47 protein-coding genes (1 of these 47 running past the window's edge) are annotated in these 57671 nt (G+C 48.7%); 16 read left to right on the top strand and 31 right to left on the bottom strand.

Annotation, left to right across the window (positions count from 1 at the left end):
• A protein-coding gene (locus DFP95_RS20635; RefSeq protein WP_115994583.1) for an AraC family transcriptional regulator crosses the window boundary here: on the top strand, window positions 1-1943 show its 3' portion. The gene continues 352 nt to the left of window position 1, outside the view; only the last 1943 of its 2295 coding nucleotides appear in the window; the start codon falls outside the window, past its left edge; its stop codon occupies window positions 1941-1943.
• Between the two features lie 52 nt (window positions 1944-1995).
• Window positions 1996-3582, top strand: coding sequence for an extracellular solute-binding protein (locus DFP95_RS20630; RefSeq protein WP_245987796.1), 1587 nt, complete (start codon window positions 1996-1998; stop codon window positions 3580-3582).
• A gap of 181 nt (window positions 3583-3763) precedes the next feature.
• On the opposite strand, the gene DFP95_RS20625 is transcribed toward DFP95_RS20630, so the two are convergent.
• The 5 genes from DFP95_RS20625 to DFP95_RS20605 all read right to left on the bottom strand — a co-directional run bounded on the left by DFP95_RS20625 (window position 3764) and on the right by DFP95_RS20605 (window position 7206).
• On the bottom strand, window positions 3764-4186 hold the full coding sequence (locus DFP95_RS20625) for a VOC family protein (protein WP_115994581.1): 423 nt from the start codon (window positions 4184-4186) through the stop codon (window positions 3764-3766).
• Window positions 4187-4285: 99 nt separating this feature from the next.
• Window positions 4286-4651 carry a GntR family transcriptional regulator gene (locus tag DFP95_RS20620; RefSeq protein WP_115994580.1) on the bottom strand — a complete coding sequence of 122 codons (366 nt, stop codon included), beginning with the start codon at window positions 4649-4651 and terminating at the stop codon, window positions 4286-4288.
• Entirely contained in the window at window positions 4648-5304 is a 657-nt protein-coding gene (locus tag DFP95_RS20615; RefSeq protein WP_115994579.1) for an ABC-2 transporter permease, read from the bottom strand. Before DFP95_RS20615 ends, DFP95_RS20620 begins: the two co-directional genes overlap by 4 nt.
• Entirely contained in the window at window positions 5297-6151 is an 855-nt protein-coding gene (locus tag DFP95_RS20610; protein WP_115994578.1) for an ABC transporter ATP-binding protein, read from the bottom strand. Before DFP95_RS20610 ends, DFP95_RS20615 begins: the two co-directional genes overlap by 8 nt.
• Window positions 6152-6324: 173 nt before the next feature.
• On the bottom strand, window positions 6325-7206 hold the full coding sequence (locus tag DFP95_RS20605; protein ID WP_115994577.1) for a TolB family protein: 882 nt from the start codon (window positions 7204-7206) through the stop codon (window positions 6325-6327).
• A 91-nt stretch (window positions 7207-7297) separates the two neighbouring features.
• Between DFP95_RS20605 and DFP95_RS29010 the strand changes: the two genes are divergently transcribed.
• Window positions 7298-7456, top strand: a complete 159-nt coding sequence (locus DFP95_RS29010; RefSeq protein WP_181907544.1) for a hypothetical protein — start codon at window positions 7298-7300, stop codon at window positions 7454-7456.
• A 103-nt stretch (window positions 7457-7559) separates the two neighbouring features.
• Here the strand turns inward: DFP95_RS29010 and DFP95_RS20600 are convergent, their stop codons facing one another.
• Window positions 7560-9209, bottom strand: a complete 1650-nt coding sequence (locus DFP95_RS20600) for an FAD-binding dehydrogenase (RefSeq protein WP_115994576.1) — start codon at window positions 9207-9209, stop codon at window positions 7560-7562.
• A gap of 157 nt (window positions 9210-9366) precedes the next feature.
• Window positions 9367-9828: a phage tail protein gene (locus tag DFP95_RS20595; RefSeq protein WP_115994575.1), complete on the bottom strand. Its 462-nt coding sequence runs from the start codon at window positions 9826-9828 to the stop codon at window positions 9367-9369.
• Between the two features lie 246 nt (window positions 9829-10074).
• Between DFP95_RS20595 and DFP95_RS20590 the strand changes: the two genes are divergently transcribed.
• Both DFP95_RS20590 and DFP95_RS20585 read left to right on the top strand, forming a co-directional pair.
• Window positions 10075-10506: a DUF1641 domain-containing protein gene (locus DFP95_RS20590; protein WP_115994574.1), complete on the top strand. Its 432-nt coding sequence runs from the start codon at window positions 10075-10077 to the stop codon at window positions 10504-10506.
• A 17-nt stretch (window positions 10507-10523) separates the two neighbouring features.
• Window positions 10524-11705: an NAD(P)/FAD-dependent oxidoreductase gene (locus tag DFP95_RS20585; RefSeq protein WP_115994573.1), complete on the top strand. Its 1182-nt coding sequence runs from the start codon at window positions 10524-10526 to the stop codon at window positions 11703-11705.
• Between the two features lie 84 nt (window positions 11706-11789).
• Here the strand turns inward: DFP95_RS20585 and DFP95_RS20580 are convergent, their stop codons facing one another.
• From DFP95_RS20580 to DFP95_RS20570, 3 genes are all read right to left on the bottom strand, one after another.
• Window positions 11790-12470, bottom strand: a complete 681-nt coding sequence (locus DFP95_RS20580; RefSeq protein ID WP_115994572.1) for a hypothetical protein — start codon at window positions 12468-12470, stop codon at window positions 11790-11792.
• Between the two features lie 104 nt (window positions 12471-12574).
• On the bottom strand, window positions 12575-13951 hold the full coding sequence (locus tag DFP95_RS20575; protein WP_245987794.1) for a sensor histidine kinase: 1377 nt from the start codon (window positions 13949-13951) through the stop codon (window positions 12575-12577).
• 20 nt (window positions 13952-13971) lie between these two features.
• Window positions 13972-14670, bottom strand: coding sequence for a response regulator transcription factor (locus tag DFP95_RS20570; protein ID WP_115994571.1), 699 nt, complete (start codon window positions 14668-14670; stop codon window positions 13972-13974).
• A 258-nt stretch (window positions 14671-14928) separates the two neighbouring features.
• Between DFP95_RS20570 and DFP95_RS20565 the strand changes: the two genes are divergently transcribed.
• Complete coding sequence (locus DFP95_RS20565; RefSeq protein WP_115994570.1) at window positions 14929-16143, top strand: threonine synthase; 1215 nt, start codon at window positions 14929-14931, stop codon at window positions 16141-16143.
• A gap of 148 nt (window positions 16144-16291) precedes the next feature.
• On the opposite strand, the gene DFP95_RS20560 is transcribed toward DFP95_RS20565, so the two are convergent.
• The 3 genes from DFP95_RS20560 to DFP95_RS20550 form a co-directional block, all read right to left on the bottom strand.
• Window positions 16292-17959: a glycerol-3-phosphate dehydrogenase/oxidase gene (locus DFP95_RS20560; protein ID WP_115994569.1), complete on the bottom strand. Its 1668-nt coding sequence runs from the start codon at window positions 17957-17959 to the stop codon at window positions 16292-16294.
• Window positions 17960-18131: 172 nt separating this feature from the next.
• Window positions 18132-19628, bottom strand: a complete 1497-nt coding sequence (gene glpK / locus DFP95_RS20555; protein ID WP_115994568.1) for a glycerol kinase GlpK — start codon at window positions 19626-19628, stop codon at window positions 18132-18134.
• Window positions 19629-20207 (bottom strand): glycerol-3-phosphate responsive antiterminator, encoded by a 579-nt coding sequence (locus tag DFP95_RS20550; protein ID WP_115994567.1) that lies wholly within the window; start codon window positions 20205-20207, stop codon window positions 19629-19631.
• Between the two features lie 325 nt (window positions 20208-20532).
• Here DFP95_RS20550 and glpK (DFP95_RS20545) point away from each other — a divergent pair, with 325 nt between their 5' ends.
• Window positions 20533-22056 carry a glycerol kinase GlpK gene (gene glpK, locus DFP95_RS20545; protein ID WP_115994634.1) on the top strand — a complete coding sequence of 508 codons (1524 nt, stop codon included), beginning with the start codon at window positions 20533-20535 and terminating at the stop codon, window positions 22054-22056.
• A gap of 55 nt (window positions 22057-22111) precedes the next feature.
• Here the strand turns inward: glpK (DFP95_RS20545) and DFP95_RS20540 are convergent, their stop codons facing one another.
• The gene (locus DFP95_RS20540; RefSeq protein ID WP_245987793.1) at window positions 22112-24211 is read right to left on the bottom strand and encodes a dienelactone hydrolase family protein; all 2100 of its coding nucleotides are present in this window, start codon (window positions 24209-24211) and stop codon (window positions 22112-22114) included.
• A gap of 179 nt (window positions 24212-24390) precedes the next feature.
• A complete protein-coding gene (locus DFP95_RS20535) occupies window positions 24391-24969 on the bottom strand; it encodes a TetR/AcrR family transcriptional regulator (protein ID WP_115994565.1) in 579 nt (192 codons plus the stop codon).
• A 133-nt stretch (window positions 24970-25102) separates the two neighbouring features.
• On the opposite strand from DFP95_RS20535, the gene DFP95_RS20530 reads away from it, so the two are divergent.
• Window positions 25103-26032: a DsbA family oxidoreductase gene (locus DFP95_RS20530; RefSeq protein ID WP_115994564.1), complete on the top strand. Its 930-nt coding sequence runs from the start codon at window positions 25103-25105 to the stop codon at window positions 26030-26032.
• Window positions 26033-26090: 58 nt separating this feature from the next.
• Here the strand turns inward: DFP95_RS20530 and DFP95_RS20525 are convergent, their stop codons facing one another.
• The 6 genes from DFP95_RS20525 to DFP95_RS20500 form a co-directional block, all read right to left on the bottom strand.
• Window positions 26091-27551: a discoidin domain-containing protein gene (locus DFP95_RS20525; RefSeq protein ID WP_115994563.1), complete on the bottom strand. Its 1461-nt coding sequence runs from the start codon at window positions 27549-27551 to the stop codon at window positions 26091-26093.
• A 244-nt stretch (window positions 27552-27795) separates the two neighbouring features.
• A complete protein-coding gene (locus tag DFP95_RS20520) occupies window positions 27796-28524 on the bottom strand; it encodes a hypothetical protein (protein ID WP_115994562.1) in 729 nt (242 codons plus the stop codon).
• 36 nt (window positions 28525-28560) lie between these two features.
• Window positions 28561-29382 carry a carbohydrate ABC transporter permease gene (locus DFP95_RS20515; protein WP_115994561.1) on the bottom strand — a complete coding sequence of 274 codons (822 nt, stop codon included), beginning with the start codon at window positions 29380-29382 and terminating at the stop codon, window positions 28561-28563.
• A 1-nt stretch (window position 29383) separates the two neighbouring features.
• Window positions 29384-30265 carry a carbohydrate ABC transporter permease gene (locus DFP95_RS20510; RefSeq protein ID WP_220376425.1) on the bottom strand — a complete coding sequence of 294 codons (882 nt, stop codon included), beginning with the start codon at window positions 30263-30265 and terminating at the stop codon, window positions 29384-29386.
• A gap of 11 nt (window positions 30266-30276) precedes the next feature.
• Complete coding sequence (locus tag DFP95_RS20505) at window positions 30277-31605, bottom strand: ABC transporter substrate-binding protein (RefSeq protein WP_181907543.1); 1329 nt, start codon at window positions 31603-31605, stop codon at window positions 30277-30279.
• 164 nt (window positions 31606-31769) lie between these two features.
• Window positions 31770-32768, bottom strand: a complete 999-nt coding sequence (locus DFP95_RS20500) for a LacI family DNA-binding transcriptional regulator (protein WP_115994559.1) — start codon at window positions 32766-32768, stop codon at window positions 31770-31772.
• Between the two features lie 290 nt (window positions 32769-33058).
• On the opposite strand from DFP95_RS20500, the gene DFP95_RS20495 reads away from it, so the two are divergent.
• The 3 genes from DFP95_RS20495 (at window position 33059) to DFP95_RS20485 (ending at window position 34987) form a co-directional block, all read left to right on the top strand.
• Window positions 33059-33772, top strand: a complete 714-nt coding sequence (locus tag DFP95_RS20495; protein ID WP_115994632.1) for a DUF421 domain-containing protein — start codon at window positions 33059-33061, stop codon at window positions 33770-33772.
• A gap of 85 nt (window positions 33773-33857) precedes the next feature.
• The gene (locus DFP95_RS20490; protein ID WP_115994558.1) at window positions 33858-34232 is read left to right on the top strand and encodes a MerR family transcriptional regulator; all 375 of its coding nucleotides are present in this window, start codon (window positions 33858-33860) and stop codon (window positions 34230-34232) included.
• Window positions 34229-34987: an SDR family oxidoreductase gene (locus DFP95_RS20485; RefSeq protein WP_115994557.1), complete on the top strand. Its 759-nt coding sequence runs from the start codon at window positions 34229-34231 to the stop codon at window positions 34985-34987. The genes DFP95_RS20490 and DFP95_RS20485 overlap by 4 nt, the downstream gene beginning before the upstream one ends.
• Window positions 34988-35098: 111 nt before the next feature.
• On the opposite strand, the gene DFP95_RS20480 is transcribed toward DFP95_RS20485, so the two are convergent.
• Window positions 35099-36838 carry an ABC-F family ATP-binding cassette domain-containing protein gene (locus DFP95_RS20480; RefSeq protein ID WP_115994556.1) on the bottom strand — a complete coding sequence of 580 codons (1740 nt, stop codon included), beginning with the start codon at window positions 36836-36838 and terminating at the stop codon, window positions 35099-35101.
• Between the two features lie 254 nt (window positions 36839-37092).
• Window positions 37093-37950: an SDR family oxidoreductase gene (locus DFP95_RS20475; protein WP_115994555.1), complete on the bottom strand. Its 858-nt coding sequence runs from the start codon at window positions 37948-37950 to the stop codon at window positions 37093-37095.
• A gap of 233 nt (window positions 37951-38183) precedes the next feature.
• Here DFP95_RS20475 and DFP95_RS20470 point away from each other — a divergent pair, with 233 nt between their 5' ends.
• Window positions 38184-38732 carry a TetR/AcrR family transcriptional regulator gene (locus tag DFP95_RS20470; protein ID WP_245987791.1) on the top strand — a complete coding sequence of 183 codons (549 nt, stop codon included), beginning with the start codon at window positions 38184-38186 and terminating at the stop codon, window positions 38730-38732.
• 334 nt (window positions 38733-39066) lie between these two features.
• On the opposite strand, the gene DFP95_RS20465 is transcribed toward DFP95_RS20470, so the two are convergent.
• A complete protein-coding gene (locus DFP95_RS20465; protein ID WP_115994553.1) occupies window positions 39067-39819 on the bottom strand; it encodes an SDR family oxidoreductase in 753 nt (250 codons plus the stop codon).
• 119 nt (window positions 39820-39938) lie between these two features.
• Between DFP95_RS20465 and DFP95_RS20460 the strand changes: the two genes are divergently transcribed.
• Window positions 39939-40409, top strand: coding sequence for a MarR family winged helix-turn-helix transcriptional regulator (locus tag DFP95_RS20460; RefSeq protein WP_115994552.1), 471 nt, complete (start codon window positions 39939-39941; stop codon window positions 40407-40409).
• A gap of 209 nt (window positions 40410-40618) precedes the next feature.
• Here DFP95_RS20460 and DFP95_RS20455 read toward each other — a convergent pair whose 3' ends face one another.
• Complete coding sequence (locus DFP95_RS20455; RefSeq protein WP_245987787.1) at window positions 40619-42214, bottom strand: ATP-binding protein; 1596 nt, start codon at window positions 42212-42214, stop codon at window positions 40619-40621.
• 356 nt (window positions 42215-42570) lie between these two features.
• The gene (locus DFP95_RS29725; protein WP_181907542.1) at window positions 42571-43569 is read right to left on the bottom strand and encodes a VOC family protein; all 999 of its coding nucleotides are present in this window, start codon (window positions 43567-43569) and stop codon (window positions 42571-42573) included.
• A 95-nt stretch (window positions 43570-43664) separates the two neighbouring features.
• On the opposite strand from DFP95_RS29725, the gene DFP95_RS20445 reads away from it, so the two are divergent.
• On the top strand, window positions 43665-44144 hold the full coding sequence (locus DFP95_RS20445) for a winged helix-turn-helix transcriptional regulator (RefSeq protein WP_115994551.1): 480 nt from the start codon (window positions 43665-43667) through the stop codon (window positions 44142-44144).
• A 179-nt stretch (window positions 44145-44323) separates the two neighbouring features.
• Here the strand turns inward: DFP95_RS20445 and DFP95_RS20440 are convergent, their stop codons facing one another.
• A complete protein-coding gene (locus tag DFP95_RS20440) occupies window positions 44324-44791 on the bottom strand; it encodes a phage tail protein (RefSeq protein ID WP_115994550.1) in 468 nt (155 codons plus the stop codon).
• Between the two features lie 21 nt (window positions 44792-44812).
• Window positions 44813-45265, bottom strand: a complete 453-nt coding sequence (locus DFP95_RS20435; RefSeq protein WP_115994549.1) for a DoxX family protein — start codon at window positions 45263-45265, stop codon at window positions 44813-44815.
• 300 nt (window positions 45266-45565) lie between these two features.
• Here DFP95_RS20435 and DFP95_RS20430 point away from each other — a divergent pair, with 300 nt between their 5' ends.
• Both DFP95_RS20430 and DFP95_RS20425 read left to right on the top strand, forming a co-directional pair.
• Window positions 45566-46198, top strand: a complete 633-nt coding sequence (locus DFP95_RS20430; protein ID WP_115994548.1) for a TetR/AcrR family transcriptional regulator — start codon at window positions 45566-45568, stop codon at window positions 46196-46198.
• 4 nt (window positions 46199-46202) lie between these two features.
• Complete coding sequence (locus DFP95_RS20425; RefSeq protein ID WP_115994547.1) at window positions 46203-46919, top strand: MBL fold metallo-hydrolase; 717 nt, start codon at window positions 46203-46205, stop codon at window positions 46917-46919.
• A 270-nt stretch (window positions 46920-47189) separates the two neighbouring features.
• Here the strand turns inward: DFP95_RS20425 and DFP95_RS20420 are convergent, their stop codons facing one another.
• The 3 genes from DFP95_RS20420 to DFP95_RS20410 all read right to left on the bottom strand — a co-directional run.
• Window positions 47190-53576, bottom strand: coding sequence for an InlB B-repeat-containing protein (locus tag DFP95_RS20420; RefSeq protein ID WP_181907541.1), 6387 nt, complete (start codon window positions 53574-53576; stop codon window positions 47190-47192).
• A gap of 212 nt (window positions 53577-53788) precedes the next feature.
• Window positions 53789-56866: an AfsR/SARP family transcriptional regulator gene (locus tag DFP95_RS20415; RefSeq protein WP_115994545.1), complete on the bottom strand. Its 3078-nt coding sequence runs from the start codon at window positions 56864-56866 to the stop codon at window positions 53789-53791.
• A 253-nt stretch (window positions 56867-57119) separates the two neighbouring features.
• Window positions 57120-57671 (bottom strand): ABC transporter permease (locus DFP95_RS20410; RefSeq protein WP_147304196.1); only part of this gene is annotated, 552 nt, incomplete at its 5' end.

Raw genomic sequence — 57671 nt, 5'->3', positions numbered from 1 at the left:
TGTATTATCCAAGGCAACGCGTCATGCTTTCCTCAACCTATGGTCTGGAACTAAACGCGGATCAAGGAAACTCCGCCGTTTATTTCTCGGATTGGATCAACGAATTTCGAAGCCATAACAAAAGCGAGATTTGGACGTCGACCCGGCTAGTCCCGAATGACATATTTTCCAGCTTGCCCGGCAGTAACGATAATGCCTTATTTACTTATGCGCATAGCTATTCCATCCAATCCTCGCGGGCAAATAGCGATTTGATCATCGCCGTAGACGTGAAAGAGGATGTAATTAGCGGCATTATCCGGAACATGATGCCAAGCCGATATACAAACACCTTTATTCTGGATCAGTCCGGAAACACGATAAGCGATTCGGATATCAACAAATTAGGGCTGCAGCACGAATCTGATTCCGGAATAACCAAGGCATTATTGTCCGGGACCGCGTTTGGGAGTTTTAATGAGACCATCGGCCATACCGCCTATGCAATATCCTTCCAATCGATACCGACCAGCGGTTGGAAAATCTATAGCGCCGTTCCCGCCGACACCTTCTACGAAAAATCCCATTTGATACAAAAGTCGATTCTGGGCATTTGCATGTTCGCGCTTTTGTTGGGCATCGCGTTATCCGGAGTCTTTGCCTTGGCGAATTACAGTCCGATCAAACGATTGGTTAACAAAATCAAGTCTTTAACCGATCAGTCACCCGATCATGTAATGAATGAGTACGGACTTATCGACTCCGCCTTCGTTAAGCTCAACGACAAAGTCAGCAGCCTGGAAGAGACGCTGCAGGCTAACAACTCGGTTATCAAGCATAATATCGTACTCAACATGTTGCGCAATGGTTATACCCGTGAAGAATTAGCCGAGGAGCTGCCCTACCTTGGAATTCCTCAGGGATACACCCATTATTGTTGCCTGCTCCTGAATTCGGACAAGAAGGACGTCCCGTTCGCGAACTGGCTGATCAATCAGTTGGAAATCCAGTCCTTTCCGGAAAGCCGTATGATTGCCGAAGAGCTTCCGGACAAGAAAATCGTCGTAATGATTTGCTCTCTATCTGCGAGCGATACGCTATTAGAGCAGTTCTCCGACAGGGTGTTGTCGATGGGCAAAACCCGGTTCGATCTGAACGGTCAGATTTCCTGGGGGTCCTGGGTAAAGGACCTTGGCGAAATACACATTAGCTTTAATGAAGCGGAATCTATGATGAAATACGGGTATTTCCAGCCGGAGCTGTCCGTTCTGAAGGATCTGAATCTCCTTGAACGGGAGAGCAGCCTGGACGAAATCCCTCAGTCCTTCCTCAACCGCTTCAGAGAAAAGTTGCAATTGCGCGATATGAACGAGATCGAGATCGCTGTCGACCATTTAATCGGCGCCCTAAGAGAGGGAACATATGCGGCTGATTACTGCCGGTTCGTGCTCGCCAACACCGTTTTCATCTATTCCGACTACCTAAAGAGCGTCCGGTATAAGCATGACGTTAACGAGCATCCGGACTTGCACAATCAACTTCTCCAGATCCGCGACATTCATGAATATCGTACATGGCTCATGGAGTCCATCGCCTCATTCGTCGACCAAATGGAGAAGCGAACCAGCGAAAGAGCTACCTCGAGCATCGAGTTTGCCAAGCAATATATACATGACCATCTGTCGGAGGATCTGTCTCTCGATGCGGTGGCGGCTAAAGTGTTTATTAGTCCTAAGTATTTGAGCAGACTCTTTAAGGAAGTGCTTGGCGTTACTTATACGGATTACGTCACGACACGGCGTATGGAAAAAGCAAGAACGTTAATCGAAGGCAATAAAATGACGATCGAACAAATATCGAATGCCGTCGGCTATGGGACCGTCGCTTATTTCATTAAAAAATTCAAGGATATTCACGGCTGCACGCCGGGTACTTATTTGCGCAACGCGGCTAAGCATGCTTAAAGCTTTCATTCGCCTTTGGAAGAAATCTTGCGTTTCAGAGAGGATAATCGTATTGGCTACGAGAGTACTATGGCGTTTCGCGATTCTATTTGTCGTTTTTGTTGCGATCTGCGGTTGCGAAGCGAGGCCGGGGAGCTTATCTAACTCGGAACATCGACAGTCCTCCGTTCCCTCCGACAGCCCGAGATATAACATCTCTTGGACGATGCATCTGAATGTGCCGGTTCCCGAGGATGCCGAGATGCTAAAGTACGTGGAAGATAAATTCAACGTGGATCTTGACGTATGGAATCTGGAGAACAATCAATACGAATCGCTTCTGGATATGAAGCTGGCTCAGGGCGATATTCCCGATTTGTTTAGAATCAGACAGCCGCAGGATCTTCTCAAGTATCAGCAGCAAGGTTTGCTTGCCGAAATTCCCGCCGACATGCTGGACAGATACGCCCCGAACATTATGAAGGCCATCAGGAACAACGCCCCGGCTTATCAGTACGATGGCGTCATTGACGAGAAGTATTATGGAATTCCCGTCATCAATCCCACCAACATTTATCGCATGCCTGTCGTTTATCGCAAGGATTGGCTGGATAAGCTGGGGCTTCCGGTGCCTAATACACTATCCGATTTCGAAAAGGTGATCTATGCATTCGCAAACGAGGATCCTGACGGCAACGGAAAGAAGGATACTTACGGCTTGTCGCTCCAAGGAATGAACGTTGTCTTCGGCGCATTCGGGCAGATTGTTTTCGCGGACCAGCTCTACTTCGGGGAGAAGGATAACAATCTGGTTATTGGCGCATTGGAGCCGGAGATGAAGGAGGCTCTGCAATATCTTCGCAAGTGGTACCGCGACGGCGTTATCGATCCGGAGTTTATTACCGGCGAGAATAAAGGGGGCTACAAGCATCTGTCCCACGCCTTCATAGAGGGAAAAATCGGGATGACCTCCATGGGCAATTACTATCATTGGATTCAAAAAGGGGATTATTCAGCGTTGAATGCGGATGGCGAAGAAACGCCCGTAGAGGCCACATTCAATGTGAAGGAGTTGACCGCCAAGTATCCGCAAGCCCGGATCGTATTCGGACGGCCATTTAGCGGACCGGACGGCAAACGAGGCTCCCAAGCTTACGATATGCTGATGAATTTCACGGCAATCGGAGCCGACGCCGCCAAGGAGCCGGGTAAAATGGAGAAAATCCTTCAAATATTGGACTACGTTAGCGCCAATCCCGATCCGGACGAGTACAATTCCATGATCTACGGAGTCCAGGGAAAGCATTGGAAATGGGCTGGGTCCGCGAAGGAGGACGTCATTGTGATGCCTCCCTATGACAAAATGTTCAATTATCAAAACGTAATCGGCTCGAGTCTGGGCATGACCGTGCCCTCGAAACCTACGCAACGGAGGGAGCAATGGGCCTCGAGCTTGAGTCTGGACAAGGACGGCATCTACAATGCTTTGAAAGTCGCGACTCCTTCCTTAATCAGCAAGGGTCCCGATTTAATACAAATGAAAGACAAAGCTTATATCTCCATCATAACAGGCGAAAAACCGTTGAATTACTTCGACGATTTCGTCAAAGAGTTCATGGACGCCGGCGGGAGCCAAGTTCTGCGGGAGGCGAATGACTGAAGCGATTCGTAAATCGCAAAGGTAAAGGTTGTGTAGGATTAAGAACATCGAGACACAGATGAATTAAGAGTCAACCCGTACCACTCGCGTGTCTGTATTGTGCTAGACCAAAAGCAAGAAAGGGCGGTGCAAGGTTAACCTTGCACCGCCCTTTCCGATCGATCAAGCGCTTATCCATCATTTAGCTATCCATCTCGGTATAGATTTGAAAGGTTACGCCGAATTTGTCCGTTACGTCGCCGAATCCGGGGCTGAACGGTTCTTCCTTAAACGGCATATTGACTTGCCCCCCTTGCCGCAAGGCATCATATATTCGTTTTGATTTTTCTACTTCGTTCGTTGTGATGCAAATAGTAACCCGTTTACCATTTTGAATAGGCGCACCTCCCGGAGAATCCGAAAACATGAGCTCCGTTTCGCCGACTTTTAGCTTGGCATGCGCCACAAGACTCTTCATATCGTCAGTAAACGTACTGGGCATGTCCGGCATTTCTCCGTAAGTCACCATGGAGAGGACTTCCGCGCCTATGGCTTGTTCATAAAACCGAATGGCCTCTCTTGCGCGTCCCTCCAAGGTAATATAAGGGGTTAGCTTTACCGACATAGATTTTTCCTCCTCGAGTTTGGATGAAATCGATTTGCGATTCATAAACATAGACGATTCAGACGTCATAGAATCATCGGTATAGCGAGAGAGGCTCTATTAATAAATTTTTTTCAACAGCTCCATCGTTTCTTCTAGCGTGAGGCCAAAGGATTTGTAGTACGATGTATCGACTTTCATTTGCTTCAGGATCATGTCATTACGTATTCTCAGCATCTCATCGGGCGAGAATTCAGCTACAAAACATCCTTTGCCCGTTACTGTATTTATCAATCCGCTTCGTTCAAGTTCCTCCCAAGCTTTCTTTACGGTGATGACACTAACGCGAAGCTCCAGGGCCGCTTGTCGAATCGGCGGTAAACCATAGCCGCTTTCTAACTCGCCTTTCAGTATTTGGGCACTGATTTGTTCGAAAAGCTGCTGATAAATCGGTTTCTCGGAGGTGCTCGAAATAGCTATGTTCATTGGATTTCTACTTTAAGGAATCGTTTAACGGCAATTCGATAAGCCATTAGGGTGAGTGCAATGAATATCACGATTCCTGCAAACAGGATGGATGTTTGAAGCCCAATATCGTCAGCGCCGGTCCCGTTGAAAGTGTCGGAAACAAAAGAATTATCGACTCCGAGCCATTGCGCGACTCCGGCAAAAAGCATCGCGCCTGTAATGGATGCGGTCGTCGCTCCGCCGTATTTATACGCTGTCTTATAGTACACGGATATAAATATGATATTGAATATCCCGAGCATGACAAAGCAGAGTCCCCAGAAGCCCATGTGCGGCGCAAAGAAATAGTAGGTTAGATGCGGGTATAGGCGAAACGTGATCATGCCATAGATCATTGCAACTCCAACATGCAATAATTCCAGGATGACGATAACGGTTACCCTTGCTTTCACGATGTCTTGTTTGATTACGGGCAATATCGCGGTAAACATCAAATCGTTCTGACTTCTAAATCCGGCGAACATGTTCGGAATCGTTATCCAACAAAAATAAAGCGGGACGAGAAAGTAGAGCCACCCGGGAACAAACATTAAGGCGCCTATTAAGAAAGGAAATGCGAAAAACATGGGATTTACTCCCAGTTTCAAGTCCTTCATCACTAAGTTATACATAGGTATCCTCCTTTTTCGCAAAATAAATCATGATTTCCTCGAGACTCGGCGTGGTTGCTTTAATATCGGAAGAGGGGTCGAAGTCTCTGGAATGAATCAGTCCCGTAAAGCCGAATGAATTGATCTTGTAGGAAATCAGCCGTTCCTTTACTTGGTGCAATTGACTCTCGCTACCGCTAAGTAAACGATAAGATTCCATAAATTCGTTTTTCTCGGAACTGGCGACGATTTGCCCCTTCTCGATCAGGGTAATAAAATCCGCGCATTTTTCCAAATCGGAAGTAATGTGTGTAGAGAAGAGAATGCTGATTTCGCCGTCGAGTACGAGCTCTTGAAAAATATCCAGCAGATCGTCTCTAGCGACCGGATCGAGTCCGCTTGTCGGTTCGTCAAGGACAAGAAGCTTCGCGCCATGAGATAAAGCAAGGGCCAAGCTGTACTTCACTTTCATTCCCGTCGACAATTCGGCGATTTTTTTGTTTTCGTCCAATTTGAATCTTCTCAGATAGTTGTAATAAGTTTCGTCATTCCAATTCTTATAGAATTTCTTAATGACCTCGGTCAACGTTTTCAGCTTGCTGCGCGTATAGAAATCGATGCCGCCGAATGCATATCCGATTTCTTGCTTCAATTCGATTTCGTGTTCGGCGATGTTCTTGCCCAAAATGCTGATTTCGCCGCTATCGATTTGAACCATTTTCAAGATCGACTTTATGGTGGTTGTTTTTCCCGCGCCGTTGGCACCGATAAAACCCATGATATAACCCTTTTCCAGTTGAAACGATACCTCTGTTAACTGAAAACCCGGGTATTTCTTATTTAAATTTCGGATGTCTAATGCCAGCATACGTTACCTCCTCATCAAATTGTGTATGTTGTATATGCACAATATATCACGAGGGAATGTTACAGTCAATTGTTCCATATATTCCCGAATACGCAAAGACGGTTGCCGATTCCCTAATGGAAATCAGCAACCGTCTCTATTTGCGAGACCAATATAGAATGATGGACGCGACTCTATTCTCTCATTCGATAGCTTACGAAAGCCAACTCCCGGCTATCCGGAGACCACGAGTTCACGTTGATCGTACCCTGCCCTCCGAACAGCTCCGCAAGCAAGCGAGATTGCCCGCCGCCGACCGGCATCACGCGAATCTCCACATTCTTGTTCGCCGGATGATCCGCGGGCGCCACGTCTCCAACCCTATAGGCGATATAGGCTACCGACCGTCCATCGGGCGAAACATGGGGAAACCAATTGTTGCTCTCCTCGAACGTCATCTGGGTCTGCTCGCTGCCATCCGCGTTCATGCTCCAAACTTGCATCAACCCCGAGCGGGTCGAATTAAACCAAATATGCGCTCCGTCCGGCGAATATTCGGGGCCGTCGTCCAAGCCCGGAGTATCGGTCAGCCTGATTTCCTCTCCGCCGTCCGCCGGAATGGCGTAAACATCGTAAGAGCCGTCCCGTTCCGCGCAATACGCCAGCGTGTTTCCGTCCGGAGACCAGCCATGAAGATAGCTTGGCGCCATCGGGGTGATCAATGTCGGACGACCGCCTTCCAGCGGCAAAATGTAAATGCGTGACTGGCCGTCCTCCGACGTATGATGGCTCACCGCCACCCGAGCATTATCGGGCGACAGCACATGGTCGTTGTTGCAACGATCCGCGTAGGCGGAATCGATCGCTACGCTCGTTCGCGATTCCAAGTCGAAGGAATGAAGCAGCCCTCCGCTATTATAGATGAGCCTCTTACCGTCCCGCGTCCAGTTCGGCGCCTCTATCAGTTCTTGAAATTCCGCCAACTTCCGACGTTCGCCCGTCGCGGCGTTCACGATTTCCAAGATGCTGACGACACCCCTATCTTCGGCCTTGCGCGGTTCTTTTCGGGTATTCATTCGTCTTTCCCCTCTCGAGTAAAATTGTCCGCATATTCCATCGTTTTCCTGTGCATTCTAAAACGTATTCGTGCGCGAAGGAGGTGCCCACATGTCCGAATCATCCAATCAAGCATCCAAAGCCGAGGTGCAAACGACGCCGCTTAATAAGCTGCCGGTACCCGGCGCGGACGACGTCGAAATTTCCGCGGAAGAAGTCGCCGAAGCTTTCGAGAACGCCGAATCCGCGAACGATTCCCAACAAGAGTAATCGCCTGCGCAGCTCGTGATCATAGGTTCATCGGGCACCCGAGAGGGTGCCCTTCTCTATGCGCTCAAAACCCACTATTCTCTTCCCAGCAGATAATACATTCTTATTCCCCTGCAATCGCGCGCCCTGCCGTTCTTCCGGTGAACAGACAACCGCCAAGAAACGTACCTTCGAGAGCGCGATATCCGTGAAAGCCTCCGCCGCCAAAACCCGATGCTTCCCCGGCCGCGTATAGCCCCTTGATCGCTTCCCCATCGCCGTTCAGCACACGTCCGGACAAATCGGTCTGCAACCCGCCTAATGTTTTGCGACTTACGATGCGGAGCCGGACCGCAATGAGCGGACCGTTCCGAGGATCTAGCATCTTGTGCGGCGAAGCGACCCGTATTAATTTGTCGCCGAGATAATTCCTGGCGCCTCGGATCGCCGTAATTTGAAGATCCTTGGTAAATTTATTGTCGATCTGGCGATCCCGCGCAATCAGCTGCCGTTCAATGTCCGCTAAATTAAGCAGCGGCTCCTCCGTCAGCTTGTTCATGCCGGCGACTAGCTCCGCCAACGACTTCGCAATCACGAAATCTTCGCCTTGTTCCATGAAAGCCTTCACGGGAGCCGTTGCTCCCGGCAGTACCCGCGACAGCACTTGTTTAATGCTCTTCCCCGTCAAATCCGGATTCTGCTCGGAACCCGACAACGCGAATTCGCGCTCGATCATTTTCTGCGTCAGAATAAACCAGGAATAACCATAGCCTGTCTTCACGATCGTCTCGAGCGTTCCCAAAGTATCGAAGCCCGGAAAATTGGGGGCCGGAAGACGTTGCCCGCGCGCATCCAACCAGATCGAGGACGGACCCGGGAGAATTCGGATGCCGTGCTTATCCCAAACCGGATTCCAGTTCTTAATGCCTTCGGTATAGTGCCACATTCGGTCGCGGTTGACGATTCGTCCGCCGGCTTGCTCCGTAATATCCAGCATCCGCCCGTCAACATGCGCAGGCACGCCGGAGAGCATCTCGGCAGGAGGCTCGCCGAGTCTACTCGGCCAATTCCGTCTGATCATTTCATGGTTACCGCCAAGGCCGCCGCTGCTGACAAGCACCGATCGCGCACGATACTCGAACTCCCCCGCTACCTCCCGGGAGCTTGCTTCTCCGCGAGCGGCAGTGCTTGGCGCAAGGATAGATCCCGTTATTCCATTAATAGCGCCATTGCTACTCAACAGACGATCCACGCGATGACGCGGCCGATACGTGACGGCTCCGCTCTTCATATGCTCGCGAACGCGCCGTTCGAATGGCGCGACTATGCCGGGACCCGTGCCCCAAACAATGTGAAACCTAGGCACTGAATTGCCATGCCCCTCGGCAAGATAGCCGCCTCGTTCCGCCCAGCCTACGATCGGGAAGAATCGCACGCCCATCTTGTGCAGCCAAGCCCGTTTTTCTCCGGAAGCGAATTCCACGTAGGCTTCAGCCCATTGCCGTCCCCAATAATCTTGGTCATCCTCCCGATCGAAGCCCGCCGCTCCCATCCAGTCCTGCCAGGCAAGCGCTTTCGAATCCTTGATGCCCAACCGCCGTTGCTCGGGAGAATTAACGAGGAACAAGCCTCCGAACGACCACCAAGCTTGCCCCCCGAACGAAGTCTCCGGCTCTTGATCGACAAGCAGCACCCTCTTACCGGCATCCGCAATCTCTACTGTCGCGACCAGCCCGGCAAGTCCGGCTCCCACTACGATTGCATCGAATTCCATGCCGCAAGCCTCCACCCGCTATGAACTGCTTTCTCTTAAATAGTTCCATAGCCTTCTCCTTCATTCCTGCATAAGCAGAGAAAAGCCAACTTCGCATGAAGTTGGCTCTTAAGTATTGGCTTTATTGGCTGGATTTCTCCATAAGCGCCTTTGCTTCTTAATATTGTCCTTTAATGACGAAAAAGGAGCCCCGAATCGTTCCGGCCAGTTTGGATTTCTGTCTAGCAAACTTAAACTTCGTTTCTAGCTCCTTGGGTATCTCCATCCCCTCGGACAGCTTAAATCCAACGGCCCGTTTCTTAGCGTCATCCACCGTATACATGACATTCACCGAAAGACCGTCTTCATAGAAGACGTAGGTAAACTGGATGTTTGCTACTTGAAAACGGGACGTTTCCAAAGGTTTGGCCGCAAACGAAATATCTCGTTCTTGCAAAATCCGGTTCACGTAATCAAGATTCTCCTGACTTTCGTTAGCCGGTACAACCGTAAATTCATGCTCGTATTTATTCATAAAATAACGGGCTTCATTCGCACGTAAACCGGCGAGCGCTTCTACTACGGGCGAAGACTCTAATCCTACCGTGGACACATTCTTAAAATCAACGATATACGACATTTCCATCCCTCTTCTCTATCCATTGACGAGACTAATATAGCAACTACCCATTATTATACCCAAAAACGTAGCAACGGAAAATTCTTACTTCCACTCCATTCCGCGGTCCGATAAAAATGGGAAGATTTACATCGCTATAATGGTCACATAAAACGACCATTAATCGTTTTATATACAATAGAAAATAATAACCATCTCAACTCAGGTGTTATCATGTGAAATTAATCACATAAGGAGGAACCAAAAATGTCGAATACGCCTATACTCGAGTCGGAGCAAGGAGCTTTGGCGGCTGAGGCTAAAGGTACTGCGGATTTGTTGAATCAGTTATCGAAGCCGGAAGTCCAAGAAGCCTTATCCTTACTGATCACTCAATTGCCTAAGCTTGCCGAGATTTCCGCTCAGATTACTAAGACCTACGATTTAGCGCAAAAGGTGCTCTCGGATCGCGTGCTTATCGCGGATACGGCGAAAAGCATCAAAGAATTGGCGATTCCGATCGAAAAGAAGGCGAAAGAGTTCGCGTCCGCGGCCATAGAAGCCAACGACCGCGCTGAGCAAAGCAACGAAACGATCGGCCTGTTCGGCATGCTGAAATTGCTGAAAAATCCCGAACTTCAAAGGATGCTTCGATTCGGCCAAGCTTATCTGGATATTATGGGCGAAAGAAAACAATAAAGTGGAGGAGGATTCATATGCGCAAAAAAATAGTCATTGTCGGAGCCGGTTACGGGGGACTGTTAAGCGCCATTTCGGCGCGAGCGCGTTTAACGGCCGAGGAGGCTTCAATAACCGTTATTAATCGCGTGGCGACTCACCAAATCATTACCGAGCTGCATCGTCTTGCCGCCGGTAACGTCCCTGAACAGGCCGTTGCTATGCCTTTAAATAAGCTTATGAAAAATAAAGAAGTCGATTTACAAATCGGCTCGGTACACAAGATCGACCTGGAGGGCCGTAAAGTCGTACTGGAGGACGGCACATCGTATAGCTATGACGCGTTAGTCCTGGCTCCGGGCAGCGAAAGCAACTATTTCGGCATTCCTGGGCTTCAGGAAAACAGCTTGACCTTGAAATCGGTGGCGGACGCGCACAGGATCTTCAAGCATGTTAACGAGCGTATTAGCGAATACGCCAAGACGAAGAACAAGGCGGACGCGACCTTCATCATCGGTGGCGGCGGCCTTACCGGCGTAGAGCTTATCGGCGAGCTTGTGGACGAACTGCCCGGCATTTGCCGCAGATACAACGTCGATTATGCGGATGTATCCCTCCTTCTGGTGGAAGCCAGCCCGACGATTCTAAAAGGTTTTCCGTCCGAATTGGTTCGGCGAGGAACGGAAAGCCTAGAGAAGCGAGGGGTACAGCTGCTTACCGGGCTCCCGGTCACCGAAGTTAACGGGGTGACCGTTAGCTTGAAGGACGGAAGAAGGATCGACGCTAACACCTTGATTTGGACCGGCGGCGTTAAGGGCAGCGCGCTTGTCGCCGATTGCGGCGTGGAAGTGAATCGCGGACGCGCGACTTTAAATCCGTTCTTGCAATCGACCTCTCATCCCGATGTATTCGTTGCGGGGGATTGCGGGATCGTGATCGGCCCGGAAGGCAGTCCGATCCCGGAGAGCGCGCAGCTCGCGTGGCAGATGGGCGAGCAAGTCGGCGAGAATATCGCGGCTTATTTGAAAGGCATCCCCATGGAAGCCTTCCATTTCGTATTCTCCGGAACGTTGGCCAGCCTTGGACGGAAGGACGCGGTCGGCTTCATCGGCGAGACGGGCATCGAACTGAAAGGTTTGCCGGCTACCTTGATGAAGAAAGCTAGCGACATCCGTTATCTCTCGCACATTAACGGATTATCCTCCCTTGTTTATTATTAAAATGCCAAAAAGGTTCAACCCGCTTCTCGGCGAGGTTGAACCTTTAGGTTACTTTGCCTTTAATATGCGCTCTTGTGGAGTCGTTCAATCCTGAAGCTGGCTTATGCGAATACTCTCGATCTTCGCATCTGTAATGTGAAAGGTCATGACATCCACGTAATTTACCGGTTCAAATCGGAAATTATCCTCTCCGTCGGTGGCTCCATCCCCCATCAGCTTCCCTTCGGGATAAGCCTTTTTCAGCTCTTCGACGCTGTCGCCGACTTTGATATTTCGGATCGTAGGATATTTGGAATCTTTAATTTCAATTGTGCTAATACGGAATTCACTTCCTTCGCCCGCATCGAATGTTTCTATTTCAAGCCCCGGATATTTGTATAAGTTCCTCGTTCGGCCAAGCCAATGATCCATGTTTAACCCATCGTCCGCCGAATAAGTGTGGGATTCTATCTCTTCCGCCTTTCCCAGCATACTTTCAAGCTTTGCATCGTCGACAATGTCGGCAAGCGCTATGGTATGGTCTTTATGGACAAAAGCAAGCTCTTTCAGGATCACGTTCCCGTCCTTAGGAATCGTGCCCTCCTTGATCACCCCGGAATCCGTAGTTGGAGCTTCAGTCGGTTTACTAACCGTTGACGTAGCCGATGATGTAGCCGACGATGTAGCCGACGGCGAATCCTCCCGTTTTTCCTGACATCCCGCCAACAGTGCCATTACAAGTCCCGTAAGCAACACCAGAGTTGCCGATTTTCTTAATGTTTTCATAATCATTACCCCTTCAAAAAAGAATTTGTATAACCTTATGAGGTGATTATATGAAAACAATTTATTAGTGTAATAACAAACTCGTATCATTCTTGTAACTAGCTTCATGATAAGGGAAGAATGATGGAAACCGTGGTTCCCGCGTCGATTTTGCTTTCAATCTCCAAGTATCCGTTAAATTTCTCGACGATTTCTTTGCACATGGGCAAGCCCAGTCCCGAACCCTTGGCAACGGATGCATTCTTCGCTCGATAGAATCTTTCCTGAACCCGGGCAATTTCGTTCTCGTTGATTCCGATTCCCTGATCGCTTATTCGGATGACCGCTTCCTTCTGCCTGATAAACGTTTCGATTCCAATTCGCGTGTCGGCCTTGGAATACTTAATCGCGTTATCTAAAATATTCGCGATGGCGTGCGACATCAAGATTTGATTGACGTTTGCGAAAACCGTTTTTCCCAGCTTTACTTCCAGCGTTAGGCCTTTATTCTCGGCTTTGGATCGCATCTCTTCAACCACGTGATCGGTTAACTCGGATAAATCCGTCTTTTCCTTGCCTATCTCTTCCGAGCCTGCCTTGTCGAACCGAGATAACATTAACAACTCATTGATGAGCAGGGTAAGCCTGTCCGATTCATTTACAAGATGATAATAGATCTTCCGTAAATTCTTATCCTCGTTTTCTCCCTCGTATAAGTATTGGGAAAACCCCCGGATGGCGGCAAGCGGCGTTTTCAGTTCATGAGAAACGTTGGAAACGAACTGCTTCTGGTGCTGTATATAGTCGCTCAATTGAATGCCCATTCGGTTTAATCCTGCGGCGAGCATCCCTAGCTCGTCTTTCCGGTTCAATTGAACCTGCTGGAACTGCTGTTTAGAAAATTTCTCCGTAGCGCCGAGCAAATATTTGATCGGCTTAGTCGTATTGCGGGCAATGAATACGCTTGAGAACGTGATCAGAACAATAAATCCTACCGCGCCGGCAAACAATATATATCGGATTTGATCCATGATGTCGTAAAAGTAAGAAAGGTCTTCGACAAACTCGAACACGTAAACATTTTGATAATACATGTCTTGAATGGGTACCGCAAAATAGAGCAATTTAGCATCGGTGACCGTGTAAGCATAATTCCCCTTGAGGGCATTCTCGATATTCCCCTTAAAAATCGAAGGAGTGCCGTCGTTAATGACAATTCCATCCACCGCCAATCCCAGTAGCCTTAGATGGCTATCGTAGATCCGCACTTCCTGGCCCGATGTTTTCAACCTCTCCAGAGCGTTTCTCGCCACGTCCGAGTCTTGGTCTTCGCCTGTTGAACTTTCATGCTTGGAGAGGATTTCCCTGAAGGACAGCTCATATAAGTCGGCCTTCTCCATCATTTTCTTTTCTATGGTCACGAAACTAAAGTAGTCGATCGCTTTATTCACGGAAATAATAATGATGGCAAAGGACAATACGGAGAAAAATAGATAACTCAACAAAAGCCGAGTGGCATATTTCAGGTGGATTCACCTCCAAGCTGATAGCCGAATCCGTAAATAGTCTTAACGAACTTAGGGTTCTCGGCGTCATCCTCCAGCTTCTTTCTTAACCGCATGACGGTCATATCCACGCTGCGGCTGTCGCCCAAATAATCAAATCCCCACACGATCTCCAGAAGTTCATCCCTTGTATATATTTTACCGGGCCTTTTGAGCAGCGTTTCCAGAATTTTAAATTCCTTGGCTGTCAGGGAAACCGGAGTTCCGTTCTTCGACACCACTTTCGTTTCCAGATCGAATGCCAGTTCTCCATAATTTATCAGTGAGCCTTCGTTGAATCTATTCTGATCGTTATTCTCGTATCTTCTAAGCACGACTTTGATTCTGGCAATGAGCTCCCGGTTATCGAAAGGCTTGGTCAGATAATCTTCCGCCCCAAGCTCAAGTCCTAACACTTTATCTATAATTTCGCTTTTCGCCGATAACATAATAACGGGAATCGCTTGTTTCTTGATTATTTCCTTGCACAGGTCATAGCCGGAATAATCCGGCAGCATTAAATCCAGCAAGACCAAGTCCGGCTTAAAGGCATCCAATTCCTTGAGTCCTTTATCGCCGTTCTCCGCCGTCCGCACCATAAAGTTTTCCCTTCTGAGCACAACCTCGATTAAGTCTCTAATGGCCTCTTCATCATCGATCACGAGAATCTTCTTCACTAGATCCCTCCTCTCATATGTATGGTTATTCGTTTATCTACTACCGAAGTCCTGTTCGGATTAGGTAAAGACGATACCTACTGTCTTCCCTTATAAAGGATTTCTTAAAATCATTATCGAACGTCAGCGCGCGACAATGGCTTTTCTCTCTAAGTATGAGTTCGGCTTGACGTTTAAAAGAGCGGGGTCGAACGTGTTACAATAGGATGCCGGTTAAAACAAACGTGCGTTCAAAACTAGCGCAAAGGAATGGTAAGGATGTCGTTCAGCTATTTATCTCATTTGCATTGTCCTAAATGCCATAAAACGTATCCATCGGATAAAATACAGCAGCTATGCGAGTGCGGATCTCCTTTACTTGCGAATTACGATTTGCAAAGCTTGAAGCGGAAATGGAAACCTTCCGATTTGGCCGGGAGGCCGACTAGCTTGTGGCGCTATCACGAGTTGCTCCCCGTATCTTCGCCGGAGCATATCGTTACGTTGGGAGAAGGAATGACGCCGCTGCTACCTATGAGCAGAGTCGGCTCCGATATGGGAATCGAGCGCTTGTGGATGAAAGACGAAGGGATTATTCCGACCGGCAGCTTCAAAGCTCGCGGCGCGGCGGTCGGCGTCTCGAAGGCTAAAGAGCTCGGCGTTCGGGAGCTGGCTATGCCTACGAACGGCAACGCCGGAGCGGCCTGGTCTCTGTATGCCGCGCGAGCAGGAATACGCGCATCCATTGTAATGCCGGTCGGCGCGCCGCTTATTACGAGAAGCGAATGTGCCATTTCCGGCGCTAACCTGAATTTGGTGAACGGGCTCATCAGCGATGCCGGGAAAATTGTCGGTCAAGCCGTGAAAGAACATCAATTGTTTGACGCCTCGACGCTCAAGGAGCCTTATCGGATCGAAGGCAAGAAGACGATGGGTCTTGAGATCGCGGAGCAGATGGGCTGGGAGCTTCCCGATGTGATATTGTACCCGACGGGCGGAGGCGTTGGCTTGATTGGAATTTACAAAGCGCTGCGGGAGCTAGTGGAGTTGGGCTGGATTCAGGACAAGCTGCCGCGTCTCGTTGCCGTGCAAGCCGAAGGCTGCGCTCCGATCGTAAAGGCTTGGGAGGAAGGAAAGCAGGAATCGCAGTTCTGGCCGGATTCGTCAACGGCGGCATTTGGCATCAATGTGCCGAAGGCGCTTGGCGATTTCCTGGTGCTGGAGGCCGTGTACAAGACGAACGGCTGCGCCGTCTCGATAACGGATACGGAATTGCTTCGGGAGCAGCGAAACGTCGCCCGCTTGGAAGGAGCCTTCGTGTGTCCCGAAGGTGCGGCCACGTTCTCCGCAGCGCGCAAGCTTAGAGAAAACGGCTGGATCAAGGACGGAGAGACGGTTGTCGCTCTCAACACCGGCAGCGGCATCAAATATCCGGAAACCGTCCAGGTCGAGGCGCCCATACTGGATCCGCAAGACCGGATGATCCGGCTGTAAGGTTATACTAGAGGAATCCAGGCTTATGGTACGGTTCGGCTTAACGGAGCCTTAGGCGAAATATAACGAAGAAAGACACTCATGTCGAGTGCCTTTCTTCATTGTCGCGTTTTATGATTTAATCCCGAGCTCAAAGCAGTAATGCCACTTAGCGGCCAGCGAGCGAATCGCTCGGCATCGACGCCGCGGCCAGTTCCCGCTCCAGCTCTTGTGAATACTCGCGCTTCTGCTCGTCCGAATAATCCAGGCAGTCCGCCATGAAATTGATCACGGCTTTCCTCCAGTACCTTGCCCAGTCAATGTGGAAAAGAACGGCGCCCGTTCTCCGCATGAAGAAGTCGACGGGTTTGACAGCCATCTCCTCCTCGATTGCGTACAGGATCTCGGCTTGAATCTCGGGCGGAAGAGTGTGCGAACTAGTCGTGACGTTCCGGATCCGATCGTGAATGGCCGTCACGTTCGACCCGTAACGGCGAACAAGCCGCTCCGCTGCCTCCTTCGACAAACCGAGACTCACGCCGGCCTCCGTCATCTTGTTCACGAACGACGGGAACTGTCGAGATCCGCCTACGTCGCCCCCGGATATCGGCAGCGTCTTCGTGCCGCACGGCTGGAACGGCCCACGCCCGGCTTCCCGTAGCTTAGTCGCAAGAATATCGGTCACCGTTTCCGCCATTTTGCGATAACCGGTCAGCTTACCGCCGGCGATCGTGATCAGACCGGAAGGCGAGACGAAAATCTCGTCGCGCCTGGACACTTCAGACGGCGATTTGCCCGCTTCGTAGATCAACGGACGCAATCCCGCCCAACTGGATTCGACGTCCCCTCCGGTCAGCTTTAAATCCGGGAACATGTAGTTGGCTGCAGCCAGTATATAGTCCCGATCCTCTTTGCTCATGCGGGGATGGGCCGTATCTTCATCGTAGTCGGTATCGGTCGTGCCGACATACGTTTTACCCTCGCGGGGCACCGCGAACACCATCCGGCCGTCCGTCGTATCGAAATATATCGCCTGGCGAAGGGGAAACCGCCGTCCGTCGAACACGAGGTGGACGCCTTTCGTGAGCCGCAGCGTCTTCCCTTCCTTGGAATGGTCCAGCTCGCGTAGCGTATCTACCCAGGGACCGGTGGCATTTACCACCGCTCGCGCCTTGATCCGGTACGTCCCGCCTCCGATAACGTCCCGGGCGACGACTCCGACAAGCTTGCCTCCTTCATACAGAAGCTCCTCCGCTTTGACGTAGTTCGCAACGCGCGCCCCGGCTTCGACCGCTTTTTTCATGACCTCGATCGTCAGGCGGGCATCGTCCGTTCGGTATTCCACATAATACCCGCCGCCCTTCACTCCCTCCCGCCGTAACAGCGGCTCCTTCGCCAGCGTCTCTTCCTTGCTGAGCATTTTGCGGCGCTCCTCGCGCTTGACCCCTGCCAGAAAATCGTATAGACGCAGACCGATCGATGCCGTGAACGCTCCGAACGTCCCGCCCTGATAAAACGGCAGCAGCATCCATTCCGGCGTCGTTACGTGGGGTCCGTTCTCGTAGACGACCGCTCGTTCCTTCCCGACCTCGGCGACCATTTTCACCTCGAACTGCTTCAAATACCGCAATCCCCCGTGCACTAGCTTCGTCGAACGGCTCGAAGTCCCGGCAGCAAAATCCTGCATTTCGATCAACGCCGTCGACATCCCCCGCTTCCGGGCGTCCAGTGCTATGCCTGCGCCGGTAATTCCGCCGCCGATAACAAGTACGTCGAACACGCCTTCCTCCAATTCCGACAGCCGTCCCCGACGATCCGCACCGAAATTTCCGTTCATTCGTCATCCCCCATGTTCACGTTCATATTCATGTAAAAGAAAAGAACCACATCCATCCCACCGCGCAAGCGCGGCGGGAACGTCCGTGGTTCTCCCAATCTCCTACCATGTATGAACTTGTTAAAGTGATTATAGCATCTTAACCGAAGAAACAAAAGCAACCGACAGCCGATTACAGCTTGAACGCCATGGCGGCTTTAACCGCCTTCTTCCACCCCGCGTACTTGCGATCCCGCTCTTCTTCCGGCATCATCGGCCGAAACGTCCGCTCCAGCTCCCAGCCATCGGCGATCTCCTGCTTATCCGCCCAATAGCCGACCGCAAGTCCGGCCAAATAAGCCGCTCCCAGCGCTGTCGTTTCATTGACGACTGGGCGCTCGACCTCCGCCCCTAGCAGGTCACTCTGGAATTGCATCAGAAAATCGTTGCTCACCGCGCCGCCGTCAACGCGTAATCCTTTGATCGGCAAGCCCGAATCGAGTGCCATCACGTCTAGCACGTCTTTGCTCTGATAGGCCAGCGATTCGAGCGTTGCACGGATGAAGTGTTCCTTCGTCGTTCCCCGCGTAAGTCCGAAAACGGCGCCCCGCATTTCACTGTCCCAATAAGGGGTTCCCATACCGACGAAAGCCGGTACGACGTACACCCCGTCCGAAGAAGACACCCGAGTCGCGTACATCTCGCTATCCGCCGTTTGTTTCAGCATCCGAAGGCCGTCTCGCAGCCATTGCATCGCCGATCCGGCTACGAACACGCTTCCCTCGAGCGCGTATTCTACCCGGCCTCCGATTCCCCAGGCGATCGTCGTAAGCAACCCATGCTCGGAGCGGACGAGTTCGTCGCCCGTGTTCATGAGCATGAAGCAACCGGTTCCGTACGTGTTTTTAGCCATCCCCTTGTCGAAGCATGCCTGCCCGAACAACGCTGCTTGCTGGTCGCCTGCGATACCGGCGATCGGCACCTCGATCCCGAAAAATTGGTGCTTGTCGGTTCGTCCGTACACCTCCGACGAAGAACGCACCTCGGGTAGCATGGAAGCCGGGATGTCCAGAATGCCGAGCAATTCCTCATCCCAAGCAAGCTCGTGAATGTTGTACATGAGCGTCCTTGACGCGTTGGAATAATCGGTTACGTGAACCTTCCCCCCGGTCAACTTCCAGACCAGCCAAGAATCGATCGTGCCGAACAGCACATCGCCGTTCTCAGCCTTCTCGCGGGCTCCCTCGACATGAGCGAGCAGCCATTTGATTTTCGTTCCGGAAAAATAAGGGTCGATTAGCAGGCCTGTTTTCTCGCGGAAGCGCTCCTCATGCCCTTGCCGCTTCAGCTCCTCGCAAATGTCCTGTGTCTGTCTGGATTGCCACACGATTGCGTTATGAATCGGTTGGCTCGTATGACGATCCCATACGACCGCCGTCTCTCGCTGGTTCGTTATGCCGATTGCCTCGATCTGTTCAGGTAGAATTCTCGCTTGGGACAGCGAATCGGCGATTACGCCGGACACCGTTTCCCAAATTTCGTTTGCATCATGCTCCACCCAGCCCGGCTTCGGAAAATATTGCTTGATCTCTTGCTGCGCCGTACCGACAATGCGGCCCTGCCGATCGAAGACGATCGCCCGAGAGCTCGTCGTCCCCTGATCGATAGCCAGAATATATGTTTGCGACACTCAATGCTCCCCTTCCCGCCCCGCGGGCTCAAAATGCTTCCACAGCTCGAAGTTCGACGTCGTCACCGCCGACGCCCCGGCGCGGAGCGCTTGATCGACGTCGTTCACCGTCCGGATCAGTCCGCCCGCGAAAATCGGAATCCCCGTCCGCTCCGACACTTCCGTGATGATGTGCGGAATGACGCCGGGAAGGACTTCGATAAAGTCCGGCTTTGTCCTCTCGAACATGACGTAACTCTTTTCTAGAGCATTCGTATCAAGCAAGAATAGTCTCTGGATCGCCAGCAATCCGTTCTGCTTCGTTTTCGCGATAACCCCTGCCCGGGTGGATACGATGCCCGCCGGCTTTATGACCTGGCTCAGGTACTCTGCCGCGTATTCGTCGTTTTTCAGCCCTTCGATTAAATCCGCGTGCAAAATCGGTTTCATGCCATGCGATTTCGCCAGGTCGACGATCGACCGGATTTGGCTGATGTGGGTGTCGAGAATCACGATATACTCATACGACATCTTTAACAGCTTCTCCAAATCCTTCACTTTCCGGGCAGCAGGCAATAAGCTCTGTTTATGAAAATTCATGTTGGCCTCCCCCCCTTGCTCCACTGATCGAGAAGCTTAAACGACAAAAAAGGAGAATGACGAACTGGTCCGATGTGGACCCAATTCGCGTGTTCTCCTTTTCTCCGTCACAGATATCAACTTGAGCACATTATAAACGAAAAGGAAAAATGTGTCTATACGAAAGTTTGTCAAGCATTGACATCCTGAATCTGTAAAGTATGATGAAATTAAATTAATTTATAGGCTGCCACGGAGAAGCAGAGTCGGCAGCTAGTCCTTGCGTACTCGCACAGGACTAGCTGCCGGCTTTTTTTTACGTGCTCCGCAGAAGGAGGTTACCATCATCCATCAGAACGCCAAGTACATCCTCACTCTGGATCAAGGCACGACCAGTTCCCGCGCCATTATATTCGACCGTTCGGGAAGCACCATGGCCGTTGCCAAAAAAGAATTCAAGCAATATTATCCCAAGCCCGGTTGGGTTGAGCACGACGCCGAGGAAATATGGGAGAGCCAATCTTCCGTCATGTACGAAGCTCTTAATCGAGCGGGCGTCTCCGCAGAGGAGATCGCCGCGATCAGCATTACGAATCAGAGAGAGACGACCGTCATTTGGAACCGATTAACGGGCAAGCCGATCTATCGCGCGATCGTCTGGCAGAGCAAGCAATCGGCTGATATCTGCACCCGCTTGAAAGGGGAAGGCTTCGAACCGATGGTACGGGAAAAAACGGGTTTGATTATCGACCCCTATTTCTGCGGAACGAAAGTCAGATGGATTCTGGACCATGTCCATCAAGCGCGCGAGATGGCCGAGCAAGGGGAATTGCTTTTCGGCACGATCGATACCTGGTTGCTGTGGAAACTGACGGACGGCAAAGTTCATGCCACCGATTACTCCAACGCCTCCCGAACCTTGATGTACAACATCCATGAGCTTAAGTGGGATCCAGAACTTCTGAGCATGCTGGATATTCCGGCTTCCATGCTGCCGGAAGTCAAGCCTTCCAGCCATATTTACGGCTACGTTTCCGAGTCCCTTTTCCCCGTTCCCATTCCGATCGCCGGAATCGCGGGCGACCAGCACGCTTCCCTGTTCGGTCATGCCTGCTTCGAGAAGGGAATGGCTAAGAACACTTACGGGACGGGCTGTTTTCTGCTGATGAATACCGGATCTGAGCCCGTTACTTCCAACAACGGGCTACTCACGACGATAGCTTGGGGAATTGACGGCAAGATCGTTTACGCCTTAGAGGGGAGTATCTTCATTGCTGGCGCGGTTGTCAAATGGCTGCGGGACGGGCTGAAGACGATCTGGAAAGTATCCGACTCGGACGAGCACGCTGCCGTCGTCCCCTCGGCCGACGGGGTCTATTTCGTGCCGGCGTTCGTCGGCCTCGGCGCCCCTTACTGGGATATGGATGCGAGAGGAGCCATCTTCGGGCTGACCGCAGGAACGACGGAGGATCATATTATCCGGGCAGCGGTAGAGTCGATTGCGTACCAGACGAAGGACGTACTGACGTCTATGGAGGCGGACTCCGGCATCAAGCTGGTCAAGCTTACGGTTGACGGTGGAGCTACGGCGAACCAGTTCCTGATGCAATGGCAGGCGGATCTGCTGAACGTACCGATCGAACGGCCGAAGGTACTGGAAACGACCGCGCTCGGAGCCGCGTACTTGGCTGGACTTGCCGTTGGGCTATGGAAGAATCAGGACGAGATTTCATTTCAAATTCGAATCAGTAGGGATCAGAATTACAAACCGGACCTGCCCGAAGAGATCAGGCAAGAGCGGTACGAAGGATGGGTACAAGCCGTTCATGCTACGATGGCCTTCAAGAAAAAGAGCCCCCAAGGCAAATAAAAAAAGCCCTTCGGTAGACGGCGCAGCCGCCAAGCCGAAGGGCTTTTGATTTTCGTTAGACCAAATTCCAGAACAGAGCCGTATTCGCAACCGTAATCATAGTGAAAAGAATCGTGTTCACGAAGGAGGCGAGCCAGACGTTGTTCGTTTTCTCGAATAGCTTACGAGCGTAGATCGCCGCGACGACCAGGCAAGGAACAAGAGCGAAGAGCAGGATGCCGTTCAACGCTTGACCCGGGTACAACGAAACACCGGTCAAGAAGTCCTTGCCGTATTGAGCGATCAGCCACAGCACAAGCCCGCCTACGTTCAGGATAATGGACAGCAGGTAGCCGCCCTTGCGTCCCCGCGTGTTCGTGTTGAGCGCCACTACGCTGACGAAATAATAGAATAAGAAGAAAGGCAAGTAACGCAACGCGGTAACGACATGCTCCATTTCGAACGTTCTAACCGCGAGAACCCACAATCTGAAGTCCGTTCCGAAGACGCCTTGCAGCGCGAACAGCAGCGCATAGCCGATGACTACCGCGATGATCGCCGTGCACAAACTAGCGACAATGGCGACGGGTTTCAGGCTGATGCCGTAGTGGCTGAAAGAGGTTCCCGCTTTTTTATTCAAGAAGTAGTGGAAAGCCACCATTAACAAGACCACGATCAACGCCACCGAAATTGCCCAATAACCGACCTGGTTCGTCGTCGGTTCGTTGAACGCCGATCCGAGCTTCAGAATCGAAGACGCGTTGTCAAAGACTAGCCACAAGACGAGAGACACGACCGCCAGCAACGCGCTGCCCGTGCCGATGTTTCTCTTCTTCGTCGCGAAGCCGGCAATCGCCCCGACAACGCCAAGACCAAGCAACACGAGGGAAATGACGATAAGGGTATTCATTCCGCCCTCTGATTTGTCCATCAGCGTCGGGAATAGAATAGCCGGGAAGAGCACGCTGAAGGCAAACGCGATCCAATATAACGCCTTTGGCAGACCGGTTGCCGGCGCCGATACGGCAGCTACCGATTCCGTCACGGACTTGCGCAGGAACGGCGCTTTGAGCAGCAAGCTGATCAGCGGAACGAACATCAGGAAGAATCCGACGAGAGCGACTCCGTTGAAGGCTTCTTTGAGCCACCAAATCTGATTGCCCGTGCCTATGTCCGAACGAATGTCCGACGTAGCGACGCCCGTGAACGCATGGTTGTAAAACTTGATCAGATCAGCCGTGGCTGTCGGAGAGAAGTGGTTCCAAGGATGGGTCTGATTCGGCGTGTAGATGACCCGCTCGCCCGTCTCCGATGGCCGAACCGCTTTCTCCTCCACCAATACATCGCCGGACTGGACGGTATAAAACTTGCCGGCCTCTGCCTGTTGATCAGCCGGCACGCCGAGAAACGATTTGCCCGACAAGGTCGCCGTGAAATCCTTGCTCCTGACGGTTCCCTTCACTTCTAGTTCCGAAGGCGTTTTCTCCGCATCGGATTTGTTGAAGAAGAATTCATCATATTTCCCGCCGAGTATTCCGACGGTCCGGCTGCCGTAGGCGGCCTGGAGTTGGTCCTGCGGCGCGATTGCGCCGGCATAAGAGAAATCCGCGCCAGCGGCAATGCCCGCATAAATCATGCGATGGCCGGACTGCAGGGCATTCATCTCATCAAAGTACATGGCGAGCAGCGACGAGAATCCGCCCATAGAGTGGCCGCTGACGGCAACGTAGGCGTTGCCTGTCTCATCCTTCAAAGTATACGGCTGGTCGTAAATATATTTTGCAGCGTCAAACTGGGAGTAAATCCAGAAGGTGGAGAACATCTGAGCCGCCGGAATGTCGGCGGTCCAACGAGAGTCGCCGTGGTCGTACATATCGAGCGCCAACACGATGTAGCCCCGTCTGGACATTTCGATTGCCGGTGCGTCCTGCATCTCCTTGCTATTCAAGTAGCCGTGCGTCGTAACGATAACCGGTCGCGGATTGTCCGGTCCCGCTCCGTCGGGCATATACAGCAGCCCGTGTAGCTGGCCGTGATCGGCATCGAACGAGATTTCCTTTACCTTTACCGAATAAAACGAAGTGTGGAACATCCCTGCTAGAAAACTTCCGATAATCATTAGTGCAAGCGAAACAATCAGTAATCCCTGCGGCTTTTTCCAAAGCGATTTTGCCATGTGCAAACTCCTCTGTGTCATATTGTGTTGACAACGCTGTCATTTCCTAGCTATATGAAAAAACCACAACATATAACCACGCAATATGCGTAGTCAGGTGTTGTGGTGTCTCCCGGTCTCCAACCTACTATTAAATTGAGACCATTATAGCATGTTAAATTTGGATTGGGTAGCCCTTACTAGGAAATTCGACCCTGGGCGAGAGGTTCAATCCCGGACATCAGAAAAGGAATAGCCGACTTGATATATTGTTCCGGCAATGATTCCATGCGATCTCTCCTCCACTCCACGGAAGCTCCATAAATGCCCCAGCTTAAAATGACAGCTGTCATTTTATGGGGTTCATACTCTTCCGTTGCATGTTGTTGCCGCAACATTCTATAGAAAATGATTTCAAGCTGTTCCCTGATAATACGGGCTATGGTCTCGTCGTATCCTCTATGGCACCGACTGGATAAAGCTCTTTGGAAATCCGTTACGGCCACGAAGATATGAGTAATCGACGTTTCGTTGAGCTCGCTTTTCTCGAAGTCTATGGCATTCAAATTAACCGATAAAACTTCCGATAATGCTTTGTCCAACAAGTCGTATATATCTTCGAAGTGATAATAGAACGTCGCGCGATTGATATTAGCCTCTGTCGTAATATCCTTAACGGTAATATCCTTGAATTCTTGTTTACCTGACAATTCTATAAAAGAGTCCATGATTAACTTACGAGTTCTTAAAACTCGGGGATCCGCCTTGGGTTGAGTCATATCATGCCCTCCGACTTTTTAAACAATTGTATCAATGTGTTGTCTATCCGACAAATGGAACGATCTATTGGTGTTCCGATAGATTTCCTGTGGCTAGAATAGAATTATACAACAAGCGATGGAGGTAACAATCATGACGAACGACAACGATATGATTTGCGATTTGGAAACGGGCGTATGCGGAGTAGCCGGGGAAGAAGAAATGGAGATTATCGACTTTAATCAAGCCCAAAAGTCGATTGAAGTGTATTATGTAACGGATCCGATTTGCTCTCACTGCTGGGCGCTTGATCCTGTTCTTCGCCGTTTCAAAGAGCAGTATGGGCACGAGTTCAACTTTCATACGGTAATGGGCGGATTGCTGGAAAAATGGAGCGATACGCCTGTCGACCCGCGTAACGGAATATCGGGACCTGCCGACGTCTTCGGCCACTGGAGAGAGGTCGGGGCACATTCGCGCATGCCGATCGACGGTTCGCTGATGCTCGACAATCCCGTCCAATCCTCCTATCCGCCTTCTCGCGTATTTAAGGTGATTCAGAAAAATAACAACAATGAATTAGCCTATGATTACTTAAGACGATCTCGAGAAGCTCTGTTCGCGTTTAATCGGAATATCGCCGAGGAATCCATCATGATAGACATCGTCGATCACCTTGGACTTGATGGAGAAGCTATCGTAAAAGAAGCCGGACAACCACCCGCCCGACAACTGTTAGAAGAAGATTTTAGCCTCGCTAGAAGCCTTGGAGTTAGAGGTTTTCCGACGATTATTATCATGAATAAGGAAAACAAAGGGGTAAAGGTCGTAGGTAGCCGTCCGTTAGAGTCCTATGTCGAGGGCCTTCGGCAAATTCTGAATACGGAAGAAATACAACCCAAACAACAACCTTCTCTTTCTAACTTGCTTGATAAAGAAAAGCTATTATTCTCTAAAGAAATTGAAGTGATGTACGATATTGAAAAGTCGGAAATCAACGCTTTTGTTGAGAAAGAACTTACGCCAAGCCGTTATCAAGTGAATGAGCTTCTTGGGGAATCCTATTTTACATCCACGAAGTAAAGAAGGGGCTCTCCATTCATTTGGAGAGCCCCTTCCTTTCATATCCTTATAGGCGACGTCAATTGGGCGGGCCGTAGACCTCAAGCTCATAAATTCTTGCCGCAGCGTTTGTGGTTTGCGTGGGAGTCGTAACGTTCAACTTGATATATCGAGCCGGTACTGCAGTCATCTTGTCTACCGTAATACCGCTCGTATTGTTGCTTACGTTCACTACCTTGCTCCAATTCGTACCATCGGTGCTGACCAGGATATGATAAGCTTTCGTGTTGTACGAGGCAGTCTCTCCGCCTTCCGATGCGTGCTTGATGACGAATTGATTCACTTGCTTCACTGAACCGAGATCGATCTGCAACCAACGGTTACTGGACTTGGAGCACCATTTGCTATCATTGTTGACGTTACCGTCAACGGCTTTGGTTGCCGTTTGCGTGGCATTGCATGTACTGTCAACCGTCGCAGGTTTATTTAATGCCAAATTCGTTAGGCCAAATACCTGAAACTCGTAGATTCTTGCGGCAAGGTTCGTGGTTTGCGTAGGAGTCGTGACGATCAATTTAATATATCTTCCCGATGCTGAAGCGATATTGTCTACCGTCACGCTTTTCGTATTATTGGTTACTTTGACTACCGTGCTCCAATTCGTGCCATCCTTACTAACTTGGATATTATAAGCCTTCGTGTTATAAGAAGCGGACTCTCCGCCTTCCGAAGCGTGCTTGATAATAAATTGGTTGACTTGCTTCACGGAGCCAAGATCGATCTGCAGCCATCGATTGCCGGATTTAGAGCACCATTTGCTATCATTGGAGATGCTGCCGTCCACGGCATTGGTTGCTTTCTGGGAGGCATTGCACGTACTGTCGACCGTTGCGGGTTTATTTAATGCTAGATTCGGACTACTTACCGTTATCGTGTAAGTAACCTTATACGTTCCGCCTTGCGGGGTTACGATGATCTTCATTCCCGTCTCTAGCGTGGTCGCTTTCGTGATTCCGTCCGCATTGTAGATCTCGAAGGTTGCATTGGCTGTCGGTGTAATGGCGGCTCTCAACGCGGCTAACGTGGTGCCGCTCCCGACAGTGATCGTCTCACTCGCCGTCCCTCCGGCACTCACCGTGCCGATCGCCGAGGTCAGCGTAGCGGCGCCGCACAGCGCGTTCGCTCCCGACGCAGCCCATTTCGCATACAGAGTCAGGCTGCTAGCGATTGGATCCGACCCCTTATAAGCCTGCGTCAGCGCGCTGTCGTAGTACCAACCCTCGAAGTTGTAGCACTCCTTCATTGGAGTATTCTGAAAAACCACCGTCCCTCCGGACGACACGAATTGAGGAGCGATCGTTGAACCGCCGTTCGAGTCATAAGACACGACCAGTTGGATAGGATTCGCTTGATCGCTACCGGCGAATGCGGGAGACCCGATTGTCATTAACGAAAAGATGATAGCTACCCCCATCAAGTAACCTCTTATCTTCGCTGTAATTCTTTTCTTTCCCTCAAGAAGTCCAAACCCTTTCATCATCCGTGCCCCTTCCTACTACCCTAATGATTTCGAACAACAATATATAGTCGCATCGACTGGCATGCGAAAGCCGGAGCGCATCGGAAGAATACGCAATTGTTGCACCATTCATAATGGTATTCAGAGAAAAGCGGTTGAATGCCTGTTCGCCTCTGCTTGCGGGAGAATTGCAGGAGAGTAGGCGCTTTAAAGGGATGTCGCAGGGTGGTTGCCCTACTTCTCGCTCCACTCTGCAATGTACTCTTCAATAATCCTTCACACGAAATATGTCGCGAAAATCGTTCATATGATAATGATGCTGATAAACAAGTTCTGAAACATCCAACTCTATGGTCAAATCCATTTCACTGTTCAACTGATTAAGTGTTTCGTATAGAGCCGTAATTTCCCCGTCTCGGTAGTCTCTGATTTGAAAGTATCCGAAAGAGACATGAGGAACGAAAAATTCTCCCAATGGGTATACTTTCTCCAGTATGTTGAACAGATCGATCAGAATCGCATAATCCGACTCTTCACACGGAACGTATTTTAACCCAATAATGTCTTTTCCGCTTGTACCTACGCCAAGGGCTTTCATTCGGATTTTATCACGACCATATTGCTTCGCGAATAAACGGAATGCAGCTTCAACCATTGGCTCTATGTCTCGGATTCTTTGACGGATTAACTCATCGTCTTTAGCGACGTTATATACGTTGCTTAATGCATGAATCGTTAAATGATATGTGTCCGTTTCTAGCTTGGCAAAACAATTGCCGTGCTTTGCGAACAACCGATTACGAATAGCGATACAAGCCGACTTATCCTGTTCCGAAAGCTTTATTACGGTTGTGGCTCCATAGAAAGGCTTCATTTCACCACTTAACGTAATTTTCTCGCTTAGCTTATTCGAAATAACCCATGGAATCGGAACCTTGTTCATGTTTGTAGTAAATAATGTGGTCAGGTGTTCCGAATATTCTTCAAAAGTCATTGTGAGCCTTCCTTCCAAGCTTTTGAGTTTATTTGACTACTTGACGGCACCCTCCGACAATCCCGATATGAAATTCTTTTGGAGTGCCAAAAAGATGATAACTACAGGAACGACAGCCATCAGAGCAGCTGCGGAAGCCGAACCGAAATAGGACGAAGTATCGGAGAAAAAATGTGAAATAGCCAAGGTTATCGTCTGATTTTGTGGCTTCTGCATGAAATAGAGAGGGAACTCATAATCGTTCCACACTTTAAGGCCTTTCAGAATAATGACCGCTGCCGTTACGGGTTTCAATTGAGGCAGTATGATTTGATAAAACAGCCGATAAGAACCGCAACCGTCCACCTTCGCCGCTTCGTCAAGTTCCTTCGGGATTGTATTGATAAAATTGGCGTACAGAAAAATACATAGCGGCAAGTTAAAGGTGGTTAAAACAAGGATGATCCCCCAATAGGTGTTAATAGCCTGAAACTGTTGCATCATGGAGTAGAGCGGCACAATGATGCTAAGTGTAGGAATCATCATAACCCCAAGGATCACATTCATTAGACTACGACTTAACCTTGTTTTGATTCTGGCTAACGGATACGCGGTCACAGAGCCTACCAGCACTAGAAGAGTTGCGGTCGCCACTGTAAGAATCAAAGAATTGCCGAACGCCCGCAATAAATGTCCGGTTGCTATAGCGTCTTTAAAATGATCCCAATAGAGGTAGCTTGGAAATTGCCAGCGAGAGGATAAATCCGTCGTCTTCTTGAAAGCAACGGTAACCGCAATATAAAGCGGCATTAAGTGCAATAGCGCAAGAGCAAGGCCGATTAGCGTCCATATCAGTTTCAGTTTAGGTTTCCGTTTCATGTTAATACTCCACTTCTCTTTTATATAAAACTTTATTTACGGAAATCGTAATCGCCATAATAAAGAGAAATAGTACAAGTCCGAGTGTCGAAGAATAGCCGGCATTCTGATTCACGAAATAAAGGTAATTGATTAAAGTTGAGAAAGAATGCGTGCTAAAGCCCGGTCCTCCATTGGTTAACGCCACGATCAGATCGAAAAGCTGGAGTCCTCCAATCAGCTTCAACGTTACGTTCGTTATAATAGCCGGCGACAGTAACGGTAGGGTAATATGGATAAACCTGCTCCATCTACGCGCTCCATCGAGTTCAGCTGCCTCGTAATAGGATTTTGAAATAGTTTGCAATCCTGCTAGATAAATGACCATAGATTGACCGACGAACTGTAACGAGGTAATGAATAAGATAAGGCCGACCGCCCTCCTGTGTTCTGCAAGCCAATCAATGGGGCCTACTCCGAAGACGGTCAGCAAATCATTCAATGCTCCTCCACTATATTGCAATAGAAAGTACCAGATGTAACCCATGATCAAGCCCGAAATTAGGACAGGCAAATAGACAGCAGCCCTTACCAGATTTCTTCCGGCGAATTTTCGATTGAACAATAAGGCGTATAATAGCCCCCATACGTTCTGCACGATAGTAGATCCAATGCCGTAAATCAGCGTATTGATAAATGCGGTGCGGATGTTCGGATCGATGATTAATTTTCGGTAATTATCAAGCCCAATGAAGGAGTAATGCTGCGAAAATCCGTTCCAATCCGTAAACGAAATCCGCACCCCGCGCAGCAAAGGATAAAATACGAACGTGCCGAAAAGAATAAATGCGGGAATACACATCGAGTATAGTTGCAAGCGTGCTGTATATTTATTCCTGGTCATGGTTTCATCCTTTAGTTACCGGCTTTCTTCAACCGGTCATAATCGTCTTTCATAGTAGCTTCCACTTGTTTGGAATCCATTGTGCCTGACAACAGACCAGAACCGACAGTACCTAGAGTTGTAAACATCCCGTTAGGCAAATACTGCCTGTCAAAGTGATTCGATACAACGGCTTGACTATATTGATCAAATGTTTCTTGAAGTGCTCCGAGATTTGTTTGAACACCTTTCAGACCCGCCTGTAAAGAGTATGATTCCGCGACTTTTTGCACGTTTTCCGATTTGGCCAAGTAATCCAAGAATATCAAAGCTTCCTTAGGATGCTTGGATTCTTTCCATATACCGACAGAATCCCGTTCTCCGCTAATTAAAAATGGTTGAGTGTTTGCGTCACTTACAGGGAGAGGCATCATGGAAATGAGAGCATCGGGATTCAGTTTCTTGACTTCAGCAATCGTTTGATTCGATTGGAAAGCAAAAGCGACTTTACCTTTGGCAAGTTCGGCATAGACAGTAGGTTTGTCTGCCGTCAAAACGTCGACATTGAGATAGCCTTTCTTTTTTAGGTTCGAGACAAAGTCCGTTACAGAAGCAAAATGCGTCCAGTCGAACGAGTCTTTATCAAAATCGTCTTTATAGCTAGGATTACTCTGTACAAGCAGCGAGAGCGACAGACGGCTCATCAGTCCGGCAATATCGCCCGAATCCTTTCCGGCAACGGAGATCGGCGTATACCCTGCTTTTTTAATCGTTTCGCATGCTGTCAAAAATTGATCCCAAGTTTCTGGCGCTTTCAGGTTCAATTGTTTCAGAATTTCCGGATTGTATACCACGCCGCTAATATCAATATCCAGTGGAAGCACGACAAGATTTCCATTGCCGTCCGTCACGGTCGGTTTAATTTGCTCATTGACTTGCATAGCCCAAGAACGATCGTTCAAAGGAAGCAGGTATTCTCCAAATCGACGAACAGACCAACCAGCCGTTGAGAAGAGATCCGGCAAATCGTTATTGGCCATCTTCGCCGTCATCAACGTGTTGAAATCTTTACCTAACGCAGACATTTCTACATTAATTTCCGGGTTGTCCTTGTTGAATTGGTCAACGATGACTTGATAAGCATCCAACGTACCGCCCGATGCATTCGTTGAAAAATTCAGCTTTACAAGCTCCTTCGCCGGTGAATCAGTTGGCGATGAACTTGGGCTAGACTGTTCGGTTCCGGCGTTGGAACTGTTATCGGACTCGCTTTGGGTCGAATGATTGGAGCAAGCAGAAACAATCGTCGTAAAAGTTAGGAGTAGAAGTACAAACAAAGGAAACCATTTTTTCTTGTTCATGGTGGCTACCATCCTTTTTAATAGTCTGTTTTATTAAGCTTAAGGCGTTTCGAACTTGCTTTGACGTATTGTTCCTCGCTTTCCTGTCGCTTATATTGAAGTCCACCTAATTGACACCGGTGTCATTTAATGTGCTAACCGCCTTTATAGGACGGTGTCTGGCGTCATTTTACGCTTTGACGCACAATTAACTTGGGATCAACCTGTACGGACTGAATATTTTCTTCTCCAGCAAATAACTTCCCAAGCAGTCCGAACATTTCTTCGGCAAGCTGCTCGAAATCCTGCCCCATCGTCGTTAACGGGGGGGAATAGTATTTCGATATCTGAATATTATCGAAACCGATTACGGAAACATCCTTAGGAATGGAGAGCTCGTGTTCGTAAACCGAATGATAGACCGCCATCGCCTTCTCATCCCCGGATACAAAAAACACCTGGGGTAGACGATTTTCCTCTATCCGGCGGTCTACGTATTGTTTTATCGCCTCAAGATTATTCATGTCATATACAACCTCCAATTGCTCCAGAGGAATGTTACTGTTGGTGTAGCTTTCTTTGATTGCTTTGGCCCTCTCTATATTCACATCGATTTCTGCGCCTAGAAGCAGGCATATCGAGATCAATCCTCTACTAAAAAGGAATTCAGCTGCTTCCATCATTCCTAGTCGGTTATTGTTGGATATGGAGATTTGCGCGTTTGAATTTTTCTCAAAAGAAATAAACGGAATACGGCTTCTGTTGGCTAGTTCTATTCGTTTATCGTTATCTTTCAAATAAAACAGGACGAGAGCATCAATATAACCACCGGATTTCTCCAGCATCGAATTTTGCAGATCCATATCGTCGTAGATAACTTCCTGAATGATCGTGAATTGCCGGGCATAGGCTTTTTCGATCATGAAGGACATGAGGTAATCGAACCACTGCGTCGTATTTTGCCCACGTGTCTTGCGGATAGAAACCAAAATGTTTTTATTCATCTTTGTATTTAAATTTTGAGCATAACTATTCGGTTTGAAGTTTGTTGCCGCAATAACCTGCAGAATCTTCTCCCGAGTGCTCGGCTTTACGTTCTCGGCTTCATTGATTACGCGCGACACGGTTTTAAATGAAAATCCGGAAATCTTAGCAATATCTCGAATTGTATATTTCCGATCCATCTTGGTCTCCTTATATGAAATAGAGTCCTTCCTCCTCCACTACGACACCGGTGTCATTGTGGATTTGAAACAAGTAAATATTCACCTAGAACAAGCTTACCGCAGTTTTGTTATCCTGATATTAACACAGTAAAAAAAATATTGTGCAGGATAACCTTCACCGGCTGCCATCTCGCAAAGGATGGCGAAGCAAGAGGGTAGGTGCATAACAACTTGGATATATTAAAAAGTACAAGTCCCGGATCTCCGGTGAAACCCTACTGTTAAAGGGAGGTCGCTCGTACATGTGGATAGACTACGCGAAAGATTCATTGCTGATAGCAGGAAGGATCGCGACGATCTACCCTCTTATGCTAATTATAGGGCTAGTTATGGGGAAACGCTCTCTGGGTGAATTGCCAGTATTCGATTTTCTGGTCATTCTCTCTTTGGGGTCCGTCATCGGAGCCGATATTGCCGAGCCGAGCGTTAACCACATCCACATAGCAATAGCAATCATATTGATCGGTCTTCTGCAGCGGATTGTTTCCTCGCTATCGATCAAATGGAGAAAATTCGGGAAGCTCATTTCGTTCGAGCCGACCGTCGTCATCCATCAAGGAAACCTATTGGTTCATAACCTCAAGAAAGCGCGTTATTCCATCGATAACATTCTACAGATGCTGCGCGAGAAGGACATTTTCCATCTGACGGACGTTGAATTTGCCGTACTGGAGGCTAACGGAAAATTGACCGTATACAAGAAGAGCCCCAAATCGGCTCCGACCCTAGAAGAGCTAGGTCTGATCAGAATGCAAAGCGACTTGTCCTACCCTCTAATCGTAGAAGGGACAGTTTACAAAAATACGCTTTCTTATATCAAGAAAGATACTACCTGGCTGAATTCGCAACTGCAAGCGAAAGGTGTTCGCCAAGACGATATCTTCTACGCCTCCGTCGATGACAAAGGTAACATTTACATTTCCGATGCGACCCTCGTGAATCCTCCGCCAATTCGGCATTGAATGAAAATGGCTTGACTTAAACCATGGTTTAAGTCGTATCCTATACAAGTCGACATTAACAAATGCAGGATTCGGAGGCCTCCAAGTGAAGTATAATTCCATCGGCGAAGTGTCAGCCCTATTCAATATTCCCGAATCAGCATTACGTTATTACGATAAGAAAGGACTGCTGCCGCTCATCGAACGTGATGATGCAGGTAGACGCTTATTTTCTGAACGTCAAATGGCTCTTCTTCAAGCCGTCGTTTGCTTTAAAAACACGCATATGCCCATAAATAGCATTAGGAAGTATATGGAAATGATTGTAGAAGGAGCTCCCACCCTTGAACGTCGGCTTGACATGATGAGGGAACACAAACAACGGATGCTAGATGAGATTGCGTTGTTGAACGACTATTTACCGACAATCGATGAGAAAATCGAACGCTATATCAAGCAGATTGAGGAGGAACGACCATGAAGCTTTCCGGAAATACCCTATTGATTACAGGTGGAGGCACTGGAATAGGACTAGCTCTCGCAGAACGATTTATTAATAACGGCAATACAGTGATTGTATGCGGCCGGCGTGAAAGTGTTCTTCAGGATGCGAGAGACAAGGTTCCCGGTCTTATCGCACGCGTATGTAATTTGGAAGAGGCCTCAGATCGTCTAGCACTGGTGGACTGGGTCATGGCGAACTATCCGGAAGTGAATGTGCTGGTCAATAACGCTGGCATTCAGCAGCGTTTTAATGTGCTTCAGTCGGATGCCAGAGACGATTGGGGTTATTTCAACAAAGAAATCGCGACCAATCTTGAAGCCCCTTTTCACTTGACCATGCTTTTCGCTCCTTATTTCGCGTCCAAGGAATCGGCGGCAATCATTAACGTCACATCCGGACTGGCTTTTACGCCGTTTGCGATTGCCCCAATGTATTCGGCGACCAAGGCGGCGCTTCATTCTTTCACCGTAAGCATAAGACACCAGCTATCCGAAACGTCTGTCGAGGTCGTTGAAGTCGCTCCTCCAGCGGTGGCCACGGATTTAGGCGGGACAGGATTGCATCATCAAGGAGAACCGTTGGATGCCTTCGCGGATGCCGTCTTCAACGAATTGGCCGGGGACAGCAAAGAAATCGGGTATGGTACTTCCGTAGCCCGCTTGCGTATGTCGCGAGACGAAATCGACGTATATACCGAAAAGATTTATCAGTCAACGAAAAACTTGATTTAACTATTAGGATTGGAATAATCATTCCGAATGATTAGTTAAAAGCCATCCCGTTGGATGGCTTTTAACGTGTTTGCTCGTATGCTTCATCGTCGAACTCGGGCTAACTCATTCTTAGAGCAACTTAATCAGCTCTTCCAGCTCATCGACCAATCCTTTTGCAAGTTCGAAATTTTTCTCTTTTAAAGCCAATTCTATTTTCATTTCAACTGCTTTTTTATTTTGCTCCGTTGCTAAATAATCTCTATCAAAATGACTTTCGTAAATCATCTGTCTAAATTTTCGTATGCTCATTTTTCTAATCGTCTTATCTTCAATGATCAAAACATAATCCATACCATTCACAACAGAATAGAAATCATGCGAAATCATGAGAATCGCGCCTTTATAGTCTTCAATGGCTTTCTCCAACGCTATTTGCGTATAGGTGTCTAAATGGCTTGTCGGTTCATCAAGAAGCAATACGTTTGCTTTACTTGCAGAAACTTTAGCCAGTTGAAGGATGTTTTTTTCTCCGCCGGATAAAGATTCAATCTTTTGATTAAGGATTTCCCCTTCAAAGCCATAGTTTAAAAGATACGATCTGATCTCGTCATAGGTTTTAAACCCAGCATCGATGAATTCTTCCATTATCGTATTGGAATCCTTGAGCATTTCACTTTGAATCTGAGATAAATAAGCCACTTTAACATCGGCATTAAATTCAATTGAATCAAGATTATTTTTGTAGATATCTCGGAGGAAGGTTGTTTTCCCGGTACCGTTCGAACCGATAATGGCTACCTTATCCGTAGATTTTATCTCAAAGTTAACATTTTCCAGAAGCAACTCATCAAAGGCAACACCATAATTACTGACATTTATAACCGTGCTGTCTTGAATTTCATTAGCAATACCGAAACGGATATTCGGCTGCTTAATATTAACGAATGGCGCTTTAATTCTACGCGCTTCCAATCTTTCTTGAAAACTAACTCTAGCTTTTAACGCTCTTCCTCTAGATGCATCCGAATAAATAGTTGCCATAGCCCTAAGATTATTGACGATGTTCTCGTTTCTCTCGATTTCTTCATCATCAGCGATCGCGAGTTCTTGTAACTCGATTTTTGTCTGAAGTAATGAAAAATTATAATCGATGTATCGCCCATCAAACTCTTGGATCTCGGTGTTCTCAAGGTGTAAGATTTTGTTGAAACAATGATTCAACAGATATCTGTTGTGCGTAACAACCAGCAGCATGCCTTTGTGGGAATTGATCAATTTTTTAAGTGCATTTAGGTTATCAAAGTCCAAAAATACATCGGGTTCGTCCATAATCAGCAAGTCCGGACGGCTAAGCATTTCCTTCATTACTTGAATGAGTTTGAATTCCCCGCCGCTCAGGTCGGATACGTTAAGATCTTTTATCTTCATGAGGTTTGCCAGGTTCAGTTGCTTATTAATGGTGTTTTCAAAATTATCCCCGTCCATCGACTCGAAGGCATCCAAAGCCGATTGATACTTTTCCAGCAGCGAATCCATATCCGACGTGGTTGCCATTTCAGCATAAATCGATGTGATTTCATCTTGTATCTTAATAAATTCTTCTCCGATATATTCGAAAACGGTCATTTCTTTGGTTTTGTCCACTTGCGAGAACTGACTCACATGCCCGATTCTGCAATCCGGGTCGATCTCTAACTTGCCATCAAACAAATATCTTTCCGGATCCGTCAGGATCTCGATCAGCGTACTTTTCCCACTGCCGTTTGTTCCGATAAAAGCGCAATGTTGACCTTTTTCAAGCGTAAACGAAATGTTGGTATAGAGTTCTTTTTGCGGAAACGAGAAGGATAAGTTATCGACTTTTATCATAGTGTTACCTTTCTTGATAGCTAAAATGGTGACTATTTTCGAATGTATTGAAGAGCATAGATTATAAGTTTGCCGTTGTTAGACTAACACTGTTTACAAACAACTACAATGATCATATTATTGGCGATTTTTGTACTTGCCGTTACTTATGATAAGGTTCTCCGCGCTGTCTGTAACGGCAAGTTAAAGGGCCATCCTATGCGGGATGGCCCTTTCATTACACGAATAAACCGGAAACAGCATTCACAGCGCGTCTATAGAGGTAAAGACTCTTTTAGAAAGTCTCTTAGCGTCACCGGAGGTCGCCCGATCAGGTCAGCTAAAGCGTCACTCGTTTGCGCGAAGTCCCCGTTACGGCTGGCAAGGAATAAACCCAAGGTGATTGCAATGCGCGCTTCCGGAAAACCTTGGGCAGTCAGATATGCCCGATACGCTTCGTCCGTTAAGACCTTTCGATAGATAGGCCGGCCGACGATATCCGATACCATCGCCGCAACCCCCTCCATGTCAATCGCTTCAGAGGCCGTTAGATTCGGAGATGGACCATCCCAGTTCTTCCCGGTTAAGATCACTTCAGTAGCTTGGGCCAAATCCGAGTGCGTTGTCCAGGCAATCGGACCGTCCTCGGGAACAATCAACTCGCCTGTTGTGACGGCATCGCCTATTAATCTAACCAACGAGGAGGCGTAAAAACCGTTGCGAAGAGACGTGTGGCGCATACCCGACTGTTCAAGCAAATCTTCTGTCGCTGCATGGTGAACCATAGGCGGAAAATACGACGTCGAAGAAGAGCCCATGTGACTCGTGTAAAGAACCCGTCCGGCACCGGATTTCTTTGCTGTGTCAATCGCGGTTTGGTGCTGACTGATCCCCGCATCTCCCAAAATACCGGTTGAAACCAGGAGAACCTGCGACGCGCCTTCAAAAGCATTCAGCAAGCTCTCCGCCTCAGCGAAATCGCCATGACGAACACGTACGCCGCGCTCCTCTAGATCCTGCGCCTGGCCCACATCCCGAACACTGACACCAATCTGCTCAGCCGGGATGCGCTTAAGCAACTGCTCGACCACGCCCCTGCCTAAATTCCCATTCGCTCCAGTAACGATAATCATGTTACTCTCACCCTTTCTTCTCTGTAATAAGTTTGCTAACTATACGGATTTGTGTAACCATATATCGCATAAGTAAAAGATAAGGGGTTGGAGCCCGGTCAACAATCAGCAAAAGGCCGGTTTCGTTGCGTTCCCGACACAATCGCCGTTTTGTTGGTTTTTGAGATCCGAAGAAAGCGTGGTGTAGCATGCCGGTAAATCCAAGCGATCCCCGTGTAAAGAGAACCCGACAATTGTTTATTCAAGCCTTTAACGATCTGCTCGGCGAAAAGAGAAACATCTATTCCATTTCCGTTCACGACATAACGAATCGAGCGGCCGTTAACCGCGCAACCTTCTATGCCCATTTTGAAGACAAATTCGCTTTTCTCGCTTATTGGATGACGGAGAAGTATCAACTTATTCTTAGAAATAAACTGCCGGATGATGCTGCCTTCAGTCCGGACAATCTGTATGTCCTTGTTCAGACCGTCTTTCATTTTCTAGTACGATTTCGACAGTACCTCACGCCGGGAGACAAGCAATTTGAGCCGTTGCTGGAGAACGCCATGCAAAAGGAATTGTATCGTCTCCTACTCCAATGGCTAAAATCGGGGCCTAAACAGAGCGGCCCGCCAGAAAAGCTGGAAGCTACGGCTCTTGTGGTCAGTTGGGGCATATTCGGGTCGGCCCTGCAGTGGAGCAGGGAGGTTCAGGCCCGCACGCTGGAATCGATGGTGGAAGAGGTTGTCGAGGTTGTAACGGTTAATTTAGGCGCTTATTGGGAGCAAGCAACCGGATGAGCATGATCGTGAATATGGCCGCAATCTCCTGCTATCTGCGGAGTCACACTTAGAAAGCCTAATCCGCTTAAGCACCTTCCAGTAAAAACTTGCCCTTATTTATGATACGGTTCACCGCGCTGCTTGAAACGGCAAAAAAGCCTTCAGACCCACTATGGTGGTGGTTTTGAAGGCTTTTTCGTTCTGAATATGGGAATTACTCATCCGCTACTGCTCTGTTGGAGCACCCGACAGATGAGCTGTTGTGTATCTTACATGACCTCAGAGTGTCCGGCAAGCATTCGCTCCTCAGCTTCCTGCCGACAATTCCTTTCGATCACGCGCTCCAGATTCATCACCACGGGAGCGGCCCATCTTCGTCCGAGAACGTGCCCGTCGGGCCGTTATTGTCAAGGAGCGCGAGGCGCACAGGCTCGCGTGCAGCCTGTTGGACGGTTCGAGTCCCCGCGAAGTTGTTGAGGTCCGTACCTGTGAAACCCGGGCACGCAGCGTTAACCTTGATGCCTGTCGACTCGAGCTCGATGGCTAAGGCAAGCGTGATCGCGTTAAGGGCGGTCTTCGACGGGCTGTAAACGGCGCCGAAAACCGACCGATGCGGAAAGTTCGGGTCCGAGTTGATCGTCAGCGATCCGGAAGAGCTCGATAAGTTGACGATGCGTCCCGCCGGCGCTTCACGAAGGAGCGGCAGCATTGCTTGCGTGACGGCGATAACGCCGAACACGTTCGTCTCGAACACAGCACGCACTTCGTCGAGAGATGCAACGCTCGGGCGGCCAGAATTCGCGATCTCCTCGAGTGGTCTGCCCGTCTTTCCGGCATGCGAGATGCCCGCGTTGTTTACGAGCACGTCGAGACGGCCAAGCTCGTTCCGGATGAGTTCTGCCGCGGCTTCGATGGAGACCTGATTCGTAACGTCAAGCTGGAGGGCTCGGGCGTTCGCTCCGATGCTCTTCGCAGCCGTCTCCCCTTGCTCGAGGTTGCGTGACCCGACTAGTACGGTAAGGCCATTAGCCGCGAGATCCTTCGCGATTTGAAGACCGATTCCTTTGTTGGCCCCGGTGACCAAGGCGACTGGTTTGTCATGCATAGTGATACTCTCCTTTTTGCATCGATGTACGGCATTTGCTATATATCTTGGTTGACATGTCAACTTAAAATAACTGTAACATATTGTGGTTGACACGTCAACCATGCTATTATGTTCCTATGGACAAGAACGAGTTAAACGAAGAGGAAATGCGTATATGGCACTTGTGGAAAGGCTCCTTTCAGAGCATCTTCGGTCGCGTAGTTAAAGAGATGTCCGAGCACACAGGACTATCCGAAGGTGATTATGCAGTATTGGATCGGTTAGTCCTTTTTGGGAACGGCAGCCTTCGTCAACAGGAGTTAGCTGACTCGATGGACTGGGATAAGAGCCGATTGTCACATCATTTGACGCGGATGGAGAAACGCGGGCTTGTAACGAGAAAACCATTAGACACAGATCGCGGTGTTCAGGTCATCATCACTTCTGCTGGGAAATCCGCATTGGATGAAGCCCATCCTATCGCGGCTAAGGCAATACGCAAATATTTCCTTGATCAATTAACCGATCAAGACATGGAGTCGATCACTAAGTTGGCGGAAAGAACAAAAACAGGGAACTCAGCATCTAGTGAGACCCCACCGCCTTGACCGCGGTTTCTTGATGTTATACAAGGGTTCAGCTTAACGGTGAAAAATAAGCGGAGACGCTTTTAGGGCCATCCTTTGCGGGATGACCCTTACATTGATTTCTTTTTCTTTTGTTCAGCTATCGTTCCAAACTTCCTCTTGCCTCGCCCAATTCATTACTTGCTCCGAAGATAATAAAATTTTTCCTGAAATATCCTTTTATTGAATTTTCAAGTTTGTGGCAACCATATTATAAAGGTTGTCCCTTTTCCATTCTCGCTTTCTACTTTTATTCTTCCTTTATGCAATTCAATAATGCTATAGCTCATCGATAATCCTAGACCTAATCCGTATTTTTTCGTTGAATGAAAAGGAGTAGATAGCTTTTCTAAAGTATCTTTATCCATTCCAAATCCATCATCTCTAATGATAATTTCAATCCCATTATCCAGTCGGCTCTGCTGGATAACAACTGATATGTTCCCATCTAAGTCGATTGCATCAAAGGAATTTTGTAGAATATTTAGAATGACCTGTTTTATTTTATCCTTATCTATGTAAATCTTATCTTTATAAAAAGGTTGATAATGTACTTTTATGTTTTTACTATGAAAGTCACTTTCCATTAACGCCAAAATATCTTCAATAAGCGCATGCAGGCCTACTCTAGTTTTTATGATTTCTTTTTGATCAGGCTTAGCCATCATCACAAATTGCTGTACAAGATTTTTTATTCTTTCTAACTCATTGAAGATGATTCTAAAATAGTCTTTTTGCTTATGGTCGGCCGTTTTAAAATTTTCTTTAAGGAGCGCTAATAATCCTATGATTGACGTAAGCGGATTTCTAATCTCATGAGCAAGCCCGGCACTAATTTTACCTATAGCCGACAATTTCTCGCTTAGCATGAGTTGTCTTTCTAAAACTAGTCTTTCTGTAATATCTCTAAACTGGCCGAATACACCGATGATTTGGTTGGATTCATCATAGATTGGAAATGAGTCAAATAAAAAAGTTTTATTTGATATAGATATCTCTATATCTTCATACTTTTTACTACCTCCCAAAACCCTTCCCATGTATTCTCCGATAACTGCTGCTTCCGTAATTGGACGATTGCGTATTTCACCTTTTTTACTAGATAAAACTTTCTCGGCATAAGGATTTATTTCGACTATTTTTCCATTCTCATCGGTCAAAATGACCCCGGTTCGACTGTTTTCCATTAGCACTTGATTCAAAACTGATAATTTCTTATTCTGCTTCTTTGCAATTACCTCTCGTTCTATAGAATCTACAGCAGACTGGAGCAATCCTAAATGGTATGGGCTTACATGATGAGCGGCCATCATCATCGAAATCGTTCCGCTTATTTTACCCGAAGAACGAAATGGTACAGAGAAACAAGCAGTTTCATGTAAACAACGGAAAAAATGGTCTGATCCAATGAGCTTTGCGGATTGTCCCATTCTTAATGCCATTTCAATACTATTCGTTCCAACTTTCTCTTCCTCTAATCTGATTCCGGTGGATAAACCTAATGATTCAATTTGCCACTTAATCATTTCATCACCGTACATTTCTAAAATGTACCCTTCATGATCAGTGATACTGATCACAACAGCCGTCCCGTCTAAATCGGATATTAACCTCGTCATAAATTGTCTTGCTACGGATATGGTAACATCAAGTTTACTTTTCCTTTGCTCCAACACACTTTTCGGCAATTTTTCTTTAGGAACTGGCAGATCATTGGGATCCAATTTATGATCCAAACATTTTTGGTGTGAGTTAGATATATATGTATCTCTTGTTTCTATCATCATAATAGTCACCAACCGAAAAAGTAATATAATACAATTGATATTTTTGTCTTCCCGACGAGCCGATTGAATGCGATCCGCCCGGAACAGACGATAGCCTTGCCGCATGAAGCAATAGGCCGGACAATACCTAGCGATCGATCCCGCGTCTCCTCCCTTTGTCTTCAATATTATCAGATAACAAGCCATGATTTGTCTTGTTTAAGGATTATATTGAATTTGCAACCAAACTCGCATAAAGGTGGAGGCCCCGTACTGTCTGTAACGGCAAGCTTAAGGGCCATCCTTTGCGGATGACCCTTTCTTGATCTCGCTTTATTATCTATGTGGAATGGAGGAAGGCTCCAGGAGCTAGTTCATCATCCTAGTTCAGCTACACGGAAAATTGCAGCCATCTTATCCAGACATGGCTCAAGCCCTAGCTTGGACATGTCCCTGGCTTGCTCCGTTGTATAGCCGTATTCTTCAATAATCAACTCTGTCCGGTCACCTTCCAGTCTCTTCAGGATGACGACATGCGGAACTTCCATCGGGATGCCGGCAGGCAGACCGATTTGTTGGGGAACAAGAGGGGTCCCTTGTTGATCCGTGAATCGCAATATGTACTCCATCTTATCCAAGGGCATGATATTCGTATAAGTCCAAGTGTTGTACATTTTATGGCCTCCGAATGACTCGGGCGCCTGCATACAGACGAGAGAATTCCCGCCTACCCTAACGTCCATCTCCGCGACAGGACACGTAAATCCCGTTGGGCCCCACCACTGGCGGACCAGCTCCGAGTTCGTCAAAGCATTCCACACTTTCTGAACAGGTGCTTCAAGAACTCGAGATACGGAGAGATCATATGTCTCATTACCCTCGTATGCTTGTTGCAGCTTCGGGAGATCAAGCTTCTTCATCTGCAGCATGGCTCTTGTGACTCTTTCAGACTTACTGGTGTCAGGATCACCCAGCATATCAGAGAGCTGTACAGGAACGATTTGCCAAGAGAGACCATATTGATCCTTGAGCCACCCGCACACTTGTGCTCGCTCGTCTCCTCCTTCCGAGAGCTTCGCCCAATAATAATCAATCTCCTCCTGAGAATCACAGTTCACGATCATAGATACGGCTTCATTGAACTTGAACTGCGGTCCGCCGTTTAGAGCAACAAATTCCTGTCCCTCCAATTCGAAGGTCACGGTCATGGCCATTCCTTCTTCTATCCCATCAGCGGGATGCCGTTCCTTTCCGTAACGAACGATTCTGCTGATCTTGGAATTCATAAATATCGACGTATAGAATCTTGCCGCCTCTTCCGCCTGCGACTCCAGCCATAGACAAGGTGTAATGCGAGATGTGAGCGTCGGTGACACACTAATCACTCCCTATTTCACTATGATTATCAAAGCGAATTAAGCGTAACATACTTTACTTTGATAATCAAACTGAAACGTGGTACTCTCAAATTATGAAAAGATCAGATCATAAATCGAGCTGCCCGATCAACTTAACGATGGAAATTATAGGCGACACTTGGTCACTGCTTATTATTCGAGACATGGCAGCACTTGGAAAGCGGACCTTCGGCGAGTTTCTCGATGCGGAAGAACGAATCGGCCCTAGTGTACTAACCGATCGGCTCAATCATTTGGAGAGGAAGGGGATCATTGAGAAAAGGCCGAGCGAACAGGATAAGCGAAAATTCATCTATTCTTTGACCGAGAAAGGGATGAATCTAATTCCGATCGTCTATGAAGTGGCAGTGTGGGGCTCAATTAACCAAGTGGATTCTGAAGCTCCCGATGTGTGGTACCAATCGATGAAGTACGACAAAGAACTGGTACTTCGGCTTTGGCGGGAAGCGCTAGAGAGCGGCAGTTCCTTTTATAACGGAGCGAACAGCGTGGTAACGTCTTTGGGACTTGACGGCATTCAGTCTAAGGTTTAACAAAGAGCAATTCTACACCAATTGCTGCCACCGTGAGATCGCTCCATATTTGCGATAGCAATTGGCATTTACGAAGAAAACTTGCCGTTACTTATGATAAGGTTCAGCTTAACGATCATAACGATGAAATGACGAAAGGGAGCTTGCCGCGGCAGCTCCTTTTGATTTTGCTTATTACATTAATATTCGCCTTTAATGACAAAAAACGTGCCTCGAATTGTCCCGGCTAGGCTAGACTTCTGTCTAGCAAACTTAAACTTCTTCTCCTCTAGCTCCTTTGGTACTTCCATCCCTTGAGAAAGCTTAAAACCTACGGCCCGCTTCTTAGGGTCATCAACCGTATATAGGACGTTGACCCCTAGACCATCCTCATAAAAGACAAAGGTCCAGTCTATATTCTCCACTTGAAGACGCGCCGTTTGCAACGGCTTGGCTGCAAACTCAATACCACGTTCTTCTTTCAGAATGCGATTCACGTAATCCAGAGTCTCCTTACTATCGCTAGCCGGTACAACCGTAAATTCATGCTTGTATTTGTTCATGAAGTAACGAGCTTCGTTCGCACGTAAACCTGCAAGCGCATCTGCTACAGGGGAAGACTGTAAACCAACCGTAGACACATTTTTGAAATCAACAGTATAGGACATTTCCATCTCTCCTCTTGTCAGTTAAAGTTTGCGGTTCTTCGGACGCGATGCCCACGAGACGATCGTCAGGGCTGCAAAACCAATGGTGGTGAGTATATGGTACGCATACGCCCCATAGTCCTCCGCGAATGCATGCGATGCGGCAGCGCCAGTCATTTCAAAGAAAATACCGGCGTATGCCCATTCTTTAATCCGCGGAAAACCCGGTACGAGAATGGCGATCGCCCCTAGTACCTTCCAAATCCCGATCACGGTCATAAAGTACGACGGATACCCCAATATCTCCTCCGTCTCGAGCGTCCCCCATTGATAGGTGATATCCCCGATTCCTCCGCTCCCCACCACAAAGGCAAGCAGCGCCGTCGCAACCCAATAAGCAATCCCTTTTCCCCGAGGGAGCGTTTCTACTTTCACGGTTTGTTCCGTTCCCGTCAATTTATAGTTTTCTGAGATTTTGATAGAGTAGTTAGACATTTTATTCTCTCCTTTGAGCATTTATTTCTTACAAGATTGATTCTATTTATTAAATGTATCAAAAAATGATACTCTTTATGATTTATGAACAGCCCTATTTTTATGGATGGTTATTTCAAACCTTTCCTTTACCGTCACTTATGGTAGGGTTCAGCGTAACAGTTAATTGGCGAAATTCGCAATTGGAGTACCCTTTAAACCACGCTGCCCTTGATTACCTTAAAAGGGTTGCCGAATAACTAACCATTGGTTATATTATAACCAATGGTTAGTTATTCTTTTATTATGGAGGTTACAGGAATGGCACCTCGTCAGAAGCTCCGCTCCGAAGAGACCAAACAAGCGATTTTGACTGCCGCAGGAATGTTATTCGCGAATCGAGGTTATAATCGCGTGTCGATGAGAGAAATCGCGAAAGAGGCCAATTGCTCGCACACGACGATCTACATTTATTTCAAGGACAAAGAGGAACTTTTGCACGCGATGTCCATGCCCCCCCTGCTCGAGGCGCAAGGGAATATTAATGTTATTACGAATCAGACCAGCCTTTCACCAGAAGCTAAGCTCAGGGCAATCAGCATGGAGTTCCTCCGTTTCTGCTTGCAGCATAAATCCGTTTATCAAGTTATTTTTATGGTCAAGGGGGTGCGCGTGGACGAAGAGGACCCGGTACTGGAGATCAATCGAATTCGCATCAACCTATTCAAGTCGATTGGGCAGGCCCTCCAAGGTGTGTTTCCAGTACAGCCAAACCCGGATCGCTTGCTGAAGTTCAATCGAATCTATTTCTTCATGTTGAACGGGATCATTAACACCTATTTGCTAACCGACGAATCCCTTCCGGACATAATGAACCGCTTGGGCCCAACTTTCGAGGAAGCTCTCGATACTCTTCTCACCGGCTTTAAATTAGAAATGACGAGCGAGGGATGATGAAATGAAGACTACACAAATATCAGAACACATTTGGAGCTTACGGACATGGATGATAATCCCGATTACCGTGTGGGTGGTCGTTGAAGAAGATGGGGTCACTCTGGTCGATACAGGAATGTCCACGATGGCCAAAGGAATTCTGAAATTCATCAACAGGCTAAACGCCGGCCCGTTAAAACAAATCGTGCTGACCCATGGGCATCCCGATCATGTCGGAGCACTCAAATCCATATTGCATCATCACCCGGTTACTGTCTTCGCCCACAATAAAGAAATCCCCTATCTGCTAGGCGAATGCTCTTATCGAGAAGGTAAAAAGCCGGTCGCCACTTTAATTCATGGAGGGGTTAAAACGTTCGCCCACGACAATGACGGAGAATTACACGCTATTGGCAGCTTAAAACCTTACTTTACACCAGGTCATTCGCCGGGACACGTCATCTTCTACCACGAACAAGACAAGGTTATGCTCGCAGGCGATCTTTTCTCGTCTAAGCATGGCAAGCTACGCAAACCCCTCTTCACACCGAACATGAAGGAAGTACTGAACAGCAGTTTAGTCGTAGGCAAACTGCGCCCTAAACAATTGGAAGTATGCCATGGTCATTCCGTGTTCAATCCGGCAGATCAGTTATCAGACTATATCTCTGAGGAGTCGAAGAAACTCCGAACAGCCGTTGTTTCGGCTGATGGCTCTGACAAACCGTCTTCCCTATGAATTCACCCTACTTATGATACGGTTCACCGTACCACTCTAACGGCAAATATTAAATGGTACCCGAATGGGGTGCCATTCGTACTTGGTTACCCACATTCTGCTGAAGAAGGCGGCAATAGACCACAACAAAATGAGGATGGCGCAGAAATAACCTCTGCTCCATCCTCATTTTTAGTTTATTGCGTTGATGTTTCGGGTGGAGCCGTCTCTACCAGTGAATCTTGTTCACTTTTTGGATCAGCCCCTCCGCCGCGTCGTCCGACGATCTCGTTACGGTGTAATCGGCGCGTTACCGTTGATCGGACCGGAAATCGTGCCATCATTCGCGATCATGCCATTGTTCGTGATCGTGCCGTTGTTCGTGATCGTACCGAAGTTCGCGATAGTGCCGACGTCGGAGATCGTGAACGTGCCGTTGTTCGTCATCGTGCCCCAGATCGAGATACTGTTGTTGTTCGTGATAGTGCCGTCGTTCGTGATGGCGCCAGTGACTTCCTCTGTGATTGTGCCGTTATTGATCACAGTCGCTAAGCTTGAAATATGGAATGTACCACTAACTGTCAACTGTGCTGTCGCATTAGCCAGCGTCAATGTACCGCTCACATTCAGCGTGGCGCCTTCTGCGATGTTCCAAGAATAGCTGGTACCATCCAATGTCGTATCGCTAGCATTCAACGTAGCACCAGATTGGACTTCGATATAGCCTTCCACCATAGAGTCGCTTACATTCAGCGTCGCGCCGTCCGCAAGGGTCAATGTGAAGCCATTCAGCGTGAAATCGCTCAAATTCAGCGTCATGCCTTCCGGAATGGTCCAATTATCCGTCAGCGAAGCACCGCTGATGGATACTTCCGTTGGGGATACGACGGTGATCGTCGCATCTTCCAGATCCAATGCTGTCGCGCTGGAGATCCATGCAGGAAGAGGCTTGACTACCGCACTTGTGGGTGCGCTCGTTACGGCACTTCCCGCTCGACCCATATACTTCACGACAACTTGCAGTTGCTTGCCCACATCTGCCGACGCGATCGTGTAATTCGCGTCTGTACTGCCCGCACCGGTGGCATTCGCATACGTTCCGCTAGTCGCCGCCGTTTCGACTTGCCATTGATACGTCACGCGGCTGCCTGCGGCATCGCTATCACCCATGGTTACATTAGCGGTAAGCGTGTCTCCCAGGGCAGGGGACGAATTGTTGATCGTGACGCTAGTGATCGGTATGGACACCGCGTCAGTTGTTGCGGTTCGCGAGCCGGTAATCGGGCTTACCCCCGTCACCACCACCTGCAGCTTCTTGCCCATGTCCGCGCTAGCAACCGTGTAACTCGCGGATGCATTGCCCGCTCCTGTGGCAGGCGTGTACGTTTCGCTTCCAGCTGTCGTCTCGACTTTCCACTGATACGTCACACGACTGTCTGCGGCATTGCCATCACCCATCGTTACAGCTGCATTCAGGGTGTCCCCTACCTCGGGGGTCGTATTGCCGATACTTACCGATGTTATCGTGTAGTTAGGCGTCCACTGAGCAACAGTCGTGATATCCCCGGCAGGCATTGTCGCAGGTAGAGCAGGGGACCAACCCGTGAATACATAGCCTGCCCTCGTAATAGATATCCCTGATATCGCAGACAAGGAATCCTCATACCGCATATTTACCGCATAATTTCCAGTCGTCCCGCCATTGACAATTCCGCCATTGGGATTGAACGTCATCTTATAAAGGTTACGCTTGTAGTATAGCTTCAATTGGAGCGTACCGGTCGTCGGGACCGTTCCGGAAGCAACCGTACTCGACACGCTGCTGTCATAGGTGAAGCCTTCATAACTCTTCGGTGTTGCTGTGACCGTTCCGCTCACAGGGCCGTTTAACGTTTCCTGTTCGGTTATGGTGTATTGCCCCGTTGTATCTGCCCTGTAATGGGTCACCGTATATGAAGCCGTCCTCTCGCTCCACTGAGCGGTGAATTGGAGAGCATGCGCCGGCATCGTCATATTTAACGGCTTGGAAGGAGACCATCCAGAGAGTACTTCCGTTCCTTTGGTCACATACGGTTGCATGACTCTAGCGCCATAAGGAAGCGTTAATGTATAAGGTTCGGTACTACCTAAGACTTCACCTCCATTCAAGTCATAGGTTACGGGATACGTGTGGCGCTTGTAATACAGTCGTAGAACGGTATTACCGTCCCCTCCGATTGTACTCGACAGAAGTGTGCCAGGAGCGCTGCTGTCATAGGTGAAGCCTTCATACTGCTTAGGAATTGCCGTGATCGTCGCGGCATCTGTTGCACCTAGATAAGGCTCCTCATCAATGATTGAGTATGTGCTACCTATCGATGGGAATCCATACTTATCGATTGCAATATCCTGTAGCAAGTGAACGACTCTGTACGAGATATCCTCTCTAGCCCTCCACATCGCGATGTATGTGGTGTCTTGGCTCGGCATCGTGCTTGGAACGGATGGCGACCACCCCACGAACGTATAGCCAGGTCTGGACACGGTAGGCGTCCAAGTGATGTCGGACCCTATTGCCTTATCTAGCGTTCTGACAACCGCATTATCCCCATAGCCCGATCGGAAGGTCAATCGTCTATCTGCCGGATAGTAATAGACCTTCACCACGGTCGTGCCAGCCGGGTGAATGGTCCCTGCACCGACATTGGCTCCGTTCTTAGTGAGGATGAGGCGATATCCCTGAGACGTGAACTGGCTGGTATTGGTAATCACAATATTCGCATCCGTTGTGCCCGTTAATTGATCCGTTGCCGCGAGTGTCACATCGCCTGCATGCGGAGTACTCGTATATCCGACGTTCGGATTGAACAGGTAGTGTTCCACTCGATACGGCGTATTCGTGTTCGGCGTCCAGCGCGCATAAAGCGTTTTGAAAGCCGCGGGCATTCGGTCAGGAATCGTATACCTTGAGCCGCCTTCATAACTGTCATACCAACCGACAAAGCTATACCCTGGGCGTACAGGATCGGCCGGAACCGTGATTTGTGCGTTATATGGCGCAGAAATCGCGAGAGGCAAGTCCCCGTTATTATAGTAGAACTGGAAACCCCAATTCGACGAGGATGCTGAAAAATACGTTACAAACTCGCGCTTTACTGGGGCAGAAGTGAACGCTAGAGGTGAATTCTTCCATGTAATTGTCAGGGTTCCAGTGCTTCCTAAGGTGTTTCCGTTTATCACTTTTAATGTCCTTGTGCTAGGATTATAGCTGAAATCGGGACTATCAACCTCGACTGAGAAATGAGATGGATCATATAACTTCTGGCTCGTCTCACCTGTTGTCATATCCATGACATTCATCGTGAACAGCTTGTCTGGCAATATGATCGATGTTGCCCTACCTATGAAATTAAACTCAAGCGTATCATCCTGCGGGTACACAAAGTCATAGACATTGTTTTGCGCTCCCACCGAATATAGCGGCCATTCATTCTCATAGATTGGGACTATGGCAGAGAGCATACCGTCACCCAACTGTGCGACGAATGCGGAATCTAGATAGATCCCCATCTCCATATATAGAGCTCCAAGAGAATTGGATGTCCTGCCTGCAGCCGAATTCGTCAGCTCGTAGTAGAAGTATCCCCACAGCTTCAAGTAAGGGCCCGCCTCAACCTCGAACCCGATGCTGTTCAGATCGACACTGAAGACACCGGCCCTCAACACGACCTGTATGCCTGCACGCAACCCTAACGTACCCAACACATAGAACCTGAACTGATATTCGCCATCACCTGTTAGGCTTACGGTATCGCTGCTGCCTGTTCCGCCCAGTACGCGTACAGAGACAGAATATCGCTTGGCGCTCTTATAATTGAAGTCGATGCCCACCGTAAGATTCGGATTCATACTGATGACTAGATTCACTGCGAATTCGATCTCGATGACGCCTAGGCATACTCGCTGGCTTCTCTTGACGAGTTCTTTGCTGAATAGCGTAACCCATTCCGTCTCTTGCTCCAGGATGTCTTGATACTTGCTCCGCAATGTATCCGCGGTTATTGCTCCTGAATCGCCTACGCCGTCCAGCAGCGCTTCGATTTCCCTGGCGATGTTGACTACGTTCTGGGCTGAGCCCCAGTCCAGCGTCTCATACTTGGGCATCGTGCCGATCTCGGCCGTTACCTTGATTCCTGTATACGTATAAGCATCCAGGTTGGCGGTTATGGTGTAGTCCCTGATAATCGGGATGAACCAATACCACTCGATATTCGTATCCCCGTTAATCCCGAGTTCGAAGCGTAACTCTTCCACGAATGTACTCGTCAGATGGATCACGATATTATTCGGATCTCTATCGTCTGTATTGATGACAATATCGGCCTGAACTTGTAGGGAAACACTTACCCCCGTATAGCCAGGAAAATGCTGCAGCCTATTGCTTATTGAAGGTACGACCGTCAGATTGTGCACGCTTACGATTGGGACTGATGCCGATAACGCATTCACTTCGTAACGTTGCTTGAACGTGTCGGTCTGCAGCGCCACAGCCGACAAGTAATCAGCCGCTTCCGTCACGAACCCGCTGGATACCGCTTCTTGCTTGATCTGCCCTTCCAGTGTCGCGACATCCGCATCCGATAATAATGTATCTCCTTCGAGCCTTTCCTGCTGGTAGAAATCCATGGCGCCGGTAATCTGCTCCAGCATTGCATCTGTATAGGCAATGACCTGCATTCCTGCATCTTGACTAATCGATATAATGCGTCCGTAGCCTGCAGAAGTTCCGGTACCGAAGTCACCATTGTAGAAAGCGATATAGTCGCCGACCTTTGCAACCGTAAGTTCACTCAGACCCAATGGCTCATACTTGCTATCACTGTAATTCGTCGTTGATTGATCTACCATGATGGAGTGGTTAGCCGAGTCTCCGTCCGTATCCGCTGCAGAGCTGACGGGTAGTACATTCGGTTTCGCTAACACATTCTCGGCATCGGCGCTTGTGTAGGTGTATGTGTTGCCGTTGATCTCTGTGATCTGTACATAGGCAATATCGCCATTATCGGCATCGCTTGTATCACGCTCATCAGGTCGAACACCCTCGTAGATGGTGACGGTGTCGCCAACTTGAATGTCCGTACTCCCGCTATAAGTGAACGTCCCGTTCGTATCGATCGTGGATTCCAAATCTGTCTCGCTTTCGCCAACGCTCGCGAAGAGTACTGGAATCGAAGCGGAAGCAACCAGCGTGCCAATGTGTGCCATGTTCGAGATGTCCGAGAAAGATAGATAGATCATGTCGGCATTCAGAGCTACATTCACGATCTCTTGCTTAGCGATGCTAAAAATATAGATCGTGGTCGTGTCGTCTTGTCCCGTGTAGGAAAGATTCGTATCCGTCAACGTGATGCGGTACGTGTGTCCTTCTTTGAATTGGCCATCTTGGGCAGCAACAGTGAATTGACCGCCTTCGCCGGTTACTTCAATACCCGCAAATTCAGGATCGGCCAGTGATTCGAACGTCAGTCCCGCTTTGACTTGAGCTGCCGTCATGCTGCTTGTCGCATCTCTCACCCCGACGGTGAAGCTAGGTGCTTGATCTAGTACGGTTACGCTTGGAATGCTCTGAACTGCATCTTCGATGCTTTCAATATACTTGGCATACAGCGTCATATTGCCGCTCGCGACAGCATCGCTCTTCAACACTTGAGTAAGGCCTCTATCTGTAAACCAACCTTGGAAGATAGATCCTACCTTAAGAGGCGCCGGGAGATTATTCAGCGGTGCACCTTGAGACAGCGTAAGGTTATGAACAGCGGAGCCACCATTGGTCTCGAACGTAATGGTATAGTTAACAGTGCCCGGTCCGCTGCCGCTTCCAGGGTTCGATCCTCCATTCGTTGGCGTTGGAGTTGGCGTTGGTGTCGGTTCTGCCGGTTCGGTTGGTTCCGTAGCGGCAGCTGTCTTCACAACCTCGTTGCTGCGCATGGCGAGCGTAGCTGCCACCGCACGATTCGCCTTGGATTGTGGGTTGTAATTGCCGTTAGCATCTCCCGAAAGCAAGCCGGCCTTCCAGAGCTTGACGATAGCATCAACCGCCCATGGAGAAAAGTTGGATAGGTCTTTCGGTTTCGTCGTTACGCTGGCGTTCGTCTGATAAGGGATATTATAGACCTCGAAAAACCGCAAAGTCAGCGCTGCCATTTGTTCTCTTGTTATCGCCGTGCCCGGCATGAATCTATGGTTACCCGTGCCGCTTGTTATGCCTTTCTCAACGGCCCATTGCACATAAGGCGCGTACCAACCGTTCGGCTTCACATCTGTGAATGCAACATTGTTGTATTGGCTTACATCGACTCCCGCCATACGCCCGAGTACAGTCACATACATGGCACGATTCATTGTCCCATCGGGCGAGAAGCTATCGTTACCTGTACCGCTGAATATTCCATTCATTTGAACATACGTGGCCGCGTTATAGAACCAGTCCGTAGGTTCAACATCCTTGAAGGAATTGGAAACGGATTGTTGCGTGTCGGATCCGTTCGCAGCGGCTACCCTTGTATTCGGTGACATGTCATTCCAATTAATAGTCGACGGCGTGCCGACAGCATCGGTCTCCGCAGCGAAAATCTGAGACGGAATTAGCGTTACGAGAATCGTGAACGTTAGCAATAGACTTAATATACGTTTATACAAAGCGTGTTCCCTCTCCCTATCTTTCATCCATATCTTTCCTCTCTCGATCAATTCAGGAACAATTGGCTTCAACGTAGCACGACTGGTCTAAACAAAGTCTAAACAACTCGCGTTCTGCGTAGGATTTTGTCAATCTATGTCCATAGAAATGAATAAGAGCATCCCTCAGTCATTGAAGATGACTAAAGGATGCTCCTCTTGGAAGACAACGGTTAATTTATATTCAGCAATCTCCTGGCTGTGTCCTTCGGCTCCATTCCGAACTCGGTCAGCAGCATCGTCCTCAACGCCTCATATTGCTTGATCGCCGAGATGCGGTCTTTTCCCGAAACCAGTACGTGAATCAGCCGTTCATGAATGTACTCATTCAGCGGATCGTGCATAAGCGCCTTTCGCAACAGTTCCGCAGCGGCATCATATTGCCCCTTCTCCTTCTCACATTCATGGAGGTGAAGCAACATCGCGACGAAATCTCTTTCCAGACGAATTCGCGTCGGCTGTGCCCATTCGTACGAAGTGCCCGCCATATAGCCCTCGCCATATAATTGAACAAGCTCACCTGCATAGTCACGCAACATCATGTCAGTTACCTGCGTCCCGGCGGCCAGCAAACGATTCCAATTATCTAGATCGCAGTCTAATCGGCTCATATCGATACGGTAACCGCCTTCTACGTGCTGGACGATGCCTTCAATTCCGATTTGATTGAAAGCTTTTCGCAAATAGTGAGTCGTTGTATTAAACTGCGCCCCTGCCCGGTCTACCTCTACCTCTCCCCACAAAGCTTCGAGGATCCGATCCCTGCTCACCGCTTCGCCGCAATGGTGAAGGAGAAAGGCCATCAACTCCTCGGTTTTGGATGTCCGCCACTTGACCGCAGCGCCGTTCTCTATCTCCACGCGCAACCGCCCAAAACATCGAATCCTAATGAATGGATGCGAGTCATACACAGGGAACTCTTGCAGGACGCGACGCGCATAACTTGACACATCCGTCGATCCCGCATTTTTGTCTCCATACGACTGAACATATATAGACAACAGCTCCGCCATCGCCGAGCCTTCATCCACAAAGCTGCGAATGAACCCTTGAGGTTCGGCGAGATGCAGCGCGGTAGCCAGCTTCGCGAGTGCCGGCTCGATCCGACCGTCGCGATATAACGTCAAGCTTAGTAATATTAGGATGCGAATACGGTCCCGCAAGCGGTCTTCCTTCGTCAACAGATGGTACAGTCGCTCCGCGAGCGATAGCGCCTGTTCGAATTGTCCGCATGCGGCCAGCACGCGAACATAGGCCAGCTGCTCGGATACTTTGTCCAGCGTTACTTCGTCCGAATGCGACATTCCGCATTGCTTCAACCACATCCGAGCAGAATCCATATCACCTTGGCGCACCATGAGGCTTGCCTGTTCCGCTTCGATTTTGCAAATAAAAATATTATAGTCGGGCGAATCGATCTTCAGCTTAAGTTGTTCTAGCAGCGTCGCGGCTTCCAGAGAATTGCCTTTCGCTTGCTGAATTCTCGAGGCAGCCACATCCAGTTGATACAAATTGCGAGGAACCGGCGCAAGTCCGTCGGCGCGCTTAATGCGGTTCATCCAATCTTCCGCTTCCTCTAACCGATTCCACTCATATAATAGCTTGGCATATGAAGCATACATCGGCGTCGCATACGGATGGTTAACGCGATCCCGCCAATGGTCCATCATTCTCATCAAAAATTGCGCTGTACCCTGACAGTCGTTAATATAGCTTAGATGGTCATCAAACTCATCCCCGTAATAATGTCTATTATTGCCGCCTTGCATAAACAAGTTATGCTCCGCTGCAAACTCATCCCCGAGGATAAAATATTCAGCCGTACCGACAAGGTCTTTGGTAATATAGGCAGCAGAAGCGCAAATATAATAGATTTCTCCCAATGTCTCACGCCATATATCAACGGCTATATGTTCCTTCATCGCTTCGAAACGGATACGAAGCCGTTCGGCTCGATCCGGGATATCGCGGAACTGCCGAACCCCGATCATCCCATACAAACAAAAAAGCTCAACGAACGGTCGATTCGACACATATTGCTCCGGCACTTGCGTCACCCAGCGAGCAACTACGACATTTTTGCGACTAATTAGAAATTCATGCAAATTACCCTCGATCAGGCGAACGACGTCATCATATTGCCGTCCTGTCAAAAAATGCTCCACCGCTTCTTCGTCAAAGCCATTATTTTCAAACCACCGCGCGGCACGCACGTTGGCCTGATCCCACAGCTCAGGCGCTGTTCGAGCGAGCATCGACTGCAGGAAATCAGACAGCAGATGGTGATAGCGATACCAGTTGCGATGATCGTCCAGCGGAATGATGAATAGCTGAAGCCGCTCCAGTTGTTCCAGCTGTTGCTGACCTCCCGCTATACCGGTAACCGCCTCGCATAGTGCATAATTCATCTGACTTAACACGGAAGTTTGCAGCAAAAAATCGCGCACTGCCTCCGGCAGATCGCGAATGACTTCCTCCAGTAAGTAATCGGATATGTGCTGCTGATAGCCGCTGAATTGACTGATCGATTCGGCTATATTGCCGCTCCGTTTCAGCGAGATAGCCGCTAGCCGTAAGCCGCTAATCCAACCTTCAGTTTGGTCGTACAGCATATTGATCTGCTTCGCCGACAGTTTCAATTCAGTCGTCTCTCGGAAGAAATCGGATACTTCCTCCGGCCGGAACCGCAATTGCTCAATCGTAATCCGCTGCATCTCACCTTTCGCAAGCAATCTTGCCGTCGGGAAAGGGAGGTCGTTGCGGCTTGCGATATATAAATGAATATGGGCAGGGAGGTATTCGAGCAAGTAGTTCATCGATTTCTGAATTGCCGGCATCGTCACCAGATGATAATCGTCAAACATGATAGCCAGCTCGCCCGACAGTTGATTCAACTCGTTCAGCAGCGCAGTCATTGCCGGCTCCATCGATACGGAAGATGCAGAGTGCCCTTGCACCAGCAGCGGCCAAACGGTCAAGCCAAAGCCGTCAACACGATTCTGGATCGAAGCGATCACTATGTTCCAGAAATTAATCCAATCATCGTCCTGCTTGTCCAGTGACACCCATGCGACAGGCTTACCGCTTTGTTTGGCCCATTTACTTAACGCCGATGTTTTCCCATAACCGGATGGAGCGAATAAGAGCGTCAGCTTCGCGTCCATGCCCTCATGAAGCAGCCGAAGCAGATCCGTACGTGTAACCAAGGTATGCCGTTCATAAGGGATGTGCAGCTTTGTTTCGGCAATCATCGATAGCCCTCCAAAAATAAGACAGAAAATGAGTAATTAGGAATAACTTCGACATTCAAGACATAAATTCCTATGCTTCGTTGGGCAAACATCTGTCTCGGTATATTGTGAAATACATCGTCTCATACCGTACGCCCCGAATTTCGTTCTATTTATGGTACGGTTCACCTTAGCGGTCATAACGGCGAAAAAGGCAAGGGAGCTGCCTAGGCAGCTCCCTTATGGTTGCTATTATTCTGACGCTGTCGCCCTCTCACACCCGCCTTTTATACGCCCTCATTGCAAAGAAATAGGATACGAGCAAAATCCCGACGCACCACGCAAGCGCGGTCCATATTTCATTGCCTACCGGCTGACCTGACAATAACGCACGGATGGCGTTCACGATCGAGGTCACCGGCTGGTTCTCGGCGAAGGCGCGAACGACCTTCGGCATCGAATCGGTCGGCACGAACGCCGAGCTGATAAACGGCAGGAAGATAAGCGGATAGGAAAACGCGCTTGCACCTTCCACGGTTTTGGCAGATAGTCCGGCAATTGCCGCGACCCAAGTTAAGGCCAGCGTGAACAACGCGAGTATGCCGGCTACGGCAAGCCATGGCAGTATTCCGGCGGACGAACGGAACCCCATAACCAACGCAACGAGAATGATGACGATTACCGATATGGCGTTGGATACAAGAGAAGTCAGCACATGCCCCCAAAGCAAGGCGGAACGTGAAATCGGCATGGTGTGAAACCGCTCGAATATGCCCCTCTGCTTATCCATAAACAGGCGATAAGCCGTATAGGCTATTCCGCTTGC

This window comes from Cohnella lupini (genome assembly GCF_003386205.1).
Taxonomy (GTDB): Bacteria; Bacillota; Bacilli; order Paenibacillales; family Paenibacillaceae; genus Cohnella; species Cohnella lupini.
Note: the sequence above shows the minus strand (reverse complement) of the source record. Positions and strands in the feature narration are given on the sequence as shown.

What these genes read in the sequence shown, in the direction of transcription:
- DFP95_RS20625 (WP_115994581.1), bottom strand. Translation starts at nt 4,186, where the DNA reads ATGTCGGTAAAGCTAACCCCTTATATTACCTTGGAGGGACGCGCAAGA.
- DFP95_RS20465 (WP_115994553.1), bottom strand. Translation starts at nt 39,819, where the DNA reads ATGCATGACAAACCAGTCGCCTTGGTCACCGGGGCCAACAAAGGAATC.
- DFP95_RS20475 (WP_115994555.1), bottom strand. Translation starts at nt 37,950, where the DNA reads ATGATTATCGTTACTGGAGCGAATGGGAATTTAGGCAGGGGCGTGGTC.
- DFP95_RS29010 (WP_181907544.1), top strand. Translation starts at nt 7,298, where the DNA reads ATGTCCGAATCATCCAATCAAGCATCCAAAGCCGAGGTGCAAACGACG.
- DFP95_RS20430 (WP_115994548.1), top strand. Translation starts at nt 45,566, where the DNA reads ATGGCACCTCGTCAGAAGCTCCGCTCCGAAGAGACCAAACAAGCGATT.
- DFP95_RS20460 (WP_115994552.1), top strand. Translation starts at nt 39,939, where the DNA reads ATGGACAAGAACGAGTTAAACGAAGAGGAAATGCGTATATGGCACTTG.
- DFP95_RS20590 (WP_115994574.1), top strand. Translation starts at nt 10,075, where the DNA reads ATGTCGAATACGCCTATACTCGAGTCGGAGCAAGGAGCTTTGGCGGCT.
- DFP95_RS20580 (WP_115994572.1), bottom strand. Translation starts at nt 12,470, where the DNA reads ATGAAAACATTAAGAAAATCGGCAACTCTGGTGTTGCTTACGGGACTT.
- DFP95_RS20540 (WP_245987793.1), bottom strand. Translation starts at nt 24,211, where the DNA reads ATGGCAAAATCGCTTTGGAAAAAGCCGCAGGGATTACTGATTGTTTCG.
- DFP95_RS20500 (WP_115994559.1), bottom strand. Translation starts at nt 32,768, where the DNA reads ATGGATCGGAAATATACAATTCGAGATATTGCTAAGATTTCCGGATTT.
- DFP95_RS20425 (WP_115994547.1), top strand. Translation starts at nt 46,203, where the DNA reads ATGAAGACTACACAAATATCAGAACACATTTGGAGCTTACGGACATGG.
- DFP95_RS20435 (WP_115994549.1), bottom strand. Translation starts at nt 45,265, where the DNA reads ATGTCTAACTACTCTATCAAAATCTCAGAAAACTATAAATTGACGGGA.
- DFP95_RS20520 (WP_115994562.1), bottom strand. Translation starts at nt 28,524, where the DNA reads ATGACTTTTGAAGAATATTCGGAACACCTGACCACATTATTTACTACA.
- DFP95_RS20620 (WP_115994580.1), bottom strand. Translation starts at nt 4,651, where the DNA reads ATGAACATAGCTATTTCGAGCACCTCCGAGAAACCGATTTATCAGCAG.
- DFP95_RS20535 (WP_115994565.1), bottom strand. Translation starts at nt 24,969, where the DNA reads ATGACTCAACCCAAGGCGGATCCCCGAGTTTTAAGAACTCGTAAGTTA.
- DFP95_RS20505 (WP_181907543.1), bottom strand. Translation starts at nt 31,605, where the DNA reads ATGAACAAGAAAAAATGGTTTCCTTTGTTTGTACTTCTACTCCTAACT.
- DFP95_RS20600 (WP_115994576.1), bottom strand. Translation starts at nt 9,209, where the DNA reads ATGGAATTCGATGCAATCGTAGTGGGAGCCGGACTTGCCGGGCTGGTC.
- DFP95_RS20595 (WP_115994575.1), bottom strand. Translation starts at nt 9,828, where the DNA reads ATGTCGTATATCGTTGATTTTAAGAATGTGTCCACGGTAGGATTAGAG.
- DFP95_RS20605 (WP_115994577.1), bottom strand. Translation starts at nt 7,206, where the DNA reads ATGAATACCCGAAAAGAACCGCGCAAGGCCGAAGATAGGGGTGTCGTC.
- DFP95_RS20445 (WP_115994551.1), top strand. Translation starts at nt 43,665, where the DNA reads ATGAAAAGATCAGATCATAAATCGAGCTGCCCGATCAACTTAACGATG.
- DFP95_RS20415 (WP_115994545.1), bottom strand. Translation starts at nt 56,866, where the DNA reads ATGATTGCCGAAACAAAGCTGCACATCCCTTATGAACGGCATACCTTG.
- DFP95_RS20560 (WP_115994569.1), bottom strand. Translation starts at nt 17,959, where the DNA reads ATGAACGGAAATTTCGGTGCGGATCGTCGGGGACGGCTGTCGGAATTG.
- DFP95_RS20550 (WP_115994567.1), bottom strand. Translation starts at nt 20,207, where the DNA reads ATGAATTTTCATAAACAGAGCTTATTGCCTGCTGCCCGGAAAGTGAAG.
- DFP95_RS20530 (WP_115994564.1), top strand. Translation starts at nt 25,103, where the DNA reads ATGACGAACGACAACGATATGATTTGCGATTTGGAAACGGGCGTATGC.
- DFP95_RS20440 (WP_115994550.1), bottom strand. Translation starts at nt 44,791, where the DNA reads ATGTCCTATACTGTTGATTTCAAAAATGTGTCTACGGTTGGTTTACAG.
- DFP95_RS20480 (WP_115994556.1), bottom strand. Translation starts at nt 36,838, where the DNA reads ATGATAAAAGTCGATAACTTATCCTTCTCGTTTCCGCAAAAAGAACTC.
- DFP95_RS20485 (WP_115994557.1), top strand. Translation starts at nt 34,229, where the DNA reads ATGAAGCTTTCCGGAAATACCCTATTGATTACAGGTGGAGGCACTGGA.
- DFP95_RS20615 (WP_115994579.1), bottom strand. Translation starts at nt 5,304, where the DNA reads ATGTATAACTTAGTGATGAAGGACTTGAAACTGGGAGTAAATCCCATG.
- DFP95_RS20610 (WP_115994578.1), bottom strand. Translation starts at nt 6,151, where the DNA reads ATGCTGGCATTAGACATCCGAAATTTAAATAAGAAATACCCGGGTTTT.
- DFP95_RS20455 (WP_245987787.1), bottom strand. Translation starts at nt 42,214, where the DNA reads ATGATGATAGAAACAAGAGATACATATATATCTAACTCACACCAAAAA.
- DFP95_RS20525 (WP_115994563.1), bottom strand. Translation starts at nt 27,551, where the DNA reads ATGATGAAAGGGTTTGGACTTCTTGAGGGAAAGAAAAGAATTACAGCG.
- DFP95_RS20515 (WP_115994561.1), bottom strand. Translation starts at nt 29,382, where the DNA reads ATGAAACGGAAACCTAAACTGAAACTGATATGGACGCTAATCGGCCTT.
- DFP95_RS20565 (WP_115994570.1), top strand. Translation starts at nt 14,929, where the DNA reads ATGTCGTTCAGCTATTTATCTCATTTGCATTGTCCTAAATGCCATAAA.
- DFP95_RS20585 (WP_115994573.1), top strand. Translation starts at nt 10,524, where the DNA reads ATGCGCAAAAAAATAGTCATTGTCGGAGCCGGTTACGGGGGACTGTTA.
- DFP95_RS20510 (WP_220376425.1), bottom strand. Translation starts at nt 30,265, where the DNA reads ATGACCAGGAATAAATATACAGCACGCTTGCAACTATACTCGATGTGT.